The following is a 55,699-nucleotide window of genomic DNA, read 5'->3' as shown; positions in this document are numbered from 1 at the left end:
GGCGGCGATCGGCATCGACACCATCGACGAGCTGTTCGTCGACATCCCGTCCGACAAGCGGGTCGAGGCGGCCCTCGACCTGCCGCCGCACCGCTCCGAGCTCGGCGTCGAGCAGGCGCTGAAGCGGCTGGCGGCGAAGAACGTGTCGGCCGACAGCGTGCCGTTCTTCGTCGGTGCCGGCGCCTACCGGCATCACGTGCCGGCAACCGTCGACCATCTCATCCAGCGCTCCGAGTTCCTGACCTCCTACACCCCGTATCAGCCCGAGATCAGCCAGGGCACGCTGCAGGTGCTGTTCGAGTTTCAGACCCAGGTGGCGGAGCTGACCGGCATGGAGGTGGCCAACGCCTCCATGTACGACGGCTCCACCGCCACTGCCGAAGCCGTGCTGATGGCGAACCGGGTGACCAAGCGCCGCAAGGCGGTGCTGGCCGGCGGCCTCCATCCCCACTACCGCGACGTGGTGCGCACCGTCGTCGACATGGCCGACGACACGCTGGTGTGCCTCGACGCCGACCCGGCCGGGACCCAGGACATCATCGCCGCGATCGACGACGACACCGCCTGCGTCGTCGTGCAGACGCCGTCCTTCTACGGCCACCTCATCGACCTCAAGCCGATCGCCGAGGCCGCCCACGCGAAGGGCGCGCTGCTGGTCGCCGTCTTCACCGAGGTGGTGGCGCTCGCCGCCATCGAGCCGCCGGGCCGCCAGGGCGCCGACATCGTGGTGGGTGAGGGGCAGTCGATCGGCAATCCGCTCACCTTCGGCGGCCCCTATGTCGGCCTGTTCGCCACCCGCCAGAAGTTCCTGCGGCAGATGCCGGGCCGGCTGTGCGGCGAAACCATCGACGCCGACGGCCAGCGCGGCTTCGTGCTGACGCTGTCGACCCGCGAGCAGCACATCCGCCGCGACAAGGCGACGTCGAACATCTGCACCAACTCCGGGCTCTGCGCGCTGGCCTTCACGATCCACGCGACGCTGCTCGGCGGGGCGGGGCTGACGAAGCTCGCCGCCCTCAACCACGCCCAGGCGGTGAAGCTGGTGGAACGCCTCGACACCGTGCGCGGCGTCGAGGTGCTCAACGACACCTTCTTCAACGAGTTCACCATCCGCGTCGACCGCAACGCCGAAGGGGTCGTCGACGACCTCGCCGCGCGCGACATCCTGGCCGGCGTGCCGGTGTCGCGGCTCCTGCCGGGGGCGGAGCTCGACGACCTGATCGTGCTCGCCGTCACCGAATGCGTCACCGACGACGACATCGAGGCGCTCGCCGCCGCCCTTACGGAGGTCCTCTAGTCATGATGAACCAGACCGGACGTCCCACCCGCGCCGAGGAGGCCGTGTCGGCCCCGAGCGTCCACACCTTCACCGGCAACGCCGCCCTCGACATCGAGGAGCCGCTGATCTTCGAGACCGGGCGGCTGGAGGCCACCGGCGTCGATCTGCCCGAGCCGACCCAGGTGAAGTCCCGCCTGGGCGGCCACGCCCGCAAGACCGCGGTGCAGCTTCCCGGGCTGACCGAGCCGGAGACCATGCGCCACTACGTGCGCCTGTCGCGGCAGAACTACGCGATCGACCTGGGCCTCTACCCGCTCGGCTCGTGCACGATGAAGCACAACCCGCGCCTCAACGAGAAGATGGCGCGGCTGCCGGGCTTTTCCGACATCCATCCGCTGCAGCCGACCGCCACCGTGACGGGGGCGCTGGAGCTGATGTCGGAGCTGTCGCGCTGGCTCATGGAACTGACCGGCATGGCGGCCGTGGCCCTGTCGCCGAAGGCCGGCGCCCACGGTGAGCTCTGCGGGATGATGGCCATCAAGGCGGCGCTGAAGGCGCGTGGAGAGACCCGCACCAAGGTGCTGGTGCCCGACTCCGCCCACGGCACCAACCCGGCGACCGCCGCGCTGCTCGGCTACTCCGTCGTGGGCATCCCGGCGCGGGCCGACGGCACGGTGGACGTGGAGGCCGTCAAGGCGCGCCTCGACGAGGACGTCGCCGCGATCATGCTGACCAACCCCAACACCTGCGGGCTGTTCGAGCGTGACATCGTGGAAATCGCCGAGGCGGTGCACGCGGTGGGCGCCTACTTCTACGGCGACGGCGCCAACTTCAACGCGATCATGGGCAAGGTCCGGCCCGGCGATCTCGGCATCGACGCCATGCACATCAACCTGCACAAGACCTTCTCCACGCCGCACGGCGGCGGCGGGCCGGGGGCGGGGCCGGTGGTCCTGTCCGACAAGCTCGCGGCCTTCGCGCCGCTGCCGTACCTGCGGCTGGAGGACGGCGCCGTCACCCTGGTCGAGCATCCCTCGGAGACGGAAGCGGACGCCCACCCGTTCGGCCGCATGACCGCCTTCCACGGCCAGATGGGCATGTATGTGCGGGCGCTCGCCTACATGATGTCCCACGGCGAGGACGGCCTGCGGCAGGCGGCAGAGGACGCGGTGCTCGCGGCGAACTACGTCAAGGCGCGACTCGCCGACGTGATGACGGTTGCCTATCCCGAGCGGCCCTCCATGCACGAGGTGCTGTTCAAGGACGACTTCCTCGACGACACCGGCGTCTCCACCCTCGATTTCGCCAAGGCGATGATCGACGAGGGCTTCCACCCGATGACCATGTACTTCCCGCTGGTGGTGCACGGCGCGATGCTGGTGGAGCCGACGGAATCGGAAAGCCGGGCGAGCCTCGACCTGTTCATCGCCACCCTGAGGGATCTGGCCCAGTCGGCGGCGCGCGGCGAGACCGAGCGCTTCAAGCAGGCGCCGCAACACGCGCCGCGCCGGCGCCTCGACGAGACCCGCGCCGCGCGCAGCCCGAGCCTGCGCTGGACCCCGCCCGAGCCGCGCTCCATCGAGCCGGCGGAAGCCGCGGAGTAGGGGCTTGGTCCCACCGCTGAACGGCACGCAAGAAAAAGGCCCCGCGTTCGATCCGAACGCGAGGCTTTTTCGCAGGGGGATCCCGTCAGCCAGCGCGCCATTTTCTCGCTCCCGCGGATCTGCGATAATCCCCCCATGGAAACCGTGGATGTCACCAGCGAAACCCTCGCCCGACTGGCGGGGCATCGGGCGGCGCTCGAGGCGCTCGGCGTACGGCACATCGCCGTGTTCGGCTCGGTGTCGCGCGGCGACGCTGGCCCCGGATCCGACGTCGATGTCTTCGTCGAGTTCGATCAGAAGTCTCGTCCGAAGGGCCTCGCCTATTTCGGGCTGCTTGACCGGCTGACGGGTGTCCTCCGGGGCCTGCTCCAAAAGAACGTCGATCTGGTCGCCGGTCCGGTGTCGAACCCAGCGCTTGCCGCCCGCATCGACAAAGAAGCCCGGCGTGCCTTCTAGCCGGCCGCTCCAGCGCTTCCGGGACATCCTGGACAACATCGAAGCGATCGAATTGTACGTCGACGGCCTGGACGGGGCGCGCTTCCGCGCCGACCAGAAAACCCGCGATGCCTGCGAGCGATGCCTGATGCGGATCTCGGAAGCCGCGGCGAAGCTCGGCGCAGAGGCGGAAAGTCTGGGGCCGGATTTCCCATGGGCCGACGTTCGGGGGCTCGGCAATCATCTGCGCCACGCCTACGACCGGGTGGATGCGCAGATCCTCTGGGAAGTGATCTCCGGGGACCTGCCTCGGCTGAAGGCTGTCTGCCGCTCGGCGATCGCCATTCTGGAAGATCGGCTCACCTAGACGGCGTTCGCCTACTCCTCCAGCGTCCGGAACAGGCCCGTCTGCTCGGGCGGCTCGCGGGTGGGGGCGGCGAGGCCGAGGTGGCGGTAGGCGGCGGGCGTCATCATCCGGCCGCGGGGGGTGCGCTGCACGAAGCCCTGCTGGATGAGATACGGCTCGACGATGTCCTCGATGGCGTCGCGCGGCTCCGACAGGGCGGCGGCGATGGTCTCGATGCCGACCGGCCCGCCGGAAAAGCTCTCGGAAATGACCCGCATGTAGCGCCGGTCCAGCGCGTCGAGGCCGGCGCTGTCCACGTCGAGGCGGGTCAGCGACTGGTCGGCGAGCGTGCGGTCGATGGCGTCGATGCCGGCGACGCTGGCGAAGTCGCGTACCCGGCGCAGGAGCCGCCCGGCGATGCGCGGGGTGCCGCGGGCGCGCCGCGCGATCTCCACCGCGCCGTCCGGCGTGATCGCCATGCCCATCAGCCCGGCGCCGCGGGTGACGATCGAGGTCAGTTCCTCCACCGTGTAGAACTCCAGCCTGAGCGGGATGCCGAAGCGGTCGCGCAGCGGCGTCGTCAGCAGCCCGAGCCGGGTGGTGGCGCCGACCAGGGTGAATTTCGACAGGTCGATGCGCACCGAGCGGGCGGCCGGGCCTTCGCCGATGATCAGGTCTAGCTGGAAGTCCTCCATCGCCGGATAGAGGATTTCCTCGATGGCCGGCGACAGGCGGTGGATCTCGTCGATGAACAGCACGTCGCGGTCGCCGAGATTGGTCAGGAGGGCGGCGAGGTCGCCGGCCTTGGCGATCACCGGGCCCGAGGTGGCGCGGAAGTTCACCGACAGCTCGCGGGCGACGATCTGGGCGAGCGTCGTCTTGCCGAGGCCGGGCGGGCCGACCAGCAGCACGTGGTCGAGCGCCTCGCCGCGCGAGGCGGCCGCCTGGACGAAGATCTGCAGGTTGGCGCGCGCCGCCGCCTGGCCGACGAAGTCCGCCAGCCGCTGCGGCCGCAGCGGCGCCTCGATGTCGTCCTCGCGCTCCTCCGGCGTGATCAGTCGTTCGCTCATCGGTTCCGATTTCCGTGGACGGTCGCCTGGCTCATCGTGTCGACAGGAGCTTCAGCCCCGCGCGGATCAGCTCGGCGGTCTGCGCCGCGTCGCCGGCCTCCTCGCGGGCCTTCGCCACCGCCTTGCGCACCTCGATCTCCGCATAGCCGAGATTGACCAGCGCCGAAACCGCATCGGCGACGATCGGGTCGGAGGGCCTGCGCGAAAGCGGCGTGGCGACGAACGTCTGGTCGGCGCCGCTCGCCATCACGCTGCCGACCTTGTCCTTCAGCTCGGAGACCAACCGCTCGGCGACGCGCCTGCCGACGCCGGGCGCGCGCATCACCGCGGTGGTGTCCTCCATGGCGATCGCCTCGGTCAGCTCGTCGCCCGACAGCACGCTGAGCACGGCCAGCGCCACCTTGGCGCCGACGCCCTGCACGGTCTGCAGCATGCGGAACCACTGCTTCTCGGTCTCGCTGGAAAACCCGTAGAGCCGGATCATGTCCTCGCGCACGACCGTTTCGATGGTCAGCGTGACGGCCTCGCCGGTGCCGGGCAGGTTGGCCAGCACCCGCGCCGGGCAGTAGACCTCGTAGCCGACGCCGTGCACGTCGATGATCGCGGCATCGTCGCCGATCGCCTCGACGACGCCCTTCAGCCGGCCGATCATTGCGCCGCCTCGGCGTAGCGGGCGGCGAGTTCGCGCGCGCCGCGATGCTGGGCGTGGCAGAGCGCGATCGCCAGCGCGTCGGCCGCGTCGTCGCTGTCGAACTCGGCCTTCGGCAGCAGCACCTTCACCATCATGCGGATCTGCTTCTTGTCGCCGTGCCCGACGCCGATGATGGTCTTCTTGACCAGGTTCGGCGCGTATTCGGCGACGGGGATGCCCACCTGCGCCGGTGCCAGCAGGGCGATGCCGCGGGCCTGGCCGAGCTTCAGCGTCGCGGAGGCGTCGCGGTTGACGAAGGTCAGCTCCACCGCCGCCTCGTGCGGGGAGATGTCCCGGATGATCGCCTCCAGGCCGGCGTGCAGCATGGTCAGGCGCTCCGCCAGGCTCTCCTTGGCGTCGGAGGTGACGGTGCCGGCGCCCAGGAACGAGACCGCGTTGCCGCGGCAGGCGATCGCGCCCCATCCGGTGCGCCGGAGGCCGGGGTCGATGCCGAGGATGCGAATCGGATGATCTTGCATGGAACATGTGTAGAACGGATGCGGCGGCGCGCCTAGGGCGTAAGCCGGTCCTGCGGCATTTTCCGCGGATGCAAAGTCGCGACCAAGCCGTTGATAAGGTGAGGAGTTCCGGCGGCTTGCGGCGCGTTTACCAGACCGGCCGATTGCGGCGAGGCCCGGCGATGCGCGAACCGGCGCGCAAGCGGGCTGCGAAAGCCGGCGGCTTGCGATAGACTGGCGCTTCTGCCTTGAGGCCCGCCGCACCTTATCCAGCGTGAGCGCCGCCGCTGCCGGCCGCGCACCGTTGCGGGGCGGGCCCAAGTTCCGTATTGCAAACCGTCCGAACGCAAGGGCGGACCAGTCGAAAAAAGAACGGTTGGACGATGGCCGGACATTCACAGTTCAAGAACATCATGTACCGCAAGGGGGCCCAGGACGCGAAGCGTTCCAAGGTGTTCTCCAAGCTCGCGCGCGAAATCACGGTGGCAGCCAAGGCCGGCGCGCCGGATCCGGACGCCAACGCGGCCCTTCGCCTGGCGATCCAGAACGCGCGCGCGGAAAACATGCCGAAGGACAACATCGAGCGCGCCATCAAGAAGGCGTCCGGTGGCGACGGCGAGAACTACGAGGCCGTGCGCTACGAGGGCTACGGCCCGGGCGGCGTGGCCATCATGGTCGAGGCGCTGACCGACAACCGCAACCGCACCGCCAGCAACGTGCGCGCAGCGTTCTCCAAGCACGGCGGGGCGCTCGGCGAAACCGGCTCCGTCGCCTTCACCTTCGACCACGTCGGCGAGATCACTTATCCGGCCGACGCCGGCGACGCCGACAGCGTCATGGAAGCGGCGATCGAGGCGGGTGCCGAGGACGTCCAGTCGGACGAAGGCGGCCACGTCATCATCTGCGCCTTCGAGGACCTCGGCGAAGTCTCCTCCGCGTTGCACGGCTCGCTCGGCGAGGCTGCCTCGGTGAAGCCGGTTTGGCGTCCGCAGACCATGTCGCCGGTCGACGAGGACAAGGCCGAGACGCTGATGAAGCTGATCTCGGTGCTTGAGGACGACGACGACGTGCAGTCGGTGTTCTCCAACTTCGAGGTCTCCGACGAGGTCCTTCAGAAGCTCACCGCCGCCTGATCGCCTGATCGGCCGAAGACCACCGCCGGCGGGCTGAACCGCCGGCGCCTCCCGCGCGTATCCTGGGCAGCACGCGCCGATCCCCCGGCGTCTCATCCGCGCGGGAGCCCGCCTTGTCCGTCCTCCGTCTCGTCCTCGGCGACCAGCTCGACCGGGAGATCTCCGCCCTGGACGGCCTCGACGCGGCCGCCGACACCGTGCTGATGGCGGAGGTCCGGGACGAGGCGACCTATGTCCGCCATCACAAGCAGAAGATCGCCTTCGTCTTCGCCGCCATGCGCCATTTCGCGGCGGAGCTGGAGGAGGCGGGGCTGTCGGTGCGCTATCAGCGCCTCGACGACGCCAAGCGGGCCACCAGCCTGAAGGACGCCGTCCGCACCGCGCTCAACGCCACCGGGGCCGCCTCGGTCGTCGTCACCGAGCCGGGCGAGTGGCGCCTGCTGCGGGAGATGGAGGGCTGGGAGGCGGACCTCGGCGTGCCGGTGGAGATCCGCGCCGACACCCGCTTCTTCTGCAGCCGCGCCGAGTTCGAACGCCATGCCGAGGGCCGCAAGTCCCTGCGCATGGAGTATTTCTACCGGGAGATGCGCAGGCGCACCGGGATCCTGATGGACGGCGACGCGCCCGCCGGCGGCGCCTGGAACTTCGACGCGGAGAACCGCAAGCCGCTGCCCTCCGGCATCGCCGTGCCCGACCTGCCGGAGTCCCGGCCGGACGACGTCACCCGCGCCGTTCTGGCCCTCGTCGGAGAGCGATTCGCCGACCATTTCGGCGATCTCGACGGCTTCGCCTGGCCGGTCACCCGCCGCGCGGCGCTGGTGGCCCTCGACCGCTTCGTCACCGAGCGGCTGCCGGAGTTCGGCGACTACCAGGACGCCATGGCCGCCGGCGCGCCGTTCCTCTTCCACGCCGCCCTGTCGCCCCTCATCAACGCCGGGCTGCTCCGGCCGCGTGAGGTCTGCGCGCGGGCCGAGCAGGCCTGGCGCGACGGCGATGCGCCGCTCAACGCGGTGGAGGGCTTCATCCGCCAGATCCTCGGCTGGCGCGAGTTCATCCGCGGCGTCTACTGGCTGAAGGGGCCGGACTACGGCGGCGAAAACGCGCTGGACGCCACCCGCGACCTGCCGTGGTTCTACTGGAGCGGCGAGACCGACATGGCGTGCGTCGCCGACGTCATCGACGTGACCCGCCGCCACGCCTACGCGCATCACATCCAGCGCCTGATGGTGGCCGGCAACTTCGCGCTCCTGGCCGGCGTCGACCCGCGCCAGGTGCAGGAGTGGTTCCTGGTCGTCTACGCCGACGCCTACGAATGGGTGGAGCTGCCCAACGTGCACGGCATGGCGCTCTTCGCCGACGGCGGCGTCTTCGCCTCCAAGCCCTATGCCGCCTCGGGCAGCTACATCGACCGGATGTCGGACTACTGCTCCGGCTGCCGCTACGACGTGCGCAAGCGGCACGGCGAGGATGCCTGTCCGTTCAACCACCTCTACTGGGACTTCGTGGCGCGTAACGCGAAGCGGCTGCGCTCCAACCGGCGCATGGCGATGATTTACAAGACCCTCGACCGGATGGACGCCGACAAGGTCCAGGCCATGCGCGCCAGCGCGAAGCGGTTCCTGGACGCGCTGGAGACGTGAGGGCCTAGCCGCCCGGGCGGCGGGGCGACAGCGGCAGCGGACCGTTGGTCTTGGCGGTGCGGATCGCGAAGTTCGAGCGCACGTCCTCGATCATAGGCTGGGTCAGGAGCCGTTCGGTGAGCAGTGCCTCGTAGGCGGCGAGATCCGGCACGACGATCTCGGCCAGGAAGTCGGCCTGGCCGGAGACCATGTGGCAGGCCACCACCTCCTTCATCCCGGTCAGCACGGCTTCCAGCCCCGCGGCATTCTCCCGGCTGTGGCGGGCGACCTTGATCTCGACGAACACCGTCAGCCCGAAGCCGGCCTTCTGCCGGTCGACGATCGCCCGGTATGCGGCGATGAGGCCGGCCTCTTCCAGCCGCCGCACCCGGCGCAAGCAGGGCGAGGCCGACAGGCCGACCTTGTCGGCGAGCGCGGCGTTGGTCGTGCGCGCGTCGTCCTGAAGCACGGTCAGGATGCGCAGGTCGATTGCGTCGAGGGTCTGGTCCGGCATCTTCTGCCCCTGAGTGCCATTCTTGCGGCAGAATATTGCGGAATCTTCGCAATCCGCGACCACCTTCGCAAGGACATGCGCGCCGCGTGGTGGCAAGAATTCATCACCGCCAACGACGAGATGGATGCCCTCATGAGTGCGCTGCCCGGCGATCCCGCCGACCCGCCCGCGGCGGGGCGGGACACCTCCTCGCGCGACACGCTCGTCGGGGTGGCGGCCGCGCTGGTGGTGGTGACGATCTGGGGCGCCTGGATCGTCGGCACGCGGTTCGCGGCGACGTCCGACATTCCCGTCGCCTGGCTCGCGCTGTTCCGCTACGGCATTCCGGCGCTGGTGCTGGCGCCGGTCTGGCTGCGCTCCGGCCCGCTGCCCATGGGGGTGCCGCGGCGGCTGATCCTGGTGATCGTCTGCTGCTCGGGGGCGCCGTTCTTCGCCCTGGTGGCAGTCGGGCTCGGCATCGCGCCCGCCGCGGAAGCCGGCGTGCTGCTGCCGGGCACCATGGGCCTGTGGGCGGCGCTGCTCGCCAAGCTCGTCTTCAAGGAACGCTTCGGCATCGACCGCGCGATCGGGCTCGCCCTGTCGGTGGCCGGCGTGGTGCTGATCGCCATGCCGACGCTCGCCGGCGGCCACCTGATGGAAGGCGCGGGGCGGCTGCTGCTGCCGTTCGGCGGCTTCCTGTGGGCCTCCTACACGCTCGCCTACCGCCAGACGGGCCTGCCGCCCATGGTCGGCGCCGGCGTCATCTGCTTCTGGTCGACGCTGATGGTCATTCCGTTCGTGGTGGCGACCGGCGTCGGGCCGCTGCTCAGCCAGCCGACCGGGCAGGTGCTGGTCCAGGTGGTGATCCAGGGGCTGCTGTCCGGGCTCGTGTCGCTGATCGGCTACGGCGTGGCGGTCTCGCGCCTCGGCGCGTCGCGGGCGGCGGCGTTCTCCTCCCTGGCGCCGGCGCTCGCCGCGCTCCTGGCGATCCCGGCGCTCGGCGAGATCCCGCCGGCGGTCGTCGTCGCCGGTGTCGCCGTCACCGTCATCGGCGTCGCGCTGTCGAGCGGGGCGCTCCGGGGGGTGGTGGCGCGGGGAAGGGCGCGCGTCCGGGCGCGGGCGAACGCCGGGTAGGACCGCTGGGCCACGCGCACTGCGGGTGCGGCGACCGTAGGAACGTGCGCCGCCATTCGTTCGCCCCATGTGACGGCTTGAGTGCCGGAAACGCCGGCCGCGTAGTGTTGCGGCCGGGCCCTCAGTGTCCCGCGTAGCTTAAAGGGGTCCCATGTCCGACGATTTCGATTGCGATCGCCTCGCCACCTTGCGGTGGCGCGATCCCGCCGACCACCGTCTACCGAACAACCCGCACGTCGTTGAAGGCAACCTGCGCGTGGCGCTTGCCGCCTTCGCCCGCCTCGGGCGGGACGAACAGGCGGAGGCCACCGTCACGATCGCGCCGCAACCCGGCGACTGGTCCGCCACCGTGCTGGACGCGCGCGAGCTTCGCCGGTTGGCGAGGCGGCACCCGGCCTCGCCGGCGCGCCGGCTCTTCGCGGCCGTCCAGCGGCGGCAGAGAACCGCGATGGAGCGCTTCTCCGACCGGCTGGACCCGCGGCCGTGCGACGTGCGGTTTCGCTCCGCGAGCTAGATCCAGGATCGGCCGGGTGGCAACGCCCGGCCGCCGGCCTGTGCTCAGGCCTTTTCCAGTTCCTTGGCGTGCAGCCAGTCGGCGTGCCGGGGCGCCTTCTTGGTCCGCGACCACTCCTCCAGCATGTCCCACTTCACCGCGTCCAGGCGCTTCAGCATCGCCTCTTCCTCCGGATCCGGGCAGGCCAGCTCGATGCGGTGGCCGTTCGGATCGAAGAAGTAGATGGAGTGGAAGATCGAGTGATCGGTGACGCCGAGCACGTCGATGCCGTTCGCCTCCAGATGCTCCTTGAACGCCACCAGCGTGTCGCGGTCCTTCACCTTGAAGGCGATGTGCTGGACCCATTTCGGCGTGTTCGGGTCGCTGCCCATCTCCGGCTTCGTCGGCAGCTCGAAGAAGGCCAGCACGTTGCCGTTCCCCGCATCGAGGAAGAGATGCATGTACGGGTCCGGCTCGTGGGTCGAGGGGACGTGGTCCTCCGCGATCGCCAGCACGAAGTCCATGTTGAGCATCTTCGTATAGAACTCGACCGTCTCCTTGGCGTCCTTGCAGCGGTACGCGACGTGATGGATCTGGTCGATCTTCAGGGTCGGTGCGGTCATGGCGCGGCCTCCTATTGGTTGCGTTTGTAACTAATTTGAGCGCATCCAAATCGGAGTGCAAGCAAAATCATTTCATTTGAAACGATTTCGGCGTGGCAAGCCCACGGCGGTCCTTCCGGCGCTCGGCCGGGGCCGCCCGCAGCGTGTGCGAACGGGCCTTTGGGGAGGGGTCTACAGAACCGGAAGCGGGGTGTGGGCGCCGGCCGGCAGCTCGATGCGGACCGGGTCGCCGGGCCGCACGGTGCCGCCCGCGAGCACCACGCTCATCACGCCAGCCTTGCGAACGAGGTTGCCGTCGGCGTCGCGGTCGAGCACCGCCTGGACCAGGCCCTCATGCAGGTCGTTGATGTACTTGCACGGGCTGCGCAGGCCGGTCAGCTCCACCGCCGCCGCGTCGCCGAGGTGCAGCACGGTGCCGAGCGGCAGGGCGAGCAGGTCGATGCCCGTGGTGGTGACGTTCTCGCCCATCTGGCCGGGTTCCACCGTGAAGCCCTTGTCCTCCAGCTCGGCGAACAGCTCCGACTGGATCAGGTGGACCTGGCGGTTGTTCGGCCGGGTCGGGTCCTTCCGCCGGTCGTAGCGATGCATGACCGTCGCGCCGGCATGCGCGTCGCCCTCCACGCCGAGCCCTTCCACGATGCGGATCTCCGCCACCGTGGGCTTGGAAAACGTATGGCCGGCGGACTTGTGCACGGCGAGGACGGTAGCGGGCATGGCGATCCCTTCGGCTTGGCGGACGATTGCGCGACACTACCACGCCGGCCGATTCCCGGGAGCCGGTCCGATCGCCACAGGAGAGCCCCGGTGTACGTCCTGCGCACGCCGAACTGCCGCAAGCGGGATCTCGCGAAGCGCTGGGCGCTGCCGGACCGCGTCTTCTTTGCCTGCGGCGCCTGCCACATCCTCGCCTACGCGTTCCTGGAGCGCCACGGCACGCCGGCCATGCGGGCGCTGTGGATCAGGCCGGCGGCGGGTCATACGGGCAACCACATCTTCGTCGAGGACGGGGCCACCGTCTTCGACTTCCACGGCTGTTCCGACCGCGCGCGCTTCCTCGATCACTACTGGCGCCGGGCGCGCTTCCACCATCCCGGCTGGGACGCCACGCTGGTGGAGCTGCCGCCGGAGATCCTCGTGGCGGGCCCGGCGTCGCGGGCGATCGACGGGCTGTGGCTGAGGGGGCCGGACGAGTATTTCGCCGACGCCCTGCCGCGGGCCCGCGCCTTCGTCGCGCGGTTCGATGCTGCGACGGGCCGACGCGCCGACCTCTCGGGCTGACGGGGCTTCTGGCGCGTCAGAACGCCTTGAAGGTGATGATCGTCCGCGTGTCGCGGATCAGCGGGATGGAGTGCAGCTTCTCGTTCATGAACTTGCCCACGTCCTCGCCGTCCTCCAGATAGAATTTGACCAGGAGGTCGTAGTCGCCGGCGGTGGAGTAGATCTCGGAGGCGATCTCGGCGTCTGCGATGTCGTTGGCGACCTCGTAGGCCTTGCCGAGTTCGCATTTGATCATCACGAAGAACGGTTTCATAAGCGGGCTCCAGGCGGGGCGATCGAGCGGGACGGCGAGCCGTGTGTGCCGGCCTTGCGCCCGCATCCCGCTCTGGATGACGTGTGGGGATCACGGTGGGGAGCTCGGGTCGGGTCGATCCGGAATTCCGCGCGATCGGGCGGCGAATTGAAGCCGATCGCGGCACCGAGGGCAAGGCCGGGGCGGGCGCGACCGCCACGGCGGACTTGACCGGACACCGGCCGATAGCCCAGACCCTTTTGCGAGACGCGGCACGCCGCCGCGGCGACGACGGAAATCCGCCCGCGAGCCGACCATCCGGCGCGGGCACCGGCCAGGACGGTAGACGGTACGATGAACGAAGCGGTGCGCGAGACGAGGCGCGGCTCTGTGATCAAGGGCGCGACGGGCGACTGGGAAATCGTGATCGGGCTCGAGGTCCACGCCCAGGTCCAGACCGAATCGAAGCTGTTTTCGGGCGCCTCCACGGCGTTCGGCGGCGATCCCAACAGCCACGTCTCCCTCGTCGACGCGGCGATGCCGGGCATGCTGCCGGTGATCAACGCCGAATGCGTCCGCCAGGCCGTCCGCACCGGTCTCGGCCTGAAGGCGCAGATCAACCTGTTCTCGCGCTTCGACCGGAAGAACTACTTCTACCCGGACCTGCCGCAGGGCTACCAGATCTCCCAGTACCAGTACCCGATCGTCGGCGAGGGCATCGTCTATGTCGACATGCCCGACGGCTCGACCGTCGAGGTCGGCATCGAGCGCGTGCATCTGGAGCAGGACGCCGGCAAGTCGCTGCACGACCAGCACCCGACCAAGAGCTTCGTCGACCTCAACCGCTCCGGCGTCGCGCTGATGGAGATCGTGTCGCGCCCGGACATGCGCTCGGCCGACGAGGCGAAGGCCTACATCTCCAAGCTGCGCACCATCCTGCGCTATCTCGGCACCTCCGACGCCGACATGGAGAAGGGCAACCTGCGCGCCGACGTGAACGTCTCGGTGCGCCGTCCGGGCGAGCCGTTCGGCACGCGCTGCGAGATCAAGAACGTCAACTCCATCCGCTTCGCCGGGCAGGCCATCGACTACGAGGCCCGGCGCCAGGTGGGTATCCTGGAGGACGGCGGCACCATCGACCAGGAGACGCGCCTCTACGACGCGCGCCTGGGCGAGACGCGCTCCATGCGCTCCAAGGAAGAAGCCCACGACTACCGCTACTTCCCCGATCCGGACCTGCTGCCGCTGGAGATCACCCAGGCCGACGTCGACGACCTGCTGGCCCACCTGCCGGAGCTGCCGGACGCCAAGAAGGCGCGCTTCGTCGCCGACTACGGCCTGTCGCCCTACGACGCCGGCGTGCTGATCTCCGACCGCGCCTCCGCCGTCTACTTCGAGGCGGTGGCCGAGGGCAGGGACGCCAAGCTCGCCGCCAACTGGGTGGTCAACGAGCTGTTCGGCCGCCTCAACAAGGAAGGCCACGACATCGAGACCAGCCCCGTCTCGGCCGACCAGCTCGGCGGCATCATCGACCTGATCGCCGACGGCACGATCTCCGGCAAGATCGCCAAGGACCTGTTCGAGATCGTCTGGTCGGAGGGCGGCGATCCGGCGAAGCTCGTCGAGGAGCGCGGCCTGAAGCAGGTGACCGACACCGGCGCCATCGAGACCGCCGTCGACGAGGTCATCGCGGCCAACCCGGACAAGGTCGAGCAGGCGAAGGCCAAGCCGTCCATGGCCGGCTGGTTCGTCGGCCAGGTGATGAAGGCGACCGGCGGCAAGGCCAACCCCCAGGCCGTCAACGCCATCGTCAAGGCGAAGCTCGGGGTGGAGTAAAGCAATCCCAGCAAAAGTGCTCTTGCGGTTTTGCGCCCGGGATTGCGGGAACTGAAGCAATCCCAGCAAAAGTGCTCTTGCGGTTTTGCGCCCGGGATTGCGGGAACTGAAGCAATCCCAGCAAAAGTGCTCTTGCGGTTTTGCCTCCGGGATTGCGGGGCCTCTATTTCGGCGGGCCAGGGAACCTCCGGGCCCGCTGAGAATTTCCTTAGCAGTTCGTTCGTCGGGGCACCGGGTGGTGCCCGGGGGGCGGTCGGACAGCAATGTCAGCTAAGGAAGGACTGCCCCCATGTCTGGTGTGAAGTCTGGTCTGAAATGGGCTCTGATCGTGGCTGCCGGCCTCGCCGTCGCCCCGGCCGCCGCGCAGGCAAAGGACTCCTTTTCCATCGTCGTGAACCCCGCTCCGCAGGCGGCACCGCGCTATGCGCCGCCGCGTGAGGACTACCGCCGCTATCGCGATCGCCAGGAATCGGCCTATCGCTACCGGGACGACCGGTACCGCGACGGCCGCTACCGGCAAGACGCGCGCCGCGGCCCGCCCGCCCATGCGCCGGCCTACGGCTACCGCCGCAATCGCGAGCAGACGCAGCAGCTCGCGCCGGGCATCTATCTGGTCCCGCCGCGCAACTGAGGCGGCTCGCCCCACGGCCATCTGACCGCGCATTCGAAGGCGCATCGGGCATTCCGCCCGGTGCGCCTTTTCTCTTTTCGGGCGCATCGCGTGCGAACGGGTCTTGGCGCGTCCCCGGCGCGCGCGCATAAAGCGGCCATGACCATTCTCTACATCGACGCCGACGCCTGTCCGGTGAAGGACGAGACGCTCAAGGTCGCCGAGCGCCACGGGCTGGAGGTCGTCATCGTCTCCAACGGCGGCATCCGGCCGAGCCGCGACCCGATGGTGAAGACGGTGGTGGTGCCGGAAGGCCCGGACGCGGCCGACATGTGGATCGCCGACCGGATCGGCCCCGGCGACATCTGCATCACCGGCGACATCCCGCTCGCGGCCCGCTGCCTGGAGGCGGGCGGCCAGGCGCTCCGCCACAATGGCGAGGCGTTCACGCCCGCCAACATCGGCAACATGCTCGGCATGCGCGACCTGATGGCGGACCTGCGCGCCGCCAACCCGCTCGGCGTCGGCGGCGGCCCCAAGCCGTTCTCCCGCGCCGACCGCTCGCGCTTCCTGGAGGCGCTGGAGCGCATGGTCCGGCGGGCAATAAAGGAAGGGCAGGCCAGTGGTTGATCAGGTGCACACAAGTCCCCTCGGCCAGCCGATCGGGGCCGAGGTCGCCGGCTGGGAACCTCGGCCGCGGCCGCCGCGCGTGGCGATCGAGGGCCGCGCCTGCCGGCTGGAGCCGCTGGATCCGGCCCGCCACGGCGCCGACCTCCACGCCGCGTTCGCGGCCGATCGCGACGGCGGCATGTGGACCTACATGCCCTACGGCCCGTTCGCCGACGAGGCGGCCTATCTCGCCTGGGCGCGCGACGCGGCCGTCTCCGAGGATCCGCTGTTCCACGCCATCGTCGACAGGGCGACCGGTAAGGCCGTAGGGGTCGCCAGCTATCTGCGCATCGACCCGAAGAACGGCGTGATCGAGGTCGGCCACATCGCCTATGCGCCGGTGCTGCAGAAGACGGTCGCCGCCACCGAGGCGCAGTACCTCCTGATGCGCCGCGCCTTCGACGAGCTCGGCTACCGCCGCTACGAGTGGAAGTGCCATGCGCTCAACGGGCCGTCGCGGCGCGCGGCGGAGCGCTACGGCTTCACCTACGAGGGCACCTTCCGGCAGGCGGCCGTGGTCAAGGGGCGCAACCGCGACACCGCCTGGTTCTCCGCCATCGACGCCGAGTGGCCGGCGGTCCGCGCCGGCTTCGAGGCCTGGCTCGATCCCGCCAACTTCGACGACGGCCAGCAGCGCCGGTCGCTCGGCCACCTGATTTCGGCGGCGCGGGGCCGGCTGGAGGGGGAACATGACTGATCGATCGCGGGTCAACATCCGGCCGCTCGCCCCGGACGACCGGTCCGCCTGGGCGCCGCTCTGGGAGGGCTACAACCGCTTCTACGAGCGCACGATCCCGGCGGAGGTGACGGAAGTGACCTGGACGCGCCTGATGGCGCCGGACGAGGACCCGCGCGGGTTCGTGGCCGTCGACGGGGACGGGCGCCTGGTCGGCTTCACCCATTATCTCTTCCACCTGTCCACCGCCTAGGTGGGCCCAGTCTGCTACCTGCAGGACCTGTTCGTCTCCCCCGATGTCCGCGGCAGCGGCGCCGGCCGGGCGCTGATCGAGGCGGTCTACGAGGCGGCCGACGCGGCGGGCGCGGAGCAGGTCTACTGGCTGACCCAGACCTTCAACGAGACCGCGCGCCGCCTCTACGACCGCGTCGCGTCCGTCACCCCCTTCATCAAGTATCGGCGATAGGATCGCCATCGGCGCTGGTCCCGGGCCGAACCGGGGCTATGGTCGGCGATGGACGAGAGACCGCATCGAGCGGCGACCTGGGAGGCCTTGCATGATCGACCGTGCCGTTCCGCGCTTCGAGCCGCGCAACCCCGACTACGAGGCGCGGATGCGGGAGAGTTTCGCGCGCCAGGGCTTCATGGCGACCCTCGGCGTCGAGATGGTGCACATCGCGCCCGGCGAGGCGGATCTCGTGATGCCCTACGCGCCGGGGCTGACCCAGCAGCACGGCTACTTCCACGCCGGCACGACGACGTCGATCGCCGACACGGCGGCCGGCTATGCGGCGCTGTCGTTGTTCCCGGCCGGCACCGGCGTGCTCACCAGCGAGTTCAAGGTGAACCTCCTCAATCCGGGCGAGGGCGCGCGGCTGATCGCCGAGGGCAGGGTGGTGAAGCCCGGCCGCCGGCTGACTATCTCCCGCGCCGACGTCTACGGCGAGAAGAACGGCAAGACGGTGCACGTGCTCACCGGCCTGTTCACCCTGGTCTGCCTGGAGAACCTGGACGGCTGAGCGCCTCCGGGCGCTGAACCCGCGCAAACCGCTTCCAGGCGAGGCGGGCGCGGGTCCGCCGAACGTGGCTAGTCCTCGGACCGGCCGGTTCGCTCGCGGTTGCGGTCGTATCGATGGGGCAGCGGGAAGGGCGGCAGCCAGGCCTCGCGCCGCACGGTCCAGTTCTCGTAGGTCGGGACGAGCTGGTCGGGGGCGTCCAGAGTGCCGAGATGCACCTCGGTCTCGTCGCCGCTGCGGGCGAACACCGACGAGCCGCACCGCGGACAGAAGTGCCGGCCGGCATAGTCGCGCGTCTCGCCCTCGATGGTGACCGCGGCCTCGGGAAACACTGCCGCCGCGTAGAACAGCGCGCCGTGGTGCTTGCGGCAGTCGAGGCAGTGGCAGAGGCCGACGCGATACGGCCGCCCCGTCGCCACGAGCCGGACGGCGCCGCACAGGCACCCGCCGGTGAACCGGTCCATGTCGCGTCTCCCTTTAGCTGACTGCCGAGACAGTCGCAGCCAATCCGCGCCGGGGCAATCGCCGGCGGCGCGTCGAGCGAGGGCGCTTCTGGAAATCTAGACGGCGGAAGGAAAGACGGCCTGGCCGACGCGCGGCGAGGCGATGCCCACGTGGTGGAAACCGAGCACGTCGGGCACGCCGTGCAGGGAGCCCTGTTCGACGCAGTCGATCTCGAAGCCGGCGCGTTCCAGCAGCCCGACCGGGTTCCGGTCGAGCCGGCAGCCGCAGGCGATCGGGCGCCAGATCGGCGTGAGCCGCTCCTGCAGGCGCCCGGTGGAGGCGCGGGTCGAGCGGCCGTGCTCGCAGAAGAGCACGTGTCCGTCCGGCTTCAGGATGCGCCGGGCTTCCGCCAGCGCCGCCTTCACGTCGCCGATCGAGCAGAGGGTGTAGGTGAAGACGACGGTGTCGGCGATGCCGGTCGGCAGGGAAAGCGCCTCGGCCGATTCCTCGACGATGTCGACGGGCAGGCCGTCCGCCCGGGCCGCGATGCGGTCGGCGTGGCAGAAGCCGTCGGCCGGGTTCACGCCGATCAGGCGCTCGACCTTGTCGCGGTCGTAGAAGGGAAGATTGTAGCCGGCGCCGATGCCGATCTCGACCACGACGCCGCGCGCCTTGGGAATGATCCGCTGGCGCTTCTTGGCCAGGATCGGCAGTCCGCATCCCGCGGACACCATGCGCGCGCCGATCAGCCGCTGATAGATGCTCATGTCGGTTGCCCCCGAAACGCCTTCGCCCGAAGCAAGGCAGCACCTGCTGAACGCTGCTTGCTTCGGGCTTTGGTCGTCGCAACACACAACGTAGATCGTGAGGCCCATCCGGTTCGCAACGGGCCACCCGCCAAAGCGTGATCCCCGTCACACTCTTTCTTCGATCGGGTGACGGCGGCCCTTCCTATTGCAACTGCAGGGCGTCGAACGGCATGCTGCGCGAAACCCGAACCGGCCGGAACCCACCGCCGGTCGCAGCGAGGAACGCCCCATGCGCAACGATCTGCCCGTCTTCGATTTCGGTCTCGGCGAGACGGCCGACATGCTGCGCGACAGCGTGCGCACCTTCTCCGACGACCGGATCGCGCCGCTCGCCGCCGAGATCGACAGCACCAACGAATTTCCCCGCCATCTCTGGCCGCAGATGGGCGAGCTCGGCCTGCACGGCATCACCGCGGACGAGGAATACGGCGGCTCCGGGCTCGGCTACCTGGAGCACTGCGTGGCGATGGAGGAGGTCAGCCGCGGCTCGGCGTCGGTCGGGCTCTCCTACGGCGCCCACTCCAACCTCTGCGTCAACCAGATCAACCGCAACGGCACGCCGGAGCAGAAGGCGAAGTACCTGCCGAAGCTGATTTCCGGCGAGCACGTCGGCGCGCTCGCCATGTCGGAGCCGGGTGCCGGGTCCGACGTGGTTTCCATGCGCACCCGCGCCGACAAGCGCGGCGACCGCTACGTGCTCAACGGCTCCAAGATGTGGATCACCAATGGCCCCGTCGCCGAGACGCTGGTGGTCTACGCCAAGACCGATCCGGAGGCGGGGGCGCGTGGCATCACCGCCTTCCTGATCGAGAAGGGCATGGCGGGCTTCAAGCCGGCCCAGAAGCTCGACAAGCTCGGAATGCGCGGCTCCGACACCTGCGAGCTGGTGTTCGAGGACTGCGAGGTGCCGGAGGAGAACGTCCTCGGCGAGGTCGGGCGCGGCGTGAACGTGCTGATGTCGGGGCTGGACTACGAGCGCGTGGTGCTGGCCGCCGGGCCGCTCGGCATCATGCAGGCGGCGCTCGACGTGGTCGTGCCGTACCTGCACGAGCGCAAGCAGTTCGGCCGGCCCATCGGCGACTTCCAGCTCATGCAGGGCAAGCTCGCCGACATGTACGTGGCGCTGAATGCGTCCCGGTCCTACGTCTACGCGGTGGCGCGCGCCGCCGATGCCGGCCGTACCACCCGCGAGGATGCCGCCGGCGCCATCCTCTATGCGGCGGAACAGGCGACGAAGGTGGCGCTCGACGCCATCCAGTGCCTCGGCGGCAACGGCTACACCAACGAGTACCCGACGGGCCGGCTGTTGCGCGACGCCAAGCTCTACGAGATCGGCGCCGGCACCAGCGAGATCCGCCGCATGCTCATCGGCCGCGAGATCTTCGAGAAGACGGCCTAGCAATCCCAGGAAAAGTGCCCTTGCGGTTTTCCGTCCGGGATTGCGGGCTGAGAAAGCAAACCTGGGAAAAGTGCCCTTGCGGTTTTTCCGTCGGTCCCGCGCGCTCAGAAGATCCCGAACCACCACGCGGCGAGGCCGAGGAAGGCGAGGAAGCCGATCACGTCGGTGAGGGTGGTCAGGAACACGCTGGAGGCGACCGCCGGGTCGGCGCCTACCTTGTCGAGCAGGATCGGCGTCACCACGCCGAAGAAGCCGGCGCAGAAGACGTTGAAGACCAGCGCGCTGGCGATCACCACCCCGAGGTCGGGGTTTTGGAACCAGAATCCCGCCACCAGGCCGACGATCACCGCGATGATGCTGCCGTTGGCGAGCGCGACGAGCACCTCGCGGCCGATGACGCGGGCGGTGTTGCGGCTGGAAATGGCGCGCGAGGCGATGGCGCGCACCGTCACCGTCATCGCCTGGATGCCGGCGTTGCCGCCGATCGAGGCGACGATCGGCATCAGCACCGCCAGCGCCACCATCTCCTGGATCGTGCCGTCGAAGAAGGCGATCACCGAGGCGGCGAGGAACGAGGTCGCCATGTTGATGAGCAGCCACGGGATGCGCGTGCGCGCCGTGTAGTAGACGGTGTCGGAGAGCTCCGCGTCACCGGCACCGGTCAGATAGCGGATGTCCTCTTCCGCCTCTTCCTCGATGATGTCGACGATGTCGTCGATGGTCAGCACGCCGACCAGCCGCGCGCTCTCGTCGACCACCGCCGACGAGACCAGGTTGTAGCGCTGGAACAGGCGGGCGACGTCTTCCTGGTCGTCGGTGGCGCGCACCGTGTGGTGCGCCTCGTGCATGATCTCCGAGACGCGGGTGGTGCGCGGCGTGCGCAGAAGCTTGTCCAGCGCCACGGTGCCGAGCAGCCGGAACGCCGGGTCGACCACGAAGATCTGGTAGAAAGAGTCCGGCAGGTCGTCCTCTTCGCGCAGCGCGTCGATCACCTGGCCGACCGACCAGAACGGCGGCAGCGCGACGAAGTCGGACTGCATGCGCCGGCCGGCGGTCTCTTCCGGATAGTCCAGCGAGCGGGCGAGGCGGTGCCGCTTGGCGAACGGCAGCCGCGCCAGGATCGCCTGCTTCTCGTCCTCGTCGAGGTCTTCCAGGATGTAGACGGCGTCATCGGAATCCAGCGCCGCCAGGCCCTTCGCCACGGTGTCGGGCGGCAGGTTGGCAAGGATCTGCAGCCGGATCGGCTCCTCGACCTCGGTGAGCGCCGTGTAGTCGAAGTCGGTACCCAGCGAGGCGACGAACCTCACCCGGTTGTCGGGGGCGAGCGCGGTGAGGAGTTCGGCGACGTCGACCTCGTGCAGGTCCTCCGTCAGCTCCTCCAGCCGCGTCCGGTCGCCGGCGTCGAGCGCGGTCTCGACGGACCCCAGATAGTCCGCGTCGAGGTGCCCCTCCTCGTTGCGAAACGCGGGGCGCACATCGGTCTGGACGTCTGGCTCGGCGGCGTCTGCCATGTCGCGCGACCCTTCCTGGGCGACCCTGCGGGTCGAAAACTCGGCCAACGGCGGAAAAAGCGGGCGGATTTCTGCGTTTTAGAGCACTTCGAACGAAAGGGGACGACACTTTCCCGTTCGAAGTGGAGGATTAACGATCTGTGGCTTGGATCGTTGCGACGCAGCACCGTTTCGAAAAAGCGGCTGCGGCTCCGGCGCACGACGCGAGACTGTTAGACCATCCCGACGCCGAACGAAATCACCCCACGGCGAAAAGACGCCCACCGTTGCCGCCGATCCACGCAATCCCGCGCGTGGGCGGGGACAGCCGGGCGGGTTGCCGCGGGCTGCGACCCTCGCGCGATGCCTCACGGTCCATTCCGGGACGCGAGAAGACTGCTGAACTCCCCGCCCGCGATTTGGTATGATGCGATGCGGTCAAGCCGACCGCGTCCTGCGCTTCGAGACCGCCATGCCGCTCTCATCGCTTCTCTGGCTCGCCACCGCCGCCTACGCCGTCCACATCCTCGAGGAATTTCAGCTCGACTGGCGCAACTGGGCTCGCGCCGTCGTCGGGCTCCCGGTGGAATGGCCGGACTTCTACGTCGTCAACGCGATCGTCATCGTGCTCGGGATCGCCGCCGCCAATCTCGCCGTCGCGTCGCCGGCCATCGCGCTCGGCTTTCCGGCGCTGATGCTGATCAACGCCACCTTCTTCCACGTGCTGCCGTTCGCGCGAACGCGCGGCCGGTTCTCGCCCGGCCTGCTGACCGCGCTGGTGCTGTTCTATCCGATCGGCATCGCCTGCTACTACCAGGCGGCGGCCGACGGAACGCTCGACGCCTTCGCGCTCCTCGTGTCGGTGCTGATCGGCGCGGCGCTGATGGCCGCCCCGGTGGTGCTTCTCCAGATCAAGTCGCGCCCGTACTTCCGGCAGGAGTAGCGTCTCGCCGGTCGGGACGGGGCGGCGTCCGCCAGCCGAGCCCGGGAATGCCGCTGCGCCATCGACCGTGCCGGAGGGGGCCCTCAGCGCGGGACGTCGTCGAGGCGGAGCTGCACGAACACCAGGTCGAGCCAGCGGCCGAACTTGGTGCCGACCTCGGCGAGGCGTCCGCCCTCGGTGAAGCCGAGGCTCGCGTGCAGCCGCAGCGAGGCGGTGTTCTCCGCTTCCACGGCGCCGATCAGCACATGCATGCCGGCCTGTCGGGCGCGCGCGATGAGCGGCAGCATGATGGTGCGGCCGATGCCGCGCCCGCGCGCGTCGTGCTGGACGTAGATGGAGTTCTCCGCCGTGTGGCGATAGCCCTCGTGGGGGCGGAAGGGGCCGTAGGTCGCGTAGGCGAGCACGGCGTCGTCCTCGACGGCCACCAGCACCGGGAAGCCCGCCGCCTGGCGCTCGTTCAGCCATGCGCGGCGGTTCTCCAGGTCGACCGGCGTCCCGTTCCAGATCGACGTCGTGGTGCGCACGGCGTCGTTGTAGATCTCGACAATGCCGGGGAGGTCGTCCTCGGTGGCGTCGCGCACGATCATTGCACGCCTCGATGTCTGTGATTATAGTGACAATATGTCGAATATAATGACAGATCTCGATGCGTGTCTAGGGGCTTCCATCCGCGCGGAGCGGGAGGCGCGCGGCTGGAGCGTGAGCGAGCTCGCCGACCGCTCCGGCGTCTCGCGCGCCATGATCGCCAAGGTCGAGAAGGGCGACAGCAGCCCGACGGCGGCGTTGCTCGGCCGGCTGTCGGGCGCCTTCGGGCTCAGCGTCTCGACGCTGCTCGCCCGCTCGGAGGCGATGTCGGCGCGCGCCGTCCTGCGCGCGGCGGACCAGCCGACGTGGCGCGATCCGGAAACCGGCTACCTGCGCCGCCAGATCGCCCCCGCGCCCGGCTCCGACCTGCCGCTGGACCTGGTCCGGATCGAGTTGCCGGCCGGCGCCGAGATCGCCTACCCGGCCAGCGCCTACGCCTTCGGCCGCCGGCTGATCTGGGTCGTGGAAGGAACGCTGGGCTTCGTCGAGGGCGACACCGAGCACAGCCTCGGCGCCGGCGACTGCCTGGAGCTGGGCACGCCGGCCGACTGCGTCTATCGAAACCGGTCGGAGGCGACCTGCGTCTACCTGGTCGCCGTGCTCGGACGCTGAGGACGGTCCTTGCGGCCGTCGAGGCGGCGGTTCAGGACGCGTCGGCGGCGGCGGACCGGCGCCTCGACGGGGCGGGCGAGGAGGGCCGCGACGTGATCTTCCGCCACAGCGGCAGCAGCAGCGCCAGAAGCCCGACGATCAGCACCCAGAAGGCCGGGCGCGGCGCCGGATCCAGGCTCAGGTTCGCCGAAAGCACCGCCTGCCACGGCACCCGCGTGGCGACGCCGTACCAGACCGCCTCGAGCAGCGCCGTCGACAGCGCGGCCAGCACGGCGACGCCGGCGAGCGTCAGTGGCGAGGTGAGCGACCTGCCAAGCTTGTGGGCGAGCCGCCATCCCATCAGCAGCAGCCAGAACCCCATCATCAGGGCGGCCTCGGAGGCGTCGATCTTCGACTGCATGAAGAAGTGCAGGATCGCCAGCGCGGTCAGCAGGTAGGCGAACCGGTGCAGCCGGTGCCAGCGCGGGCCCATGCGCCGGATCGCGGCGTCGGTGGACGTCGCGGCCAGGACGCCGAGCCCCACCAGCGTCACGAAGCCGACGGTGAGGTAGATCCGCGACACGATCTCGGTGACGACCCTGAGCGGGTTCCAGTTCTGGTCGGCGGCATAGAGGGTGAGGTGGGCCAGCGCGAAGCCGAAGGCGGCCAGTCCCAGCAGCCGGCGCACGATCAGCAGCCGGCCCCAGCCGGTGATCCGCCGCAGCGGCGTCACCGCCAGCGTCACCAGCAGCAGGCGGACGGCCCAGTCGCCGGTGCGGTGGATGGCCTCGGTGAGGGGCTTGGCCCCAAGCCCGCCGGTGGCGGCATCGATCGCCAGGATGAGCGCCGGAATGACGATCAGCAGAAGCGCTGCGATGCGCAGCGTGCTGACGCGGCCGGCGCGATCGTTCCAGGGCATGTCCATGATCATGGGTCCCTGCGCCAGAGGTCGAGGAAGCCTCTGGCCGGTTGCGATCGGCTCGCCGGGATCGAAGGATCAGAAGTAAAATGGTGCGGTCGAGAAGACTCGAACTTCCACGGGTTGCCCCACAGCGACCTCAACGCTGCGCGTCTACCAATTCCGCCACGACCGCACTCAACTCGACGGGCGCGGACGTGGCCGGCACCGATGAGCGAGACGGCATGTAACAAATCGGGAAGGGGGTTTCAAGCAAGCCGCGCGTTCCCCATCATGAGATTGCAAACTTCCTGTGGGTGAGTGACGAAATGCGGAGCCTGAGCGACGGCGCGGACGCGCTTCTGGAGGGACTGACGGCGGGGCCCGGCGCGCCGCCGGTCGAGTGGGTGATCGCCGACGGCCTCGTCGCCTATGAGGACGCGCTGGCCGAAATGGAGGCGCGCTCCGCGGCGATCGCCGAGGGCCGCGCCGCCGAGCGGGTCTGGCTGGTGGAGCACCCGCCGCTCTACACCGCCGGCACCAGCGCGCGCATGGAAGACCTCGTCGCCCCCGACCGCTTTCCGGTCCACACCACGGGGCGTGGCGGGCAGTTTACCTACCACGGGCCCGGCCAGCGGGTGGCCTACGTGATGCTCGACCTGTCCCGCCGCCGGAAGGATGTCCGCGCCTTCGTCTACGGCCTCGAGCAGTGGCTGATCGATGCATTGTGGGAGTTTCACGTCCGCGGCGAGCGCCGCGCCGACCGCGTCGGCGTCTGGGTGCGGCGGCCGGAAAAGGGCGCGGCGGTCGAGGACAAGATCGCCGCCATCGGCATCCGCGTCCGCCGCTGGGTGACGTTTCACGGCGTCGCGCTCAACGTCGATCCGGACCTCGATCACTATGACGGCATCGTCGCCTGCGGCGTGCGCGAACACGGCGTCACCAGCCTCGAGGATCTCGGCATTCCGGCCACCATGCCCGATCTCGACATCGCGCTGCGCGCCCGATTCGAGGCGCTGTTCGGGCCGACCGTCTCCGTCGCTTCCCTCGACCGGTCGTCCACCGCCGCCTGAGCGTGCTGCCCCGAAGGGAACGGAACCCGACGTGCCGCGGTGAACGCCGCCGAGCCTTGTTCCCGCGGCGCTGCCCCGTTGGCGTAGCCCCGCCGCCCCGTTAGTGTTGCACCGCACACGCTGCGATGTGCGGTGAAAGGGGAACGACGCGATGGCCATTTCCAAGATCCTGGTCGCCAACCGGTCCGAAATCGCCATCCGCGTGTTCCGGGCCGCCAACGAGCTGGGATTGCGGACCGTCGCCATCTTCGCCGAGGAGGACAAGCTCGCGCTGCACCGCTTCAAGGCGGACGAGGCCTACCAGGTCGGGCGCGGCAAGGGTCCCATCGAGGCCTACCTCGATATCGAGGACGTCATCCGCGTCGCGCTGGAATCGGGCGTCGACGCCATCCACCCGGGCTACGGCTTCCTCTCCGAGAACCCCGATTTCGCCGAGGCCTGCGCCACCGCCGGGCTGATCTTCATCGGCCCGAGCCCGGACACGATGCGCGCGCTGGGCGACAAGGTGTCGGCCCGCGAGATCGCGGTAGAGGCGGGCGTTCCGGTGATGCCGGCGACGGTGCCGCTCCCCGACGACCCGGCCGAGATCCGCCGTCTGGCCGACGAGATCGGCTTCCCGGTCATGGTGAAGGCGTCCTGGGGCGGCGGTGGGCGCGGCATGCGCGTGGTCACCGATCCCGCCGCGCTGGTCGGCGAGGTCACCACGGCCAAGCGCGAGGCGAAGGCCGCCTTCGGCCGCGACGAGGTCTACCTGGAAAAGCTCGTCGAACGCGCCCGCCACGTCGAGGTGCAGATCCTCGGCGATGCTTTCGGCGGTCTCGTCCACCTGTTCGAGCGCGACTGCACCGTCCAGCGCCGCCACCAGAAGGTGGTCGAGCGGGCCCCCGCGCCGTACGTCGACGAGGGCACGCGCGCGCTGCTCACCGACTATGCGCTGTCGATCGGCCGCGCCGTCGGCTATCGCGGCGCCGGCACCGTCGAGTTCCTGATGGATGCCGACACCGGCGCGGTCTACTTCATCGAGGTCAATCCGCGCATCCAGGTCGAGCACACGGTGACCGAGGAGGTCACCGGCATCGACATCGTCAAGGCGCAGATCCACATCGCCGACGGCGAGCGCATCGGCGATCCGGCCTCCGGCGTGCCGCGCCAGGACGGCATCGTGCTCCACGGCCACGCCATCCAGTGCCGGATCACCACCGAGGATCCGGAGGCGAACTTCATCCCGGACTACGGCCGCATCACCGCCTATCGCGGCGCCACCGGCTTCGGCATCCGCCTCGACGGCGGCACCGCCTATTCCGGCGCGGTCATAACGCGCTTCTACGATCCGCTGCTGGAGAAGGTGACCGCCTGGGCGCCGTCGCCGGAGGAGGCGGCGCGCCGCATCGACCGGGCGCTGCGCGAGTTCCGCATCCGAGGCGTCGCCACCAACCTGACCTTCCTGGAAGCCGTCATCTCGCACCCGACGTTCCTGTCGGCGAGCTACACGACCCGCTTCATCGACGACACCCAGAGCCTGTTCGAGCAGGTGGGCCGCCGCGACCGGGCGACCAAGCTGCTCACCTACCTGGCCGACGTCACCGTCAACGGCCATCCGGAGGTGCGCACCCGCCCGCAGCCGGACCCGCAGGCCGCGCATCCGGTGCTGCCGCAGTTCCCGGGCGAGCCGCCGGCCGGCACCAAGCAGCGGCTCGACCGCGATGGGCCGGAGGCGTTCGCCCGCTGGATGCGCGAGCAGGAGCGCGTCCTCATCACCGACACGACGCTGCGCGATGCCCACCAGTCGCTGCTTGCCACCCGCATGCGCACGTTCGATCTGGCTGAAGGCGCAAAGGCTTACGCGCGGGGGCTGCCACAGCTCCTGTCGCTCGAATGCTGGGGCGGCGCGACCTTCGACGTCGCCATGCGCTTCCTCACCGAGGACCCGTGGGTGCGCCTGTCGCGGATCCGCGAGGCCGCGCCCAACATCCTCCTGCAGATGCTGCTGCGCGGCGCGAATGGCGTCGGCTACACCAGCTATCCCGACAATGCCGTGCGGTTCTTCATCAAGCAGGCGGCCGAGGGCGGGGTCGATCTGTTCCGTATCTTCGATTCGCTCAACTGGGTGGAGAACATGCGTGTGGCGATCGACGCCGTCCGCGAGGCCGACAAGATCGCCGAGGGCACGATCTGCTACACCGGCGATCTCCTCGACCCGTCCCGGCCCACCTACGATCTCGCCTACTACCTGAAGCTCGCCGAGGAGCTCGACAGGGCCGGCTGCCACACCATCGCGATCAAGGACATGGCGGGCCTCCTGAAGCCCGCCGCCGCCACCGTGCTGGTCAAGGCGCTCCGCGAGGTCAGCGACAAGCCGATCCACCTCCACACCCACGACACCTCCGGCGCCTCCGCCGCGACGCTGCTGGCGGCCGTGGACGCCGGCGTCGATGCCATCGATGCCGCCACCGACGCGCTGTCGGGACTGACCTCGCAGCCGTGCCTGGGCTCGGTCGTGGCGGCGCTTTCCCGCAGCCCGCGCGATCCGGGGCTCGATGCCGACGCGATCCGCCGGATCTCCTTCTTCTGGGAGGCCGTGCGCAACCAGTACGCGGCCTTCGAGGCCGACCTGAAGGCACCGGCCTCCGAGGTCTACCTGCACGAAATGCCGGGCGGTCAGTTCACCAACCTGAAGGAACAGGCCCGCGCGCTTGGCCTTGAGCATCGTTGGCACGACGTCGCCAAGGCCTATGCGGCGGTCAACCAGATGTTCGGCGACATCGTGAAGGTGACGCCGTCCTCCAAGGTGGTCGGCGACATGGCGCTCGCCATGGTCGCCTCGGACCTGACGCCGGAGCAGGTCGCCGATCCCGCCCGCGAGGTGTCCTTCCCCGATTCGGTCATCCAGTTCTTCCGGGGCGACCTCGGCCAGCCGCCGAACGGCTTCCCGGCGGCGCTGCAGAAGAAGGTGCTGAAGGGCGAGGCGCCGATCACCGAGCGTCCCGGCGCGTTGCTGGCGCCGGCCGACCTTGACGCCGCCCGCGAGGACGCGGCCGAGAAGGCTGGCCGCCCCATCAGTGACGCCGATCTCGCCAGCTACCTGATGTATCCCAAGGTGTTCGCCGAGTTCGCCAAGGCCGAGGCGACCTACGGGCCGACCGACGTGCTGCCCACCCCGACCTACTTCTACGGGCTGGCGGTCGGCGAGGAGGCGATGATCGAGCTGGAGCCGGGCAAGACGCTGGTTGTGCGCTGCCTGGCGATCGGCGAGGTCGACGACGAGGGCAAGGTGCGCGTGTTCTTCGAGCTGAACGGCCAGCCGCGGACGATCCGCGTGCCGGACCGCGCCCACGGCGGCGCGGCGGCCGGCGGCAAGCGCAAGGCGGAGGAGGGCAACGCCGACCACGTCGCCGCGCCGATGCCCGGCGTGATCGCGACGCTCGCGGTGAAGCCGGGGCAGGCGGTCGCGGCGGGCGACGTGCTTCTCTCCATCGAGGCGATGAAGATGGAGACGACGCTGCACGCCGAGCGCGAGGGGACGGTGGGGGAGGTGCTCGTCGCGCCGGGTGCCGCCATCGACGCCAAGGACCTGCTGCTCACCTACGCGGCCTAGGATGGCCGCTGCTCGGCTGGGCGGACCCGCGGCGGGCCCTCAAAGGCGGAATTACCCGATCGCGGGTCGGAAATCGTCCCGGATTTCCGACCGTGCATTAGCGATGCATAAATGCATCGCCTCCACACTACGTTGCGTTTCGTCCCCGACGAGGCTGGCAAACGCATGGGTTGACGGGCATAAATTGCCGTATCGGCCAGACCGTTCATCGGAGCGGCCGGCCCAGACCTGAATGCGATTGCCGAATGCGAACCGGAAGTGCTGCTGTGATGCGTAAATCTCCCCTCCTGCTTGCCTCGCTTCTGGTCGTGTCGGCCGGCAGTGCCGCGGTCGCCCAGGAAAAGCTGACGGCCGAGCAGGCCGGCACCAAGGACATCGTCTTCGATCTCGGCGTCGGCGCCCGTGTGCAGCCGAAGTTCGCCAGCTCCGACGACTACATCGTGCTGCCCTATCCGCTGTTCGCGGTGAGCTACCTCCGCCTGCCGGTCTTCGGCGAGGTGGTCTCGGCGCCGGCCAAGGCGTTCTCCCTCTACCCGTCGATCAACTTCGTCGGCTCGCGCTCGTCCGACGACGCGTCCTACCTGAAGGGCATGGACGACGTCGACTTCGCCTTCGAACTCGGCCCGGGCGTCGCCTACCGCTATGGCATGGTCCGCGGCTTCGTCGAGGCGCGCTACGGCATCACCGGCCATAACGGCATCGTCGGCGAGGCGGGTGTCGACCTCGTGCTGAACCCGTTCGACCGCATCCAGGTGTCCGCCGGCCCGCGGGTCGGCTTCGCCAACGACGAGTACGTCGAGACCTACTTCGGCGTCAGCAACAGCGAAGCGGCGAACTCCCAGTTCTCCGCCTACAACCCGTCGGGCGGCTTCACCGACGTCGGCGTCGGCGCGCTGGTCAGCTACGACTGGACCCAGACCGTCAAGCTCCACCTGCAGGCCGACTACAGCCGCTACATCGGCGACGTCGCCGATTCGCCGGTGGTGAAGGCCGGCAGCGAGGATCAGTTCTCGGTGGGCATCGGCATCACCTACCGCTTCGGCGCCGATCTCTACGACTGATCGACACGCTGACGACCCGTCGGCTGACGATTTCCCGGGCGTCGATCGAGGCTGCGCGTTCCCGCGCAGCCTTTTGCGTTCTGCGGGACCGAAAAGCGCACAAACGCGCAGAATCGCGCAGAACCGCGCAGCACGTCCCGCGCGCGGATCGGTGCGCGTTTGCGCGGGAATAAATTTCCTCAGAAGAAATCTTGTATCTTAAAAAGCAATATGCTTGTGTGCGGCAACCGTTCACGCACACCAGCAAGGCACGTCACCATGTGCGGCATCGTTGGCCTCTATCTCAAGAATCCCGGGCTCCGGTCGGAGCTTGGCACGCTGTTCTCGCCCATGCTCACCGAGATGTCCGACCGCGGTCCGGACTCCGCCGGCATCGCCGTCTACCGCGAGGGCGGGGCCGGGGAGGCGAAGGTGGTCGCCTATCATCCGGACCCGGAATTCGGCTGGGACGACATTGCCTCCGGGCTGGCGGCAAAGGTCGACGGGCCGGTCTCGGTCGAGCCGGTCGCCAACCACGCGATCCTGTCGGGCGGGGCATCCGCCATGGCGCTGCGCGACGCCCTTTTCGCAACCTACCCGGACGTCCGGGTGATGAGCGCCGGCACGTCGCTGGAGATCTATAAGGACGTCGGCCTGCCGAAGGACGTGCTCGCCCGCTTCAACGTCGGCTCGATGTCCGGCAGCCACGCCGTCGGCCACACCCGCATGGCCACCGAGAGCGCTGTCTCCACCGAGGGCGCGCATCCGTTCAACACCGGCGAGGACCTCTGCCTCGTCCACAACGGCTCGCTGTCCAACCACAACGGCCTGCGCGAGTACCTGTCGACCCACAAGGGCATCACCTTCCAGACCGACAACGATTCCGAGGTCGCCGCCGCCTATCTCACCTGGCGGATGTCGGAAGGCGCGAGCCTCTCGGAGGCCCTCGAGGCGGCGCTCAAGGACCTCGACGGCTTCTACACCTTCGCCATCGGCACCCGGGACGGCTTCGCCGTGCTGCGCGACCCGGTCGCCTGCAAGCCGGCCGTGATGGCCGAGACCGACGACTGGGTGGCTATGGCCTCGGAATTCCGGGCGCTGGCCGGCCTGCCGGGCATCGAGGCCGCGACCGTCTGGGAGCCGAAGCCGGCCACCGTCTACAGCTGGGGACGCGCCTGAGACCATGGAAGCCATCGATCTCGCCACCACCACCACCCGCGACCTCAACGCCCGCCTGCAGGGTCAGGCGGCCGGCTCCAACGCCGCCTTCGAGGTGCATCATCCGGGCGGCCGCCACGCGCTCGCCTGCGGCCTGACCGCACCCATCGCGGTCACGCTGAACGGCCACGTCGGCTACTACTGCGCCGGCATGAACCAGAACGCGACCGTCACCGTCCACGGCAACGCCGGGGTCGGCGTCGCCGAGAACATGATGTCCGGCCTCGTCCGGGTGAAGGGCGACGCGAGCCAGTCGGCCGGTGCCACCGGCCACGGCGGCCTGCTGGTCATCGAGGGCAGCGCCTCGGCGCGCTGCGGCATCTCGATGAAGGGCATCGACATCGTCGTCAAAGGCTCCGTCGGCCACAACTCGGCGTTCATGGCTCAGGCCGGCCACCTGGTGATCTGCGGCGACGCCGAGGACGGCCTCGGCGATTCCCTCTACGAGGCGGTGATCTACGTCGCCGGCAAGACCGGCACCCTCGGCGCCGACTGCGTCGAACAGGAGATGTCGGCGGACGACGTGGCGAAGGTGCGGGAGCTTCTCGCCCGCGCCGGGATCGACGCCGATCCGGCCGCCTTCCGCCGCTATGGCTCGGCGCGCACCCTCTACAACTTCAAGATCGACAACGTCGGCGCCTACTGACGCGCTGCGTCGTCCCCGACCGTCCTCGCACACGTTTCATCGGCCGGCGATCGCCGGACTGCTCCGGAAGGACCGAAGATGACCAAGCCAGCGCCCCACTTGCGGGAATCCCACATCTTCGACCGCGCCGCGATCCACGAGATCCAGCGCGCGGCACGGGAAGGCATCTACAAGATCCGCGGGTTCGGCGCGAAGCGGGCGGTGCCCCACTTCGACGACCTCGTGTTCCTCGGCGCGAGCATGTCGCGCTATCCCCTTGAAGGATATCGCGAACGCTGCGGCACCGACGTGGTGCTCGGCTCGCGCTTCGCCAGCAAGCCGCTGCATCTGCAGATCCCGATCACCATCGCGGGCATGAGCTTCGGCTCCCTGTCGGCCCACGCCAAGGAGGCGCTCGGGCGCGGCGCCAACGAGGTCGGCACCTCCACCACCACCGGCGACGGCGGCATGACGGACGAGGAGCGCGGCCACTCCAACAAGCTCGTCTACCAGCTGCTGCCGTCCCGCTACGGGATGAACCCCGATCACCTGCGCAAGGCGGACGCGATCGAGGTGGTGATCGGGCAGGGTGCCAAGCCCGGTGGCGGCGGCATGCTGCTCGGCCAGAAGATTTCGCCGCGCGTCGCCGGGATGCGCACGCTGCCGGAGGACATCGACCAGCGCTCGGCCTGCCGGCACCCGGACTGGACCGGGCCGGACGACCTGGAGATCAAGATCGAGGAGCTGCGCGAGCTGACGGGATGGGAGAAGCCCATCTACGTGAAGGTCGGCGCCTCGCGCACCTACTACGACACGCTGCTGGCGGTGAAGTCCGGCGCCGACGTCATCGTGGTGGACGGCATGCAGGGCGGCACCGGCGCCACCCAGGAGTGCTTCATCGAGCATGTCGGCATCCCGACGCTCCCCGCGGTGCGGCTCGCCAGCGACGCGCTGAAGGAGCTCGGCGTGCACCGGCGGGGCGTCCAGCTCATCGTCTCCGGCGGCATCCGCACCGGTGCCGACGTCGCCAAGGCGATCGCGCTCGGCGCCGACGCCGTCTCCATCGGCACGGCGGCGCTCATCGCGCTCGGTGACAACCGCCCGGAGCTCGCCGAGGAATACGAGAAGCTCGGCACCGCGCCCGGCTTCTACGACGACTGGCAGGCGGGCCGCGATCCGGCCGGCATCACCACCCAGGACCCCGAGCTGGAGAAGCGCCTGGATCCGGTGGCCGGCGGCAAGCGCCTTGCGAACTACCTGCGGGTGCTGACGCTGGAGGCGCAGACCATCGCGCGCGCCTGCGGCAAGAGCCACGTGCACAACCTGGAGCCGGAAGACCTGCAGGCGCTGACCATCGAGGCGGCCGCCATGGCCCGGGTGCCGCTCGCCGGAACCGGCTGGATTCCCGGACAGAATTTCTGAGCCTCGGCCCGAATCCTGCAACGCCGGCACCCCAGCCGGCCGTTGCGCCCCGCGCTTCAAAAACAATGACACCGACACCAGAAGGGACCCCGCAGCCATGAGCGATCTCGCCGACTTCGCCCGCGAGACGGGCGTGAAGTACTTCCTGATCAACTTCACCGACCTCCGGGGCGTCCAGCGCTCCAAGCTGGTGCCGGCGACCGCCATCGCGACGGTGCAGAAGAACGGGGCGGGGTTCGCGGGCTTCGCCACCTATCTCGACATGTCGCCGGCCGACCCGGACATGTTCGCCATTCCGGACGCCTCCACCGCGATCCAGCTGCCGTGGAACCCGGATGTCGCCTGGGTCGCGAGCGACCTGGTCATGGCCGGCGAGCCGGTCGCCCAGGCGCCGCGCGGGGTGCTGAAGACGCTCATCGCGGCGGCGGCCGAGAAGGGCATGAACATGAAGGCCGGCATCGAGGCCGAGTATCACCTCATCGACGAAAGCGGCCGCAACATCTCCGATCCACGCGATGTGGACGCCAAGCCCTGCTACGACCAGTCTGCGATCATGCGCCGCTACGAGGTGGTGTCGGAGATCTGCGACGCGATGATCGCGCTCGGCTGGGGCCCGTATCAGAACGACCACGAGGACGCCAACGGCCAGTTCGAGATGAACTGGGACTTCGCCGACGCGCTGGTGACGGCCGACCGCCACGCCTTCTTCAAGTTCATGGTGAAGTCGATCGCCGAGAAGCACGGGCTGCGGGCGACCTTCATGCCCAAGCCGTTCACCCACCTGACGGGCAACGGCTGCCACTCGCACGTGTCGATCTGGAGCCTCGACGGCGCCACCAACATGTTCGAGGGCGACGCCCACGCGCTCGGCCTGTCCGGCACGGCGCTGGCGTTCATCGGCGGCGTGCTCGCCCACGCCGAGGCGATCTGCGCGCTGACCAATCCGACCGTCAACAGCTACAAGCGCATCAACGCGGCGGTGACGGCGTCGGGCGCCACCTGGTCGCCGAACGCGGTCACGTGGACCGGCAACAACCGCACCCACATGGTGCGCATTCCCGATCCCGGCCGGTTCGAGTTCCGCCTGCCGGACGGCGCCGCCAACCCGTACCTGCTGCAGGCGGCCCTGCTGGCCGCCGGCCTCGAAGGCCTGGAAAAGAGCGCCGATCCGGGCGAGCCGCTCCTCGACGTCAACATGTACACCGACGGCGGCTCGGTGAAGGCGCGGCGGTTGCCGCTCTACCTGGTCGACGCGATCCGCGCCTTCGATGCGGACAACGCCCTGAAGGCCCGGCTCGGCGCGGGCTTCTCAGCCTCGTACGTGAAGATGAAGATGGCCGAGTGGAACGACTACTCCCGCCACCTCACGGACTGGGAGCGGCAGGCGACGCTGGACTGCTAAAGCCTCTGAGTCGCGCAAGTCCCTGCCGCGCCGCTCAGTCGCGGCTTTCCAGATGCTGGATGCGGCGCAGCTCGGGGAAGGCCTTCGCCCAGATGGCGGCGACCGCCATCGTTCCGGCGCCGCCGACCGCCACCGCAGCCACGGTTCCGATCAGCGCCGCCATGACGCCGGCGCGGAACTCGCCGAGTTCGTTGGAGGCACCGACGAACACCATGTTGACGGCGTTGACGCGTCCGCGGACCGCGTCGGGCGTCCAGAGCTGGATCAGCGTCTCGCGGACGAACACGCTGACCATGTCGAGGGCGCCCATCATCGCAAGCGCGACGATGGAGACCCAGACGGTCTCCGACAGCCCGAAGACCACGGCGAACGCGCCGAAGCCGAACACGCAGATGAACATCATCAGCCCGGCGTGCGACCGGATTGGCCGCATCGCCAGGAACACCGCGACGGCCACCGCGCCGACGCCCGGCGCCGACCGCAGCAGGCCGAGACCCCACGGCCCGAGCTCCAGGATGTCGCGCGCGTAGACCGGCAGCAGCGCCGTCGCCCCGCCCAGGAGCACGGCGAAGAGATCGAGCGAGATGGCGCCGAGCACCACCTTCTCGCGGCGGATGTAGCTGAGGCCCGCCATGACCTCCGACCAGCTGACCGGCGTCTTCACCGTCTTCTGGTCAGGCTGGGGGATCATCAGCACCAGGCAGGTGGCGGCGATGAACATCGCGCTCGCCACGCCGTAGGCGGCGAGGGGGCCGACGCCGTAGAGGAGACCGCCGGCGACCGGCCCGACGATGGCGGCGACCTGCCAGGCCGACGAATTCCAGGCGATGGCGTTGGCGAGCTCCGACTGCGGGATCAGATTGACCACCAGCGAACTCTGGGCCGGATTGAAGAAGGCACGCGCGCTGCCGAACACCAGCAGCGCGGCGAAGATCGGCAGGACGCTTTCGGCTCCGTTCAGCGTGTAGACGATGAGGAAGAGCGCGCAGAGCGCCTCTGCGGCGGCGGCGATCGCCATGATTGACCGCCGCCTGTAGCGATCCGCCGCGGCGCCCGTGACGAACACAAGCAGCAGCGCAGGCAGGAACTGCAGCAGCCCGACGAAGCCCAGATCGAGGGGATTGCGGCTGATGTCGTAGACCTGCCAGCCCACCGAGACGCTGACGACCTGCACCGCGAACGTCGAGGAAAACCGCGCCGCCCAGTAGAGGGCGAAGCTGCGGTGGCGGAAGGCCGCGAACCGGGAGGCTGGTCCGCCGCTGGCGTCGGCTGGGAACATGGTCGTTTCGCTTGGCGGTGCGGTGTGCGTCGGCAGCCGACGCATGGATCGGTCACCGCGGCCAACGGCCATCGGTGGGGGAACGTCGGAGGCGCGCCGGCTCAGGCCGCCTTGTAGGCAATTCGGCGCGGTCCGGAAAGGTCGATGTCGGTCAGCTGTCGCCGGGCGAGGCGATGATCGAGAGGTAGCGTGCCTCGGCGGTCAGAAGTTCCGCCGGCCCGTGCGGTGCGATGGCATCGAAGAAGAGCGAATCGCCGGGGGAAAGCTGGAAGGACCGATCGCCGTGGCGGTAGGTGACCTCGCCCTCCAGCATGTAGATGAACTCCACCCCTTCGTGCTGGAACTCGGTGAACATCGCCGACTGCTCCGTCAGCGTGATCAGGTAGGGCTCCACCGACACGCTCGAGCGGATCATGTGGCCGAGCAACTGGTACATGTGACCGGCCCGCGTGCCGCGCCGGTCGATCTCAAGCCCGCGTCCGGCCGGAACATAGGAGACGTCGCGGCTTTCCTCGAACGAGCGGAAGAACGCCGAGAGCGGCAGGTTGAACGCGTTGGCCAGCGTGGTCAGCGTCGACAGCGACGGGGAGATCTGCCCGTTCTCGATCTTCGAGACCATACCCGGCGACAGGCGCGTCGCCTGGGCGAGATCGGCGAGCGTCATCTGCAGCCGTTGCCGCTGGCGGCGCACCTCGCGGCCGATATAGCGTTCGATGGATCGGGGTTCCCGATCCGGCTGACCGTCGTCGGCGGAGTCCATGGCGGGCTGAGATCACTCCTGGCCGGGATCGCGCCGTCGTCAGACGGCCTTCGGATAGGTGACGGTCTCCTTGCGCCGCCAGCTCGACACGCACGGGATCTTGGTGCGGTCGCAGCGGTCGGCATAGGTCCGCGCGATGTCGGTGACTTCGCTCATCAGGCCCTTTTCCAGGGTGATCGGCGTGAGCCCCATGCCGAGGAAGCGGTCGTTGGCCACGTGAAGGTCGTTCTCCTCCGCCTCGTTGCGCGGATTGGGAACGTACTCGACGGGGACGTTGGTCATTTCCGAGATCATCTCCGCCAGCTTCCGGATCCGGTGGGTCTCGGTCATCTGGTTGAGGATGTTGACGCGCTCGCCGGCCTGGGGTGGGTTGTCGATCGCCAGCTCGATGCACTTGCAGGTGTCGCGGATGTGGATGAAGGCGCGGGTCTGCCCGCCGGTGCCGTGCACCGTCAGCGGATAGCCGATCGCCGCCTGCATGAGGAACCGGTTGAGCACGGTGCCGTAGTCGCCGTCGTAGTCGAACCGGTTGATCAGCCGCTCGTCCATCGAGGTTTCGTCGGTCTGCGTGCCCCAGACGATGCCCTGGTGCAGGTCGGTGATCTTCACCCCGTCGTTCTTGTTGTAATAGTGGAAGAACAGCTGATCCTGGGTCTTGGTCATGTGGTAGACCGAGCCCGGGTTGGCCGGGTAGAGGATCTCGTGATCGACGAGGTCGGCGCCGGTGTCGATCTTGATCTGCAGATAGCCTTCCGGAATCTTCATGCCCGCGGTGCCGTAGCCGTAGACGCCCATGGTCCCGAGATGAACCAGGTGGACGTCCAGGCCGGACTCGACGATGGCGCACAGCACGTCGTGGGTCGCGCAGAGATTGTTGCGGACGGTGTAGCGCTTGTGGTGCGGCGACTTCATCGAGTAGGGCGCGGCGCGCTGCTCGGCGAAGTGGATCACCACGTCCGGCTTCTCGGTCTGCAGCAGCGTCAGGAGCCGGTGGTAGTGCTCGCCGACCGAGAACGATTCGTGGCGAATGCTCTTGCCGGTGAGCTCCTTCCAGACGCGCAGCCGCTCGCCCAGCGGACGGATCGGCGTCAGCGATTCGACCTCGAGCTCGACGTCGATCTTCCGGCGGGACAGGTTGTCGACGATGACGACGTCGTGGCCCCGTTTGGACAGATAAAGGCTGGTCGGCCAACCGCAGAAACCGTCGCCGCCAAGGACCAGAACCTTTGCCATAATGCGTGCACCCGCTTGCCTCTGCCCCGTCCCGATCGACATGGCGGCCGATGGTGACGAGGCGCTCTCATCTGTGATGCCGGGAGCGGCGTGCACCGTTCGGAGGGGCACCGCGTCCCGGGTTCGGCTCATCGCAAGTCGCCGCACGTGCGGCGAAACACCAACGTAAAAGGTTGGTTTTGCCATGTGGCTTAGCGCATCCGTCCGGACGACGCCAGACGTTGAAATCCCGGTCAGGTCGGGCGCGAGGCGCCCCGACTTGCGGCCAGCAGGGCGGCCGTCCGCATCTCCGTCTCCCGGCGTTCGCGGCGGCGCGTCGCTTCCGCGTCGGCGCCCCACAGCGAGATGTTCCAGTCCTCGTCGACGTGGGCCGCGCTCCAGGCCTCGTCGACCGTCAGCCGGCCGTCCTGGACGGCCAGCGCGATCAGCACCGAGCCGGTGAGGGTGGTCATGGAGTGCAGGGCGGCGAGGGCGAGCGGATCGTCCGTCGGCAGGCGGTTGCGCACCGCGGCGAGCGTCGAGGCGGGCTGCGCGACCGGCATCACGCCCTCGGCCAGCATGAAGCGGGCGCCGAGCGTCGACTCGGCCCACGACAGGATCGGGTCCCAGACTTCCTTCTGGCGGGCGACCAGGCCATCCGGCATGCCGGCGCGGTAGCAGAGCAGGTCGGTGCCGGCGAAGGCCGCGATGTCGTCGGCGACCGCGTCGGGCATGTCGGCGACGCCGTCGATGGCGGCGTTGAGCAGGCACGTCATCGGCATGCGGGCCGGGTTGATCTCGGTTTCCTGGGCGTCCCATTCGGCCGCGACCGTTTCGGCGAGGGCGGCATCCGCAACCGAAAGTGGCCGTCGCTTCGGCGTACGCACCGGCCGGCCGTCGAGGACGATCTCGAAGCCGCTCTCCGCCGGGCGCGTCCCGACCGTTTTGTAGAAGCGCTTCGGAAGCTCCGGCCGCATCATCTTGCGAGCCAGGCCGACGGGGTCGTTGGCGGCGGGTGGGGTCTGGTCGGCGGTCATCATGCCGTCCTTTCGCTGAGAAGCTCCGCGATCGCGCCGGGCACGTCCGCGAAGCTGTCGATGATGCGGTCGGCGCCGGCGGGCACGAGGGTTTCGACCGGATGATAGCCCCACGACACCCCGAGCGCCGAGACGCCCGCCGACTTCGCCATCTGCATGTCGAACGTGGTGTCGCCGATCATCACGGTGGCGGCCGGGTCGGCGCCGGTTTCCGAGAGCGCCCGGAAGATCATCTCCGGGTGGGGCTTGGAGGCGGCGTCGTCGGCGGTCTGCAGGGTGGCGAAATGCCGGTCCAGGCCGAACCGCTCGATGATCGCGTCGACACCGCGCCGCGACTTGCCGGTGACCATGCCGAGCAGCAGGTCGTCGCGCCCGGCGAGTTCGTCGAGCACGCGCGCCACGTCCGGATAGAGCGGCTCGTGATGCGCCTCGCTCGTCCGCAGGTCGCGGAAGGAGGCCTTGTAGGCTTCGACCACGAGGGGAACGGAGCCGACGAAGTCCGGGCCGACCAGCTGGCCGATCGCCTGGGGCAGCGAAAGCCCGACGATGCCGAGGATCGCCGCGCGGGGCGGCGGTGCCAGCCCCTCGGCCCGGAACGCGTGTTCCATGGCGGCGACGATGATGTGCTGGCTGTCGACGAGGGTGCCGTCGCAGTCGAACAGCACCAGCTGGAGCTCGTTCGAGGCACCGGGCGCGGAAGCCTCCCCGGCGGGGAGGCGGGAATCGGTTGTCGACGTCACGATGTGTCCTGTCCCTGCCGCATGCACGGAAGCGTGCCGCGGCCGCGGGCGTTATGTGGAGATCGGCCTGCTGCCGGTGAAGGGATAGACCGGCTCGCTCCTGCGGATCAATCCAGGGCGCGGCTGCCGGCGACGACGATGCGCGCGGCGATGGCGGCATAGTCTTCCCGGCTGACCGGGCCGGATGGCCTGAACCACAGATAATGCCAGTTCAGCATCCCGAACAGCGACATGGTGACCGGCTTGAGCAGGCGCGGGTTGGCGCCGAGCTCGGGATTGGCCTCGGCCAGCGCGCCGGCGAACACGTCGACCAGGTCCCGCTCCATCCGCTTGAGGATGTCCTGCTTGTCGGCGGGAAGGCGACTCAGGTTGTTGATCTGCACCTTGTGCTCGGCGTCGGCGTCCCGGTAGGCCTCCAGGATCACCGTGCAGAGACGCACCAGCCGGTCCTCGGGATCGGGGCCAGCCTCCACCTCCCGCACCGCCGCGACGAGGTCCTCCAGATGGGCCTCGATCACGTCGAAGAGCAGCTGCTCCTTGTTGGCGTAGTAGTGATAGAGGAGCGCCTTGGACACGCCGCAGGCGAGCGCGATCTGGCTCATCGAGGCGCCGTCGAAGCCGGTGTCGGCGAAGGCTCGGGCCGACGCCGAGAGGATCGCATTGCGTTTGTCGTCGTAGTCGACAGCACGCGGCCGCGCCATGTCACCGCTCCTTCACCCGCCGCCGCGCAGCCGCGGCGGCCGTCGCACGACACTCGCTGCCGCATCCATGACCAGACAGTCCCGGCGCACCCGGGCGTATGCCGGGTGCGCTCTAGTCCTTCGGCCGGCGGTCGACGACGCGCCTGGCCTTGCCCATCGACCGCTCGAGGCCGCCGGGGTCGGCCACCACGATGCGCGTCGACACGCCGATATTGTTCTTGATGTGCGCCCGGAGTTCGGCCGCGTGGGAGGCGCGGCTGGTGTCGTCCGCAAGGCCCTGACGGGCCTCGACATGGACGGTCAACTCGTCCATGCGACCTTCCCGGGTTACCTCAATGAGGTAGTGCGGAGCAAGGCCGGCGCAGCGCAGCAGCTGTTCCTCGACCTGGGTGGGGAACACATTGACGCCGCGGATGATCAGCATGTCGTCGGAACGCCCGGTGATCTTCTCCATGCGCCGCATGGAGCGCGCCGTGCCCGGCAGCAGCCGCGTCAGGTCGCGGGTGCGGTAGCGGATGATCGGCAGCGCTTCCTTGGTGAGCGAGGTGAAGACCAGTTCGCCGACTTCGCCGTCCGGCACCGGCATGCCCGTCTCCGGGTCGATCACCTCCGGATAGAAGTGGTCCTCCCAGATGTGCAGCCCGTCCTTGGTCTCCACGCACTCGTTGGCGACGCCGGGACCCATCACCTCCGACAGGCCGTAGATGTCGACGGCGTGGATGTCGAACGCCGTCTCGATCTCCTTGCGGACCGAGTTCGTCCACGGCTCGGCGCCGAAGATGCCGACCTTCAGCGAACAGGTGGCCGGGTCGATGCCGCGCTGGCGGAACTCGTCCAGGATCGCCAGCATGTAGGACGGCGTCACCATGATGATTTCCGGCTGGAAATCCTGGATCAGCTGGACCTGGCGCTCGGTCATGCCGCCGGAGATCGGCACGACGGTGCAGCCGAGCTTCTCCGCGCCGTAGTGGGCGCCGAGGCCGCCGGTGAACAGGCCGTAGCCGTAGGAGATGTGGCAGATCATGCCCGGACGGCCGCCGGAGGCGCGGATGGAGCGCGCCATCACGGTCGCCCAGGTGTCGATGTCGCGCTTGGTGTAGCCGACCACGGTCGGCTTGCCGGTCGTGCCGGAGGAGGCGTGGATCCGAACCACCTGCTCGCGCGGAACGGCGAACATGCCGAAGGGATAGTTGTCGCGCAGGTCCTGCTTCGCGGTGAAGGGGAACTTCGCGAGATCTTCCAGCGACGTGAGGTCGTCCGGATGGACGCCGGCGGCATCGAAGGCGCGCCGATAGTGCGGCACGTTCTCGTAGGCGTGGGCGAGCGACCACTTCAGCCGTTCGAGCTGCAGGGCGGAGATCTCGTCGCGGGAGGCGATTTCGATCGGCTCGAGACTGCTCGGGTCCGGACTCAGATCCAGCATGGCATTTCCTCCAACTGGCCGGGCGCGGGAGCGGCATCGGCCGCTTGCCCGCGTCACCGGCTTGAAACGCAGTCGCGCGCGGCTATTCAGCTGCCGTTGGCGCGTCCGTTCCCTCCAGGAGCCGGCCCGCGATGGTGCGCGACTGGCCGCGGAACTCCGCGACCGTCGTTCCGGCCTGGTCGGTGACGGTGATGTCGTAGATGCCCGAGCGTCCCTCGCGCCAGCGTTCCTCGGCCACCGCCGTCAGCGTGTCGCCGAGGCGCGCCGACTTGACGAAGCTGATGGAGCACGACTGGGCGACGGTGCGCTGGTCGTAGGTGTTGCACGAGAACGCGAAGGCGGAATCGGCGAGCAGGAAGATGTAGCCGCCGTGGCAGATCGCGTGGCCGTTCACCATGTGGTCCTGCACCGCCATGGTGAGCACCGCCTTGCCCGGCGCCACGGAGACGATCTCCATGCCGAGGCCGCGCGAGGCCTTGTCCTCGGCCCACATGGCGTCGGCGCACGCGCGGGCTGTTTCCTGAGCGTCCATGGTGTCCGCCCTCAGCCCTGGCGGCCGGTGAAGGCCGGCGGCCGCTTTTCCATGAAGGCGCGCACACCCTCGGCGTAGTCGGGATGCCTGCCGGCCTTGCGCTGGAAGTCGCGCTCCAGAGCGAGCTGGGCATCGAGGTCGTTGGTCTCGGAGGCGTCGAGGATGCGCTTCTGCAGCGCCAGGCCGTCGGTCGGCGCCTTGGCGAAGGCTTCGGCCATGCGGATGGCCTCGTCCAGCAGCGCTTCGTCGTCGACCGCCTTCCAGATCAGCCCCCAGGCTTCGGCCTTCTCGGCCGGAATCGGCTCCGCCAGCAGGCACATGCCGCGGGCGCGCGCCGCGCCGACCAGCCGGGGCAGCACCCAGGTGCCGCCGGAATCCGGCACGAGGCCGAGCTTGGCGAAGGCCTGGATGAACTTCGCCGAGCGGGCGGCGAGGACGATGTCGCAGTTGAGCGCGATGTTGGCGCCGGCACCCGCGGCGGTCCCGTTCACCGCGGCGATGATCGGGAAGGGCAGGGCGTGCAGCCGGCGGATCAGCGGGTTGTAGTAGGTCTCGATGGTGTGGCCGAGATCCGGCGCCTCGCCGCCCTCCGGCCGCACCCGGTCCGAGAGGTCCTGGCCGGCGCAGAAGCCGCGGCCGGCGCCCGTCAGCACCACGGCGCGGCACGCGCGGTCGGCCTCGGCCTCCTCGAGCGCGGCGGCGAGGGCCTTGTGCATGGCCTCGTTGAAGGAATTGAGCTTGTCGGGCCGGTTGAGCGTGATCAGCCGGTAGCCCTCGCGCACCTCGGAAAGAACCGGGGTCTCGTCCATGGCGTGTCTCCCAAAACAAAGGTCGATCATCGGAGGGCCGGACATAGCATGCCGTTCCTCCGTGTCGCTTCTTCGTCCGAAAATCAGGGCTTGACTGACCGGACGGTTAATCAATTAGTATGAGCCAAAAGAAGGGCTGTCAACGCGGTCGATTTCGAGACGCGGCGGCCCTCCACACCGGGGGCGGCAAGCCCGCGGGACGCACGGGAGAGACGAATGTCCGAGCTGTTCGACCGCCATCGCGAGACCCTCCAGCACGCCGTCGAGGCGGCGCGTTCGCGTGGCTACTGGACGCCGTATCCCGAGATGCCGTCCGGCCGGATCTACGGCGAAACCGCCAAGGCGGACGGCGAGGCCGCCTTCCAGGCGCTGCTGAACGCGCCCTTCGAGATCGACCAGCCGACCACCGGCGGCCGGGTCGGCAAGGAAGAGAGCCCGTACGGTTTCGCGCTGGGTACCACGTACCCGGCGACCGATCCCGTCGCCCTCGTCGCCGCGGCCAAGGCGGCCGGCAAGGCGTGGGGCGCGGCCTCGGTGGAGACCCGCGTCGGCATCTGCCTGGAGGTCCTCGACCGGATCAACAAGCAGTCCTTCCTGATGGCGAACGCCGTCATGCACACCTCCGGGCAGGCCTTCATGATGGCCTTCCAGGCCGGCGGCCCGCACGCCCAGGATCGTGGCCTCGAGGCCGTCGCCTACGCCTACGACGAGATGAGCCGCATCCCCGGCGCGGTGCGCTGGGAGAAGCCCCAGGGCAAGCAGCCCCCGGCGGTGCTCGACAAGACGTTCAAGGTCGTGCCGCGTGGCGTCGCGCTGGTGATCGGCTGCGCCACCTTCCCGAACTGGAATTCCTACTCGGCCTATTTCGCGGACCTGGCGACCGGCAACGCCGTGGTGGTGAAGCCCCATCCGATGGCGATCCTGCCGCTGGCGCTCACCGTTCGCATCACCCGCGAGGTGCTGGCCGAGCAGGGCTTCGATCCGAACGTGGTGGTGCTGGCGGCCGACGAGATCGACGCGCCCGTCACCCAGGCGTTCGTCAGCCACCCCGACATCGCGATCATCGACTTCACCGGCTCGCGCGGCTTCGGCGAGTGGATCCGGTCGAACTCGGCGGGGAAGCAGGTGTTCACCGAGGAGGCGGGCGTCAATTCGGTGGTCGCGCTGTCCACGGACTCGTTCCGCGGCCTGTGCGGCAACCTGGCCTTCTCGCTGTCGCTCTATTCCGGCCAGATGTGCACCGCGCCGCAGAACATCTTCGTGCCGCGCGCCGGCATCGAGACCGATGACGGCCACAAGAGCCCCGACGACGTCGCCAAGGGCATCGCCACCGCGCTGGACAAGCTGCTCGGCGATCCCGACCGCGCGCTCGGCATCCTCGGCGCCGTCCAGAACCCGGACACCATCGATCGGATCGATCACGCCCGCGCGCTCGGCAAGGTGGTGCGCGACTCCGCGCCAGTGACCGGCGGGGCCATCCCGGAAGGCACACGCACCGCGACGCCGCTGCTGGTCCAGATCGATGCGGCTGACGAGGCCGCCTATCTGGAGGAGCGCTTCGGTCCGATCGCCTTCGTGGTCGTCGCCGACGACGCCGAAGACGCCATCTACCGGGCCGCCGCATCGGCGAAGACCAAGGGCGCCATCACCGCGGCCATCTATTCCACCGACGAGAGCCAGATCGAGATGGCAGCCGAGGCCTTCGCTGAGGCCGGTGCGCCGCTCTCGGTGAACCTGACCGGCCCGATCCTGGTCAACCAGTCCGCCGCGTTCTCCGACTTCCACGTGACGGGCGCCAACCCGGCGGGCACCGCGAGCCTGACCGATGCCGCCTTCGTCGCCAACCGATTCCGCGTCGCCACGGTCCGCCGACAGGGGACCTAGATCTCACGGAAACTGGGATCGAAGAGCGCCGGGAAGAGTGCTCGTCCAGCCTGACCAAGAAAATCGAACGGGAGGAAAACCATGACGAAACTTCAACGCCTGTCGCGTCTCGCCGCGGCGTCCGCCGCCGTGCTGGCGCTTGGACTGTCGGCCGCTTCGGCCGCCGATCCGATCAAGATCGGCTCCGTGCTGGCCGTCACCGGCCCGGCGTCCTTCCTCGGCGATCCCGAGGACAAGACCCTCAAGATGTACGTGGAGAAGATCAACGACGCCGGCGGCGTGCTTGGCCGCCCGCTCGAGCTGATCGTCTACGACTCCGGTGGTGACGCCAACAAGGCGCGCACCTTCGCCACCCGCCTGATCGAGGACGACGAGGTCGTCGCGATCGTCGGCGGCGCGACCACCGGCACCACCATGGCCATGGTCCCGCTGGTCGAGGATGCGGAAATTCCGTTCATCTCGCTCGGCGGCGCGGTGGTCATCATCGACCCGGTGAAGAAGTACGTCTTCAAGACGCCCCACACCGACCGCATGGCCTGCCAGAAGATCTTCGAGGACATGAAGGCCAACGGCTACACCAAGATCGGCATGATCTCGGGCACCGGCGGCTTCGGCAAGTCGATGCGCGAGCAGTGCCTCGACGTGGTCGGCGAGTACGGCATCGAGGTCATCTCCGACGAGACCTACGGCCCGGCCGATGCCGACATGACGCCGCAGCTCACCAAGATCAAGAACACCGAGGGCGTCCAGGCCGTGATCAACCCGGGCTTTGGCCAGGGCCCGGCGATCGTCACGCGCAACTATCGCCAGCTTGGCATCGACGTGCCGCTCTACCAGAGCCACGGCGTCGCCTCGAAGAGCTTCATCGATCTCGCCGGTGACGCCGCCAATGGCGTCCGCCTGCCGGCCGCGGCGCTTCTGGTGGCCGAAAAGCTCCCCGACAGCGACCCGCAGAAGTCCGTCGTGGTCGACTACAAGACCATGTACGAGGACAAGACCGGCGAGGACGTGTCGACCTTCGGTGGTCACGCCTATGACGGCCTGATGATCCTCGTGAACGCGATCGAGAAGGCCGGGTCCACCGATCCGAACGCCATCCGCGACGCGATCGAGGGCACCACGGGCTTCATCGGCACCGGTGGCGAGGTCAACATGACCCCGGAAGACCACCTCGGCCTCGATGTGTCGGCCTTCAAGATGCTGGAGATCAAGGACGGCGACTGGACCATCGTCGACGCCAAGTGATCCTCTAGCTGCTGACTTCGGGCGCCGCCGGTCGGGTCATCCCGGCCGGCGGTCCTGAAGGCGAAAATGAGCCCCTCCCGCGGGCGACAGGCGACGCCTCGTTCGCCGGGTCGACGTGACACCTGGGCGGACCGATGTCGGAATTCCTGCAGTTTGCATTCTCTGGCCTGACGGTCGGCGCGGTCTACGCGCTCGTCGCCATCGGCTTCACGCTGATCTACAACGCCTCCGGCGTCGTGAACTTCGCCCAGGGCGAGTTCGTGATGATCGGCGGCATGGCGACCGTGTTCATCATGGCGGCCGGCATTCCGCTGCCGCTCGCGGCCGCCTGCGCCATCGTCATCGCCATCGTCGTCGGCCTGCTTTTGCATCGGCTGGCCATCGAGCCGGCGCGCGGCGCCGACGCCGTCACCCTGATCATCATCACCATTGGCGCCTCGATCTTCCTGCGGAGCGGCGCCAGCATCGTCTTCGACAAGCAGTTCCACACGCTGCCGCCGTTCACCGGCGACGCGCCCATCGTGGTTGGCGGCGCGGCGATCCTGCCCCAGAGCCTTTGGGTGCTGGGCGGCGGGGTGGTCATCGTGACGCTGTTGTGGGCGTTCCTGACCCACACCATTCTCGGCAAGGCCATCCTGGCGACGGCCGCGAACCGGCTGGCGGCGCGCCTCGTCGGCATCAACACCAGCTACGTGGTCGGGCTGTCGTTCGCGGTCTCCGCCGCCATCGGGGCGATCGCCGGCATCCTCGTCTCGCCGATCACGCTCACCCGCTACGACGTCGGCACGCTGCTGGCGCTCAAGGGCTTCGCCGCGGCGATGGTCGGCGGCATGGGAAGCCCGATCGGTGCCATCGTCGGCGGCCTGCTGATCGGCCTGCTGGAGGCCTTCGGCGCCGGCTACATCTCGTCCGACTATAAGGACGCGATCGCCTTCATCGTCATTCTCGGCGTCCTGTTCTTCATGCCGACCGGCCTGTTCGGCCGCCCCAGCGTGGAGCGGGTCTGATCATGGCGCGCGTCTTTTCCCACCCGTTGATCACCCCGCTGCTGATCGCGCTCATCGTTCTGGCGTGCGGGTTCGGCCTCGGGTCCAGCTTCTATCTCCGCGTCGCCTCGCTGGTGTGGATCTCGGCGCTTGCCGCGATCGGGCTCAACCTGCTGATGGGCTTCGCCGGCCAGGTCAGCCTCGGTCATGCCGGCTTCTTCGGGATCGGCGCCTACGCGGTGGCCGTCGGCCCGAACGTGCTGCCGGTGTCGCCGCTGGCCGCCCTCGTCCTCGGCGTGCTTGCCGCGGCGCTGATCGCCTATCTCGTCGGCCGCCCGATCCTGCGGCTGAAGGGTCATTATCTGGCGGTCGGCACGCTCGGGTTCGGCATCCTCGTCTACATGGTGCTGTCCAACGAATCCGGGCTCACCGGCGGTCCGGACGGGATGACCGTCGCCCGGCCGGAACTGCTCGGCTTCCGCCTGAAGGGCGTCGACACCTGGTACTGGATCAGCGGCACGGTGCTGGTGCTCGGCGCCTGGATTGCCGGCAATCTGGTCCGCTCGCCCACCGGCCGCGCGCTGCGTGCGCTGCACGATTCCGAGGTGGCGGCGCGCGTGGTCGGCATCGACGTCGCCCGCTACAAGCTGGTGGCGTTCGTGGTGTCCGCCGTCTACACGGCACTCGCCGGCGCGATGCTGGCGCTCTTCAACGGCTTCATCACGCCGGATGTCGCCGGCTTCATGCACTCCATCGAGTTCGTGGTGATGGTGGTGCTCGGCGGCATGGGCTCGATCTTCGGGTCGCTGGTCGGCGCGGCGATCCTTGTGGCGCTGCCCCAGGCGCTGTCGGCGTTCCAGGAATACGAGCACCTGGTGCTCGGACTGATCCTCATGGTGTTCATGATCTTCCTGCGCAAAGGCATCGTGCCGAGCCTCATGGCGCTGGTCGGCGGGAGGGGCAAATGAGCGCGCTCTCGGTCCGCGACATCGGCATTTCGTTCGGCGGCGTGAAGGCCGTCGACACCGTCTCGTTCGACGTGGAGGAGGGCTCGATCTTCTCCATCATCGGCCCCAACGGAGCGGGCAAGACGACGCTCTTCAACCTGATCTCCGGGGTCTACGTGCCGATGACCGGCAGCGTGTCGCTGTTCGGCGAGGACGTCACGTCGGTGGTGCCGGAAGGCTTGGTGGCCCGCGGCCTGTCGCGCACCTTCCAGAACCTGCAGATATTCTTCCGCATGACGGTGGCGGAAAACGTCATGGTCGGCCGGCACCTGAAGGAGGCGAGGGGCATCGTCCCGCACCTGCTGGCGCTGCCGTCGGTCATTCGCCAGAACCGCGAGAGCCGGGCCGAGGCGATCCGGCTTCTCGACCGCATCGGACTGGCCGGGCGCGCCGACGACCTTGCCGCGAACCTGCCCTACGGCGAGCTGAAGCGCCTGGAGATCGCCCGCGCGCTGGCGACCCAGCCGAAGGTGCTGCTGCTCGACGAGCCCGCCGCCGGCTGCAATCCGCGCGAGACCGAGGACATCGAGCACCTGATCGAGGACATCGCCGCCGACGGCGTCACGGTGGTGCTGGTGGAGCACGACATGAAGCTCGTCATGCGCATCTCCAACCGGCTGCACGTGCTGGACTACGGCCGGACCCTGACGGAGGGCAACGCCGAGGAGGTCCGCTCCAACCCCGAGGTCATCAAGGCGTATCTGGGCACCCATGGCGCAGAGGAGGCCGCCCGTGCTCACCGTTGAGAGCCTGAAATCGGGTTACGGCCGCATCGAGGCGCTGCACGGCGTCTCGCTGGAGGTGAATGCCGGCGAGATCGTCTCCCTGGTCGGGGGCAATGGTGCCGGCAAGACCACGCTCCTGCGCGCCGTCTCCGGCGTCCAGCCGGTCAACGGCGGTTGCGTCGTGTTCGAGGGCACCGACATCACCCGGATGTCGCCGCACCGGCGCGTCGAGCTCGGCATCGCCCAGGTGCCCGAGGGACGGCAGATCTTCAGCCCGCTCTCGGTGGAGGACAATCTCCGGCTCGGCGCCTACCGCCAAAAGCACGGCGCGGCCGAAGTCAACAAGGATCTCGAGCGCATCCACGCGATGTTCCCGATCCTCGCCGAACGCCGCCGCAACGCCGCCGGTGGCCTGTCCGGCGGCCAGCAGCAGATGCTGGCGATCGGGCGGGCGCTCATGGGGCGGCCGCGGCTGTTGCTGCTCGACGAGCCGTCGATGGGCCTCGCGCCGATCCTGGTCGACCAGATCCTCCAGGCGATCGTCGACCTTCGCAAGGACGGCGTCACGGTGTTCCTGGTGGAGCAGAACGCCTTCGCGGCGCTGTCGATCGCCGACCGCGGCTACGTCATCGAGACCGGCGCGATCGCCAAGGAAGGCACGGGCAAGTCGCTGATCGCCGACCCTGCGGTGCGCGAGGCCTATCTCGGCGTCTGACTTGGGTTGGAGAAGGGGCCGCGACCGCGCGCGGCCCGGTCAAACGCCGTCCTATCGCGAGCTCGACAGCACTTCCTCGGCCGTCGGCTCGATGGAGCCGTCGTCGTCCGTTGTCGCTTCGTCGACGCGGCGCGGCGCGGCCGGCGGCAGGAGGTCGTCGTCCCATTCGCCTTCCTCGCGCTGTCGGTTCCACATCTGGGCGTAGATGCCGCCGCGCTCGATCAGCTCCACATGCGTTCCGCGCTCGACGATGCGCCCCTGGTCGAGGACCAGGATTTCGTCGGCCCGCACGACGGTGGACAGACGGTGCGCGATGACCAGGGTCGTGCGGTTTTCCGACACCCGGTCGAGGGCCGCCTGGATGTCCTGTTCGGTCCGGCTGTCCAGCGCCGAGGTCGCCTCGTCGAGGATGAGGATCGGCGGCCCCTTCAGGATGGTGCGGGCGATGGCGACGCGCTGTTTCTCGCCGCCGGACAGCTTCAGCCCGCGCTCGCCGACCTCCGTCTTGTAGCCCTTCGGCAGCGTCTCGATGAACGGGCCGATCTGCGCCATGTCGGCGGCCGCACGGACCTCCTCGTCGCTGGCGTCGGTGCGCCCGTAGCGGACGTTGTAGGCGATGGTGTCGTTGAACAGCACCGTGTCCTGGGGAACGATGCCGATCGCCGCCCGCACCGACTTCTGGGTGACCGAGCGGACGTCCTGGCCGTCGATGGTCACGCGGCCGCCGGTCACGTCGTAGAAACGGTAGAGCAGCCGCGAGATGGTCGACTTGCCGGCGCCGGAGGGCCCGACGAGCGCGACGGTGTGGCCGGGCGGAACCTCGAACGAGATGCCCTTCAGGATCTCCCGGTCGGGATCGTAGTGGAACAGCACGTCCTCGAAGCGGATGGCGCCATCGGTGACCACGAGGTCCGGCGCGCCGTCGGCGTCACGGATCTCCGGCTCCACGTCGAGGACCTTGAACATCGCCTCGATGTCGGCCAGCGCCTGCTTGATCTCCCGGTAGACGAACCCGATGAAGTTCAGCGGGATCGACAGCTGGATCAGCAGCGCGTTGATCATCACGAAGTCGCCGATGGTCTGGGTGCCGGCCATGACAGCGCGCGCCGACATCACCATGCAGATGGTCATGCCGATGGCGAAGATGACGGTCTGCCCCAGGTTCAGCCATGCGAGCGACGTCCAGATCCGGATGGCAGAGCTCTCGTAGCGCTCCATCGACTGGTCGAAGCGGTTGGTCTCCATGACCTCGTTGTTGAAGTATTTCACCGTCTCGAAGTTGAGCAGCGAGTCGATCGCCTTGGAGTTCGCCTCGGTGTCGGAATCGTTCATCTCCCGGCGGATCTTGATGCGCCAGTCCGAGGCAACAAGCGTGAAGGCGATATAGGCCGCGACCGTCAGCGCGATCACCAGCAGGTACCAGACGTCGAACTGGTAGGTGACGACGGCGGCGACGAGCGCGAATTCCAGGATGGTCGGCAGCGAGTTCAGGATCGTGAACCGGACGATCGTCTCGATGCCCTTGGTGCCGCGCTCGATGACCCGCGACAGGCCGCCGGTGCGGCGCTGCAGGTGGAAGCGCAGCGACAGCTCGTGCAGGTGCACGAAGGTGCGGCGCGCCATCCAGCGCACGGCATGCTGGCCGACACGGGCGAACAGCGCGTCGCGGATCTGGTTGAAGGTCATCGCCAGCACCCGGGCGACGCCGTAGGCGATCACCAGCAGGATCGGCACCGCGAGGAAGCCGGGCACGCCGGCGCCCCCCTCCGACGGCGGCGCGGTCAGCGCGTCGGTCACCCACTTGTAGGTGTAGGGCGTCAGCACGGTGATGACCTTGCCCAGCACGAGGGCCATGACGGCGATCACCACTCGCCGCTTGAGGTCGGGGCGGTCCGCCGGCCACATGTAGGGCCAAAGCGCCCGGATGGCGCGGAAGGTCTGGCCACGGTCTGCCGTGACGCGGTTCATGTTGTCTCTGCTCGGTGCCATGCGCTCGCGCTGCGGAACGAGTGGAGGGCCCGGGGCGTGCCGCGGCGCGCTCTCGGACCGTCGACCATCATTGGGGCGGGGCTGAAAGCGCATCCCGTCGCGCGTTCCGGAGGGGATGCGTGTGAAGCCATTCTAAACAAGGATATACGGTGCGCGCCCGCCGCATCAAGGAAGCGCCGGCGGCGAAATCGCCGCCGGGCTCTATTCCGCGGGTGTTGGCAAGGCCGGATCCGGGGCGGCCGACCGCCTGTTGCGGCGGCGGATGCGCCCCCACAGCGTTCCCGCCTTGCGCCGCCAGACGCTGGGCGCCGCCAGCGCCACCGGCACGACCACCAGGGTCAGCAACGTCGAGAAGCCGAGCCCGAAGATGATGGCCGTCGAGAGCTGCACCCACCACATCGACGTGATGCCGCCGATGGCGACCGTCCGGTCGAAGAAGTCGAGATTGATTTCGGTGGCCATCGGGATCAGGCCGGCGATGGTGGTGATCGTCGTCAGCATGATGGGGCGCAGCCGCTGCGCCGCCGTCTTCAGCACGGCGGTGAGCGGATCGTCGACGTCCTCGCGCATGCGGTTGTAGGTGTCGATCAGCACGATGGCGTTGTTCACGACAATGCCGGCGAGCGCGACGACGCCCGTTCCGGTCATGATGATCGAGAACTTCTGCCCGGTGAGCGTCATCCCGATCAGCACGCCGATCACCGACAGCACCACCGTGGAGAGGGTGATCGCCGTCTGGTAGAACGAGTTGTACTGGGTCACCAGGATGATGAACATCAGGAACAGTGAGCCGAGCATCGCCTTCATCAGGAAGGCGCCGGATTCCTGCTGGTCCTCGTCGGCGCCGCGGAACGTGAACGAAACGCCGCCCGGCCAGTCCTGGCTGTCGAGCCATCCCTGCAGCTCGGCGATCTTCTGGTTGAGGTCGTAGCCCTCGGCCTCGATCACGTCGGCCTTCACCGACATGGCGTAGAGCCCGTCCTTCCGCGTGATCGACGACACCCGCTGCGACGGGTTCACCTTCACGAAGTTGGCGATCGGCACCATCCCGTTGGCGGTCTTCATGCGCAGGCTCTCGAACTGGTCGAGGGTGCGCTGGTCCTCCGGGAAGCGGACGCGGATGTCGATCTCGTCGTCGGAATCGTCAGGGCGGTAGTTGCCGATGAGGACGCCGGTGGTGACGAGCTGCACCATGGAGCCGACCGACGCGATGGCGGCGTTGTAGCGGCCGGCTTCCTCGCGGTTGATGTCGAGCTGCCATTCGATGCCGGGGAGGGGACGATCATCCTCCAGGTCGCGCAGCCCGGCGACGGTCTCGACGTGCGCGCGCACGCGCCCGACGATCTGCTCGACGGTGTCGTAGTCGTTGCCGGCGATCTGGAGCTGGATGTCCTTGCCGGTAGGCGGGCCGCCCTCGATCTTGCGGACCTCGGTCTTGATGCCGGGGATCTGGGCAGTGCGGGTGCGGATCTCCTCGAAGATCTGGGCGGCGCTGCGGCGGCAGCAGTAGTCGGCGAGGTCGAGCTGCAGTTCGCCGATCACGTCGGCGGGCTTGTCGTTGACGCCGTCGATCTTGAAGCCTTCGCCGCTCGACCCGCCGCTCGGGTGGGCGTTCATGACGACGTTTTCGACGCCTTCGGTGGCCAGCACCTCGCGTTCGACCTGGGCCACCAGGGTTCGCGCCTCGTCGGCGGACATGTTGCCGCGCGCCGACACCAGCACCACCGCCACGTCGGGTTCCTCTTCGACGAAGAACTCCACGCCGGTGGCGTGCTGGGCGAACGTCATGATGACGAACGCGCTGACACCCACTACGGCCGCGACCGTCACCAGGTTGCCTACGACCGTGCCGGCGAGCCAGTGGAGCCCGCGCACATAGATGCCGGTCAGGCCCGGAATGGAGTCCGGGTCCAGCTCCTCGGCGGCCGACAGCCGCTTCGCCGCCTCCTGTTCCGCCGGCGATGCCTTGCCGCGGCCGAAGATGCCGCCGGCCACCGGCAGGAAGATCATCGCCGTCACCAGCGCCGCCGAAAGCACGATGATCACCATGATCGGCAGGTAGCTCATGAACTCGCCGGCGACTCCCGGCCACAACAGCATCGGCAGGAAGGCGGCCAGCGTCGTGGCGGTCGAGGAGGTGATCGGCCAGAACATCAGACGCGCGGCGCGGATGTAGGCCTCCTTGCGCGGCATGCCCTCGACGATCTTGCGGTCGGCGTATTCCACGATGACGATCGCGCCATCGACGAGCATGCCGACCGTCAGCACCAGCCCGAACATGACCATCATGTTCACGGTCATGCCGATGGTGGACAGGATCAGGAAGCCGAGGAGGAACGTCGTCGGGATCGCCAGGCCGACCAGCAGCGCCGAACGGATGCCGAGTGCCGCCACCACCACGATCATCACCAGGCAGATCGCGGTGATGATCGAGGATTCCAGCGAGCCCAGGACCTCGAAGATGAAGCTCGACTGGTCGAGCAGATAGTCGACGCGGATCGTCGACGGCCAGTCGGCGATCTCGCGGTCGACGACGTCGCGGACCGCCTGGTTGTTGTCGATGATGTTGGTGCCGAGCCGCTTCACCACCTCGATGGCGATCGCCGGCTTGCCGTTGACGCGGGTGTAGCTCGACGGGTCTTTGAAGGTGCGGCGGACGTCGGCGATGTCGTCGAGGGTGACGACGCCCTCGGCGTTCTGTTTGATCGGCAGCGAGAACACGTCCTCGCGGTTCTCCAGAAGGCCCGGGACCTTCACCTGGAAGCGGCCCTGGCCGGTGTCGATGAAGCCGGCCGGGACGAGCTGGTTGTTGCTGGTCAGCGCGGAGAGGAGCTCGTCCTGGGTCACCCCGTAGGATTCCAGCGCCGTGCGGTCGATGATGACCTCGAGCAGCTCCTCCCGGTGGCCGGAGAGGTTGGCCTCGCGCACGCTCGGGATCGCCTCGATCTCGTCCTTGAGCTGTCGGGCGCGCTTGTAGAGGGTGCGCTCGGGCACGTCGCCTGAGAGCGCGACCGTGATGGTCGGGACCAGCGAGAAGTTGGTCTCGTGGATGACCGGTTCCTCGGCCTGCTCGGGCAGGTCGGCCTTGGCCTGGTCGACCTTGTCGCGGACGTCGGCGAGCGCCTTGTCCTTGTCGAAGTCGGCCTCGAACTCGAGGACGATGCCGGCATGGCCCTCCGAGGCGATGGCGGTGAGCTCCTTCAGCCCGTCCAGGCTGCGGAGATCCGTCTCCATCGGCCGCACCAGCAGCCGCTCGGCGTCCTCGGGCGAGATGCCCTGCTGGACGATCGAGACGTAGAAGACCGGCACGTCGATGTCCGGATTGGCCTCCTTCGGGATCGACACGTAGGCCAGAATCCCGGCGGCGACGCTGACGATCATGATCGTCAGCACCGTGCGGGTGCGCCGGATGATGCCTTCGAGGGC

53 protein-coding genes, 1 tRNA gene and 1 pseudogene (2 of these 55 only partly in view) are annotated in these 55,699 nt (G+C 68.8%); 31 read left to right on the top strand and 24 right to left on the bottom strand.

Annotated elements, in window-relative coordinates; all coding sequences use genetic code 11:
* The 4 genes from gcvPA to AB7M35_RS04305 all read left to right on the top strand — a co-directional run.
* Positions 1-1,297, top strand: partial view of an aminomethyl-transferring glycine dehydrogenase subunit GcvPA gene (gcvPA, locus tag AB7M35_RS04320; protein ID WP_453957556.1) — the 3' portion only. Its footprint begins 44 nt before the window's first position; only the last 1,297 of its 1,341 coding nucleotides appear in the window; its start codon lies beyond the left edge, outside the window; its stop codon occupies positions 1,295-1,297.
* A gap of 2 nt (positions 1,298-1,299) precedes the next feature.
* Entirely contained in the window at positions 1,300-2,883 is a 1,584-nt protein-coding gene (gcvPB, locus tag AB7M35_RS04315; protein WP_453957555.1) for an aminomethyl-transferring glycine dehydrogenase subunit GcvPB, read from the top strand.
* A 135-nt stretch (positions 2,884-3,018) separates the two neighbouring features.
* Positions 3,019-3,339 (top strand): nucleotidyltransferase family protein, encoded by a 321-nt coding sequence (locus AB7M35_RS04310; protein ID WP_453957554.1) that lies wholly within the window; start codon positions 3,019-3,021, stop codon positions 3,337-3,339.
* Positions 3,299-3,685 carry a HepT-like ribonuclease domain-containing protein gene (locus AB7M35_RS04305; protein ID WP_453957553.1) on the top strand — a complete coding sequence of 129 codons (387 nt, stop codon included), beginning with the start codon at positions 3,299-3,301 and terminating at the stop codon, positions 3,683-3,685. The genes AB7M35_RS04310 and AB7M35_RS04305 overlap by 41 nt, the downstream gene beginning before the upstream one ends.
* An 11-nt stretch (positions 3,686-3,696) precedes the next feature.
* Here the strand turns inward: AB7M35_RS04305 and ruvB are convergent, their stop codons facing one another.
* Genes ruvB through ruvC form a run of 3 tightly spaced genes read right to left on the bottom strand, consistent with a single transcriptional unit; the run spans position 3,697 to position 5,904 of the window.
* On the bottom strand, positions 3,697-4,734 hold the full coding sequence (gene ruvB / locus AB7M35_RS04300; protein ID WP_453957552.1) for a Holliday junction branch migration DNA helicase RuvB: 1,038 nt from the start codon (positions 4,732-4,734) through the stop codon (positions 3,697-3,699).
* A 31-nt stretch (positions 4,735-4,765) separates the two neighbouring features.
* Positions 4,766-5,386, bottom strand: coding sequence for a Holliday junction branch migration protein RuvA (ruvA, locus tag AB7M35_RS04295; protein WP_453957550.1), 621 nt, complete (start codon positions 5,384-5,386; stop codon positions 4,766-4,768).
* A complete protein-coding gene (gene ruvC / locus AB7M35_RS04290) occupies positions 5,383-5,904 on the bottom strand; it encodes a crossover junction endodeoxyribonuclease RuvC (protein WP_453957549.1) in 522 nt (173 codons plus the stop codon). Before ruvC ends, ruvA begins: the two co-directional genes overlap by 4 nt.
* A 362-nt stretch (positions 5,905-6,266) precedes the next feature.
* Here ruvC and AB7M35_RS04285 point away from each other — a divergent pair, with 362 nt between their 5' ends.
* Both AB7M35_RS04285 and AB7M35_RS04280 read left to right on the top strand, forming a co-directional pair.
* Positions 6,267-7,016 carry a YebC/PmpR family DNA-binding transcriptional regulator gene (locus tag AB7M35_RS04285; protein ID WP_453957547.1) on the top strand — a complete coding sequence of 250 codons (750 nt, stop codon included), beginning with the start codon at positions 6,267-6,269 and terminating at the stop codon, positions 7,014-7,016.
* 113 nt (positions 7,017-7,129) lie between these two features.
* Positions 7,130-8,656, top strand: a complete 1,527-nt coding sequence (locus AB7M35_RS04280) for a cryptochrome/photolyase family protein (RefSeq protein WP_453957546.1) — start codon at positions 7,130-7,132, stop codon at positions 8,654-8,656.
* A gap of 4 nt (positions 8,657-8,660) precedes the next feature.
* Here AB7M35_RS04280 and AB7M35_RS04275 read toward each other — a convergent pair whose 3' ends face one another.
* A complete protein-coding gene (locus tag AB7M35_RS04275) occupies positions 8,661-9,149 on the bottom strand; it encodes an Lrp/AsnC family transcriptional regulator (protein WP_453957545.1) in 489 nt (162 codons plus the stop codon).
* A 132-nt stretch (positions 9,150-9,281) separates the two neighbouring features.
* Between AB7M35_RS04275 and AB7M35_RS04270 the strand changes: the two genes are divergently transcribed.
* A complete protein-coding gene (locus tag AB7M35_RS04270) occupies positions 9,282-10,262 on the top strand; it encodes a DMT family transporter (protein WP_453957543.1) in 981 nt (326 codons plus the stop codon).
* A gap of 151 nt (positions 10,263-10,413) precedes the next feature.
* Complete coding sequence (locus AB7M35_RS04265) at positions 10,414-10,776, top strand: hypothetical protein (protein WP_453957542.1); 363 nt, start codon at positions 10,414-10,416, stop codon at positions 10,774-10,776.
* Positions 10,777-10,820: 44 nt separating this feature from the next.
* Here AB7M35_RS04265 and AB7M35_RS04260 read toward each other — a convergent pair whose 3' ends face one another.
* Positions 10,821-11,363, bottom strand: a complete 543-nt coding sequence (locus AB7M35_RS04260) for a VOC family protein (protein ID WP_453960608.1) — start codon at positions 11,361-11,363, stop codon at positions 10,821-10,823.
* 186 nt (positions 11,364-11,549) lie between these two features.
* Positions 11,550-12,092: an MOSC domain-containing protein gene (locus AB7M35_RS04255; RefSeq protein WP_453957540.1), complete on the bottom strand. Its 543-nt coding sequence runs from the start codon at positions 12,090-12,092 to the stop codon at positions 11,550-11,552.
* Positions 12,093-12,182: 90 nt separating this feature from the next.
* Here AB7M35_RS04255 and AB7M35_RS04250 point away from each other — a divergent pair, with 90 nt between their 5' ends.
* The gene (locus AB7M35_RS04250) at positions 12,183-12,656 is read left to right on the top strand and encodes a hypothetical protein (protein ID WP_453957538.1); all 474 of its coding nucleotides are present in this window, start codon (positions 12,183-12,185) and stop codon (positions 12,654-12,656) included.
* Between the two features lie 16 nt (positions 12,657-12,672).
* Here AB7M35_RS04250 and AB7M35_RS04245 read toward each other — a convergent pair whose 3' ends face one another.
* A complete protein-coding gene (locus AB7M35_RS04245) occupies positions 12,673-12,909 on the bottom strand; it encodes an Lrp/AsnC ligand binding domain-containing protein (RefSeq protein WP_453957536.1) in 237 nt (78 codons plus the stop codon).
* A 333-nt stretch (positions 12,910-13,242) separates the two neighbouring features.
* Between AB7M35_RS04245 and gatB the strand changes: the two genes are divergently transcribed.
* The 6 genes and pseudogenes from gatB to AB7M35_RS04215 all read left to right on the top strand — a co-directional run bounded on the left by gatB (position 13,243) and on the right by AB7M35_RS04215 (position 17,698).
* Positions 13,243-14,724: an Asp-tRNA(Asn)/Glu-tRNA(Gln) amidotransferase subunit GatB gene (gatB, locus tag AB7M35_RS04240; protein WP_453957534.1), complete on the top strand. Its 1,482-nt coding sequence runs from the start codon at positions 13,243-13,245 to the stop codon at positions 14,722-14,724.
* 289 nt (positions 14,725-15,013) lie between these two features.
* Complete coding sequence (locus tag AB7M35_RS04235) at positions 15,014-15,355, top strand: hypothetical protein (RefSeq protein WP_453957532.1); 342 nt, start codon at positions 15,014-15,016, stop codon at positions 15,353-15,355.
* A 138-nt stretch (positions 15,356-15,493) separates the two neighbouring features.
* Positions 15,494-15,964, top strand: a complete 471-nt coding sequence (locus AB7M35_RS04230; RefSeq protein ID WP_453957531.1) for a YaiI/YqxD family protein — start codon at positions 15,494-15,496, stop codon at positions 15,962-15,964.
* A 4-nt stretch (positions 15,965-15,968) separates the two neighbouring features.
* A complete protein-coding gene (locus AB7M35_RS04225) occupies positions 15,969-16,700 on the top strand; it encodes a GNAT family N-acetyltransferase (protein WP_453957530.1) in 732 nt (243 codons plus the stop codon).
* Positions 16,693-17,145: pseudogene (locus AB7M35_RS04220) on the top strand (N-acetyltransferase family protein). The gene AB7M35_RS04225 and the pseudogene AB7M35_RS04220 overlap by 8 nt, the downstream one beginning before the upstream one ends.
* A gap of 91 nt (positions 17,146-17,236) precedes the next feature.
* Positions 17,237-17,698: a PaaI family thioesterase gene (locus tag AB7M35_RS04215; RefSeq protein ID WP_453957528.1), complete on the top strand. Its 462-nt coding sequence runs from the start codon at positions 17,237-17,239 to the stop codon at positions 17,696-17,698.
* A 68-nt stretch (positions 17,699-17,766) separates the two neighbouring features.
* On the opposite strand, the gene AB7M35_RS04210 is transcribed toward AB7M35_RS04215, so the two are convergent.
* The gene (locus AB7M35_RS04210; protein ID WP_453957526.1) at positions 17,767-18,159 is read right to left on the bottom strand and encodes a GFA family protein; all 393 of its coding nucleotides are present in this window, start codon (positions 18,157-18,159) and stop codon (positions 17,767-17,769) included.
* Positions 18,160-18,255: 96 nt separating this feature from the next.
* Positions 18,256-18,906, bottom strand: a complete 651-nt coding sequence (locus AB7M35_RS04205) for a class I SAM-dependent methyltransferase (RefSeq protein WP_453957524.1) — start codon at positions 18,904-18,906, stop codon at positions 18,256-18,258.
* A gap of 271 nt (positions 18,907-19,177) precedes the next feature.
* Here AB7M35_RS04205 and AB7M35_RS04200 point away from each other — a divergent pair, with 271 nt between their 5' ends.
* Positions 19,178-20,347: an isovaleryl-CoA dehydrogenase gene (locus AB7M35_RS04200; RefSeq protein ID WP_453957523.1), complete on the top strand. Its 1,170-nt coding sequence runs from the start codon at positions 19,178-19,180 to the stop codon at positions 20,345-20,347.
* A 104-nt stretch (positions 20,348-20,451) separates the two neighbouring features.
* Here AB7M35_RS04200 and mgtE read toward each other — a convergent pair whose 3' ends face one another.
* Positions 20,452-21,858 (bottom strand): magnesium transporter, encoded by a 1,407-nt coding sequence (mgtE, locus tag AB7M35_RS04195; protein ID WP_453957521.1) that lies wholly within the window; start codon positions 21,856-21,858, stop codon positions 20,452-20,454.
* Between the two features lie 451 nt (positions 21,859-22,309).
* Here mgtE and AB7M35_RS04190 point away from each other — a divergent pair, with 451 nt between their 5' ends.
* A complete protein-coding gene (locus AB7M35_RS04190) occupies positions 22,310-22,780 on the top strand; it encodes an HXXEE domain-containing protein (protein WP_453957519.1) in 471 nt (156 codons plus the stop codon).
* 83 nt (positions 22,781-22,863) lie between these two features.
* Here the strand turns inward: AB7M35_RS04190 and AB7M35_RS04185 are convergent, their stop codons facing one another.
* The gene (locus tag AB7M35_RS04185; protein ID WP_453957518.1) at positions 22,864-23,367 is read right to left on the bottom strand and encodes an N-acetyltransferase family protein; all 504 of its coding nucleotides are present in this window, start codon (positions 23,365-23,367) and stop codon (positions 22,864-22,866) included.
* A gap of 46 nt (positions 23,368-23,413) precedes the next feature.
* On the opposite strand from AB7M35_RS04185, the gene AB7M35_RS04180 reads away from it, so the two are divergent.
* Positions 23,414-23,977 (top strand): helix-turn-helix domain-containing protein, encoded by a 564-nt coding sequence (locus tag AB7M35_RS04180; protein ID WP_453957516.1) that lies wholly within the window; start codon positions 23,414-23,416, stop codon positions 23,975-23,977.
* 31 nt (positions 23,978-24,008) lie between these two features.
* On the opposite strand, the gene AB7M35_RS04175 is transcribed toward AB7M35_RS04180, so the two are convergent.
* A complete protein-coding gene (locus AB7M35_RS04175) occupies positions 24,009-24,881 on the bottom strand; it encodes a sulfite oxidase heme-binding subunit YedZ (RefSeq protein ID WP_453957514.1) in 873 nt (290 codons plus the stop codon).
* Between the two features lie 84 nt (positions 24,882-24,965).
* A tRNA-Leu gene (locus AB7M35_RS04170) sits at positions 24,966-25,050 on the bottom strand.
* A gap of 133 nt (positions 25,051-25,183) precedes the next feature.
* Here AB7M35_RS04170 and lipB point away from each other — a divergent pair.
* From lipB to glnT, 7 genes are all read left to right on the top strand, one after another.
* Positions 25,184-25,927, top strand: coding sequence for a lipoyl(octanoyl) transferase LipB (gene lipB, locus AB7M35_RS04165; protein ID WP_453957512.1), 744 nt, complete (start codon positions 25,184-25,186; stop codon positions 25,925-25,927).
* A gap of 151 nt (positions 25,928-26,078) precedes the next feature.
* Entirely contained in the window at positions 26,079-29,522 is a 3,444-nt protein-coding gene (pyc, locus tag AB7M35_RS04160; protein WP_453957510.1) for a pyruvate carboxylase, read from the top strand.
* A 269-nt stretch (positions 29,523-29,791) separates the two neighbouring features.
* Positions 29,792-30,583 (top strand): MipA/OmpV family protein, encoded by a 792-nt coding sequence (locus AB7M35_RS04155; protein ID WP_453957508.1) that lies wholly within the window; start codon positions 29,792-29,794, stop codon positions 30,581-30,583.
* Between the two features lie 258 nt (positions 30,584-30,841).
* The gene (locus AB7M35_RS04150) at positions 30,842-31,741 is read left to right on the top strand and encodes a class II glutamine amidotransferase (protein ID WP_453957505.1); all 900 of its coding nucleotides are present in this window, start codon (positions 30,842-30,844) and stop codon (positions 31,739-31,741) included.
* A gap of 4 nt (positions 31,742-31,745) precedes the next feature.
* Positions 31,746-32,426, top strand: a complete 681-nt coding sequence (locus AB7M35_RS04145) for a GltB/FmdC/FwdC-like GXGXG domain-containing protein (RefSeq protein WP_453957504.1) — start codon at positions 31,746-31,748, stop codon at positions 32,424-32,426.
* A 78-nt stretch (positions 32,427-32,504) separates the two neighbouring features.
* Positions 32,505-33,827, top strand: a complete 1,323-nt coding sequence (locus AB7M35_RS04140; protein WP_453957503.1) for an FMN-binding glutamate synthase family protein — start codon at positions 32,505-32,507, stop codon at positions 33,825-33,827.
* A gap of 97 nt (positions 33,828-33,924) precedes the next feature.
* Positions 33,925-35,229, top strand: a complete 1,305-nt coding sequence (gene glnT / locus AB7M35_RS04135) for a type III glutamate--ammonia ligase (protein WP_453957502.1) — start codon at positions 33,925-33,927, stop codon at positions 35,227-35,229.
* A gap of 34 nt (positions 35,230-35,263) precedes the next feature.
* Here glnT and AB7M35_RS04130 read toward each other — a convergent pair whose 3' ends face one another.
* The 9 genes from AB7M35_RS04130 to paaG form a co-directional block, all read right to left on the bottom strand.
* Positions 35,264-36,508 carry an MFS transporter gene (locus AB7M35_RS04130; protein ID WP_453957501.1) on the bottom strand — a complete coding sequence of 415 codons (1,245 nt, stop codon included), beginning with the start codon at positions 36,506-36,508 and terminating at the stop codon, positions 35,264-35,266.
* Positions 36,509-36,659: 151 nt separating this feature from the next.
* Complete coding sequence (locus tag AB7M35_RS04125) at positions 36,660-37,268, bottom strand: helix-turn-helix domain-containing protein (RefSeq protein ID WP_453957500.1); 609 nt, start codon at positions 37,266-37,268, stop codon at positions 36,660-36,662.
* A 39-nt stretch (positions 37,269-37,307) separates the two neighbouring features.
* Positions 37,308-38,501 (bottom strand): NAD-dependent epimerase/dehydratase family protein, encoded by a 1,194-nt coding sequence (locus AB7M35_RS04120; protein ID WP_453957498.1) that lies wholly within the window; start codon positions 38,499-38,501, stop codon positions 37,308-37,310.
* 233 nt (positions 38,502-38,734) lie between these two features.
* On the bottom strand, positions 38,735-39,517 hold the full coding sequence (locus AB7M35_RS04115; RefSeq protein WP_453957496.1) for an ATP12 family chaperone protein: 783 nt from the start codon (positions 39,515-39,517) through the stop codon (positions 38,735-38,737).
* Positions 39,517-40,185 (bottom strand): HAD-IA family hydrolase, encoded by a 669-nt coding sequence (locus tag AB7M35_RS04110; protein WP_453960605.1) that lies wholly within the window; start codon positions 40,183-40,185, stop codon positions 39,517-39,519. Before AB7M35_RS04110 ends, AB7M35_RS04115 begins: the two co-directional genes overlap by 1 nt.
* Positions 40,186-40,364: 179 nt before the next feature.
* Positions 40,365-40,958: a TetR/AcrR family transcriptional regulator gene (locus tag AB7M35_RS04105; RefSeq protein ID WP_453957495.1), complete on the bottom strand. Its 594-nt coding sequence runs from the start codon at positions 40,956-40,958 to the stop codon at positions 40,365-40,367.
* 112 nt (positions 40,959-41,070) lie between these two features.
* Positions 41,071-42,381, bottom strand: a complete 1,311-nt coding sequence (paaK, locus tag AB7M35_RS04100) for a phenylacetate--CoA ligase PaaK (protein ID WP_453957493.1) — start codon at positions 42,379-42,381, stop codon at positions 41,071-41,073.
* An 82-nt stretch (positions 42,382-42,463) separates the two neighbouring features.
* Positions 42,464-42,913, bottom strand: a complete 450-nt coding sequence (paaI, locus tag AB7M35_RS04095) for a hydroxyphenylacetyl-CoA thioesterase PaaI (RefSeq protein WP_453957492.1) — start codon at positions 42,911-42,913, stop codon at positions 42,464-42,466.
* Between the two features lie 11 nt (positions 42,914-42,924).
* Entirely contained in the window at positions 42,925-43,722 is a 798-nt protein-coding gene (paaG, locus tag AB7M35_RS04090) for a 2-(1,2-epoxy-1,2-dihydrophenyl)acetyl-CoA isomerase PaaG (RefSeq protein ID WP_453957491.1), read from the bottom strand.
* Between the two features lie 216 nt (positions 43,723-43,938).
* Here paaG and paaN point away from each other — a divergent pair, with 216 nt between their 5' ends.
* From paaN to AB7M35_RS04060, 6 genes are all read left to right on the top strand, one after another.
* A complete protein-coding gene (gene paaN, locus AB7M35_RS04085; RefSeq protein ID WP_453957490.1) occupies positions 43,939-45,606 on the top strand; it encodes a phenylacetic acid degradation protein PaaN in 1,668 nt (555 codons plus the stop codon).
* 81 nt (positions 45,607-45,687) lie between these two features.
* On the top strand, positions 45,688-46,851 hold the full coding sequence (locus tag AB7M35_RS04080; protein ID WP_453957488.1) for an ABC transporter substrate-binding protein: 1,164 nt from the start codon (positions 45,688-45,690) through the stop codon (positions 46,849-46,851).
* Between the two features lie 134 nt (positions 46,852-46,985).
* The gene (locus AB7M35_RS04075) at positions 46,986-47,858 is read left to right on the top strand and encodes a branched-chain amino acid ABC transporter permease (protein ID WP_453957486.1); all 873 of its coding nucleotides are present in this window, start codon (positions 46,986-46,988) and stop codon (positions 47,856-47,858) included.
* Positions 47,859-47,860: 2 nt separating this feature from the next.
* Entirely contained in the window at positions 47,861-48,805 is a 945-nt protein-coding gene (locus AB7M35_RS04070; RefSeq protein ID WP_453957485.1) for a branched-chain amino acid ABC transporter permease, read from the top strand.
* Positions 48,802-49,590 (top strand): ABC transporter ATP-binding protein, encoded by a 789-nt coding sequence (locus AB7M35_RS04065; protein WP_453957483.1) that lies wholly within the window; start codon positions 48,802-48,804, stop codon positions 49,588-49,590. Before AB7M35_RS04070 ends, AB7M35_RS04065 begins: the two co-directional genes overlap by 4 nt.
* On the top strand, positions 49,577-50,284 hold the full coding sequence (locus tag AB7M35_RS04060; RefSeq protein WP_453957481.1) for an ABC transporter ATP-binding protein: 708 nt from the start codon (positions 49,577-49,579) through the stop codon (positions 50,282-50,284). Before AB7M35_RS04065 ends, AB7M35_RS04060 begins: the two co-directional genes overlap by 14 nt.
* Before the next feature lie 51 nt (positions 50,285-50,335).
* On the opposite strand, the gene AB7M35_RS04055 is transcribed toward AB7M35_RS04060, so the two are convergent.
* Both AB7M35_RS04055 and AB7M35_RS04050 read right to left on the bottom strand, forming a co-directional pair.
* Positions 50,336-52,252: an ABCB family ABC transporter ATP-binding protein/permease gene (locus tag AB7M35_RS04055; protein WP_453957480.1), complete on the bottom strand. Its 1,917-nt coding sequence runs from the start codon at positions 52,250-52,252 to the stop codon at positions 50,336-50,338.
* Between the two features lie 222 nt (positions 52,253-52,474).
* Positions 52,475-55,699, bottom strand: partial view of an efflux RND transporter permease subunit gene (locus tag AB7M35_RS04050; protein ID WP_453957478.1) — the 3' portion only. Its footprint extends 9 nt past the window's final position; 3,225 of the gene's 3,234 nt are visible here — the last part of the coding sequence; its start codon lies off the right edge, out of view; its stop codon occupies positions 52,475-52,477.

Source organism: Amorphus suaedae, from assembly GCF_053629675.1.
This window is presented reverse-complemented; position numbering and strand designations above follow the sequence as displayed.

Excerpts from the sequence above, each read along its gene's own strand:
- gcvPB (WP_453957555.1), top strand. The coding sequence starts at position 1,300 with ATGATGAACCAGACCGGACGTCCCACCCGCGCCGAGGAGGCCGTGTCG.
- AB7M35_RS04310 (WP_453957554.1), top strand. The coding sequence starts at position 3,019 with ATGGAAACCGTGGATGTCACCAGCGAAACCCTCGCCCGACTGGCGGGG.
- ruvB (WP_453957552.1), bottom strand. The coding sequence starts at position 4,734 with ATGAGCGAACGACTGATCACGCCGGAGGAGCGCGAGGACGACATCGAG.
- ruvA (WP_453957550.1), bottom strand. The coding sequence starts at position 5,386 with ATGATCGGCCGGCTGAAGGGCGTCGTCGAGGCGATCGGCGACGATGCC.
- ruvC (WP_453957549.1), bottom strand. The coding sequence starts at position 5,904 with ATGCAAGATCATCCGATTCGCATCCTCGGCATCGACCCCGGCCTCCGG.
- AB7M35_RS04285 (WP_453957547.1), top strand. The coding sequence starts at position 6,267 with ATGGCCGGACATTCACAGTTCAAGAACATCATGTACCGCAAGGGGGCC.
- AB7M35_RS04275 (WP_453957545.1), bottom strand. The coding sequence starts at position 9,149 with ATGCCGGACCAGACCCTCGACGCAATCGACCTGCGCATCCTGACCGTG.
- AB7M35_RS04270 (WP_453957543.1), top strand. The coding sequence starts at position 9,282 with ATGAGTGCGCTGCCCGGCGATCCCGCCGACCCGCCCGCGGCGGGGCGG.
- AB7M35_RS04265 (WP_453957542.1), top strand. The coding sequence starts at position 10,414 with ATGTCCGACGATTTCGATTGCGATCGCCTCGCCACCTTGCGGTGGCGC.
- AB7M35_RS04255 (WP_453957540.1), bottom strand. The coding sequence starts at position 12,092 with ATGCCCGCTACCGTCCTCGCCGTGCACAAGTCCGCCGGCCATACGTTT.
- AB7M35_RS04245 (WP_453957536.1), bottom strand. The coding sequence starts at position 12,909 with ATGAAACCGTTCTTCGTGATGATCAAATGCGAACTCGGCAAGGCCTAC.
- gatB (WP_453957534.1), top strand. The coding sequence starts at position 13,243 with ATGAACGAAGCGGTGCGCGAGACGAGGCGCGGCTCTGTGATCAAGGGC.
- AB7M35_RS04235 (WP_453957532.1), top strand. The coding sequence starts at position 15,014 with ATGTCTGGTGTGAAGTCTGGTCTGAAATGGGCTCTGATCGTGGCTGCC.
- AB7M35_RS04230 (WP_453957531.1), top strand. The coding sequence starts at position 15,494 with ATGACCATTCTCTACATCGACGCCGACGCCTGTCCGGTGAAGGACGAG.
- AB7M35_RS04215 (WP_453957528.1), top strand. The coding sequence starts at position 17,237 with ATGATCGACCGTGCCGTTCCGCGCTTCGAGCCGCGCAACCCCGACTAC.
- AB7M35_RS04210 (WP_453957526.1), bottom strand. The coding sequence starts at position 18,159 with ATGGACCGGTTCACCGGCGGGTGCCTGTGCGGCGCCGTCCGGCTCGTG.
- AB7M35_RS04205 (WP_453957524.1), bottom strand. The coding sequence starts at position 18,906 with ATGAGCATCTATCAGCGGCTGATCGGCGCGCGCATGGTGTCCGCGGGA.
- AB7M35_RS04200 (WP_453957523.1), top strand. The coding sequence starts at position 19,178 with ATGCGCAACGATCTGCCCGTCTTCGATTTCGGTCTCGGCGAGACGGCC.
- mgtE (WP_453957521.1), bottom strand. The coding sequence starts at position 21,858 with ATGGCAGACGCCGCCGAGCCAGACGTCCAGACCGATGTGCGCCCCGCG.
- AB7M35_RS04190 (WP_453957519.1), top strand. The coding sequence starts at position 22,310 with ATGCCGCTCTCATCGCTTCTCTGGCTCGCCACCGCCGCCTACGCCGTC.
- AB7M35_RS04185 (WP_453957518.1), bottom strand. The coding sequence starts at position 23,367 with ATGATCGTGCGCGACGCCACCGAGGACGACCTCCCCGGCATTGTCGAG.
- AB7M35_RS04180 (WP_453957516.1), top strand. The coding sequence starts at position 23,414 with ATGACAGATCTCGATGCGTGTCTAGGGGCTTCCATCCGCGCGGAGCGG.
- AB7M35_RS04175 (WP_453957514.1), bottom strand. The coding sequence starts at position 24,881 with ATGGACATGCCCTGGAACGATCGCGCCGGCCGCGTCAGCACGCTGCGC.
- lipB (WP_453957512.1), top strand. The coding sequence starts at position 25,184 with ATGCGGAGCCTGAGCGACGGCGCGGACGCGCTTCTGGAGGGACTGACG.
- pyc (WP_453957510.1), top strand. The coding sequence starts at position 26,079 with ATGGCCATTTCCAAGATCCTGGTCGCCAACCGGTCCGAAATCGCCATC.
- AB7M35_RS04155 (WP_453957508.1), top strand. The coding sequence starts at position 29,792 with ATGCGTAAATCTCCCCTCCTGCTTGCCTCGCTTCTGGTCGTGTCGGCC.
- AB7M35_RS04150 (WP_453957505.1), top strand. The coding sequence starts at position 30,842 with ATGTGCGGCATCGTTGGCCTCTATCTCAAGAATCCCGGGCTCCGGTCG.
- AB7M35_RS04145 (WP_453957504.1), top strand. The coding sequence starts at position 31,746 with ATGGAAGCCATCGATCTCGCCACCACCACCACCCGCGACCTCAACGCC.
- AB7M35_RS04140 (WP_453957503.1), top strand. The coding sequence starts at position 32,505 with ATGACCAAGCCAGCGCCCCACTTGCGGGAATCCCACATCTTCGACCGC.
- glnT (WP_453957502.1), top strand. The coding sequence starts at position 33,925 with ATGAGCGATCTCGCCGACTTCGCCCGCGAGACGGGCGTGAAGTACTTC.
- AB7M35_RS04130 (WP_453957501.1), bottom strand. The coding sequence starts at position 36,508 with ATGTTCCCAGCCGACGCCAGCGGCGGACCAGCCTCCCGGTTCGCGGCC.
- AB7M35_RS04125 (WP_453957500.1), bottom strand. The coding sequence starts at position 37,268 with ATGGACTCCGCCGACGACGGTCAGCCGGATCGGGAACCCCGATCCATC.
- AB7M35_RS04120 (WP_453957498.1), bottom strand. The coding sequence starts at position 38,501 with ATGGCAAAGGTTCTGGTCCTTGGCGGCGACGGTTTCTGCGGTTGGCCG.
- AB7M35_RS04115 (WP_453957496.1), bottom strand. The coding sequence starts at position 39,517 with ATGACCGCCGACCAGACCCCACCCGCCGCCAACGACCCCGTCGGCCTG.
- AB7M35_RS04105 (WP_453957495.1), bottom strand. The coding sequence starts at position 40,958 with ATGGCGCGGCCGCGTGCTGTCGACTACGACGACAAACGCAATGCGATC.
- paaK (WP_453957493.1), bottom strand. The coding sequence starts at position 42,381 with ATGCTGGATCTGAGTCCGGACCCGAGCAGTCTCGAGCCGATCGAAATC.
- paaI (WP_453957492.1), bottom strand. The coding sequence starts at position 42,913 with ATGGACGCTCAGGAAACAGCCCGCGCGTGCGCCGACGCCATGTGGGCC.
- paaG (WP_453957491.1), bottom strand. The coding sequence starts at position 43,722 with ATGGACGAGACCCCGGTTCTTTCCGAGGTGCGCGAGGGCTACCGGCTG.
- paaN (WP_453957490.1), top strand. The coding sequence starts at position 43,939 with ATGTCCGAGCTGTTCGACCGCCATCGCGAGACCCTCCAGCACGCCGTC.
- AB7M35_RS04080 (WP_453957488.1), top strand. The coding sequence starts at position 45,688 with ATGACGAAACTTCAACGCCTGTCGCGTCTCGCCGCGGCGTCCGCCGCC.
- AB7M35_RS04075 (WP_453957486.1), top strand. The coding sequence starts at position 46,986 with ATGTCGGAATTCCTGCAGTTTGCATTCTCTGGCCTGACGGTCGGCGCG.
- AB7M35_RS04070 (WP_453957485.1), top strand. The coding sequence starts at position 47,861 with ATGGCGCGCGTCTTTTCCCACCCGTTGATCACCCCGCTGCTGATCGCG.
- AB7M35_RS04065 (WP_453957483.1), top strand. The coding sequence starts at position 48,802 with ATGAGCGCGCTCTCGGTCCGCGACATCGGCATTTCGTTCGGCGGCGTG.
- AB7M35_RS04055 (WP_453957480.1), bottom strand. The coding sequence starts at position 52,252 with ATGAACCGCGTCACGGCAGACCGTGGCCAGACCTTCCGCGCCATCCGG.